This window comes from Rothia sp. BD8 (genome assembly GCF_044878465.1).
Lineage (GTDB): Bacteria > Actinomycetota > Actinomycetes > Actinomycetales > Micrococcaceae > Rothia > Rothia kristinae.
Genome location: NZ_JANJES010000009.1, coordinates 1 through 57,671, shown reverse-complemented (window position 1 = coordinate 57,671; position 57,671 = coordinate 1). Strand labels below are relative to the sequence as shown.

General features: G+C 72.1%; 44 protein-coding genes (1 of these 44 running past the window's edge). 31 read left to right on the top strand and 13 right to left on the bottom strand.

What is annotated here, in order from left to right; translation table 11 throughout:
- The 20 genes from NQ707_RS08390 to nrdR form a co-directional block, all read left to right on the top strand.
- Nucleotides 1-1,505, top strand: partial view of a peptidoglycan D,D-transpeptidase FtsI family protein gene (locus NQ707_RS08390; RefSeq protein WP_404435423.1) — the 3' portion only. 376 nt of this gene lie to the left of the window's left edge; the window shows 1,505 of its 1,881 coding nt (coding positions 377-1,881); the start codon falls outside the window, past its left edge; its stop codon occupies nt 1,503-1,505.
- Between the two features lie 123 nt (nt 1,506-1,628).
- Complete coding sequence (locus NQ707_RS08385) at nt 1,629-3,317, top strand: UDP-N-acetylmuramoyl-L-alanyl-D-glutamate--2,6-diaminopimelate ligase (RefSeq protein WP_224799989.1); 1,689 nt, start codon at nt 1,629-1,631, stop codon at nt 3,315-3,317.
- A complete protein-coding gene (gene murF / locus NQ707_RS08380) occupies nt 3,314-4,834 on the top strand; it encodes a UDP-N-acetylmuramoyl-tripeptide--D-alanyl-D-alanine ligase (RefSeq protein ID WP_404435422.1) in 1,521 nt (506 codons plus the stop codon). The genes NQ707_RS08385 and murF overlap by 4 nt, the downstream gene beginning before the upstream one ends.
- Before the next feature lie 7 nt (nt 4,835-4,841).
- Complete coding sequence (gene mraY / locus NQ707_RS08375) at nt 4,842-5,969, top strand: phospho-N-acetylmuramoyl-pentapeptide-transferase (protein WP_061225731.1); 1,128 nt, start codon at nt 4,842-4,844, stop codon at nt 5,967-5,969.
- A complete protein-coding gene (gene murD / locus NQ707_RS08370; RefSeq protein ID WP_058730723.1) occupies nt 5,966-7,534 on the top strand; it encodes a UDP-N-acetylmuramoyl-L-alanine--D-glutamate ligase in 1,569 nt (522 codons plus the stop codon). The genes mraY and murD overlap by 4 nt, the downstream gene beginning before the upstream one ends.
- Nucleotides 7,531-8,802 carry an FtsW/RodA/SpoVE family cell cycle protein gene (locus NQ707_RS08365; protein ID WP_064725774.1) on the top strand — a complete coding sequence of 424 codons (1,272 nt, stop codon included), beginning with the start codon at nt 7,531-7,533 and terminating at the stop codon, nt 8,800-8,802. Before murD ends, NQ707_RS08365 begins: the two co-directional genes overlap by 4 nt.
- A 35-nt stretch (nt 8,803-8,837) precedes the next feature.
- Nucleotides 8,838-9,968 (top strand): undecaprenyldiphospho-muramoylpentapeptide beta-N-acetylglucosaminyltransferase, encoded by a 1,131-nt coding sequence (gene murG / locus NQ707_RS08360; RefSeq protein WP_058730725.1) that lies wholly within the window; start codon nt 8,838-8,840, stop codon nt 9,966-9,968.
- The gene (gene murC / locus NQ707_RS08355; protein ID WP_404435420.1) at nt 9,965-11,494 is read left to right on the top strand and encodes a UDP-N-acetylmuramate--L-alanine ligase; all 1,530 of its coding nucleotides are present in this window, start codon (nt 9,965-9,967) and stop codon (nt 11,492-11,494) included. The genes murG and murC overlap by 4 nt, the downstream gene beginning before the upstream one ends.
- Complete coding sequence (locus NQ707_RS08350) at nt 11,491-12,768, top strand: cell division protein FtsQ/DivIB (RefSeq protein ID WP_404435418.1); 1,278 nt, start codon at nt 11,491-11,493, stop codon at nt 12,766-12,768. The genes murC and NQ707_RS08350 overlap by 4 nt, the downstream gene beginning before the upstream one ends.
- 249 nt (nt 12,769-13,017) lie before the next feature.
- The gene (ftsZ, locus tag NQ707_RS08345) at nt 13,018-14,265 is read left to right on the top strand and encodes a cell division protein FtsZ (protein WP_133566356.1); all 1,248 of its coding nucleotides are present in this window, start codon (nt 13,018-13,020) and stop codon (nt 14,263-14,265) included.
- A 189-nt stretch (nt 14,266-14,454) separates the two neighbouring features.
- Complete coding sequence (locus NQ707_RS08340; protein ID WP_404435416.1) at nt 14,455-15,306, top strand: polyphenol oxidase family protein; 852 nt, start codon at nt 14,455-14,457, stop codon at nt 15,304-15,306.
- Complete coding sequence (locus NQ707_RS08335; RefSeq protein WP_081046412.1) at nt 15,303-16,151, top strand: YggS family pyridoxal phosphate enzyme; 849 nt, start codon at nt 15,303-15,305, stop codon at nt 16,149-16,151. Before NQ707_RS08340 ends, NQ707_RS08335 begins: the two co-directional genes overlap by 4 nt.
- A 59-nt stretch (nt 16,152-16,210) precedes the next feature.
- A complete protein-coding gene (gene sepF / locus NQ707_RS08330) occupies nt 16,211-16,915 on the top strand; it encodes a cell division protein SepF (RefSeq protein ID WP_133566355.1) in 705 nt (234 codons plus the stop codon).
- Between the two features lie 49 nt (nt 16,916-16,964).
- Nucleotides 16,965-17,273 carry a YggT family protein gene (locus tag NQ707_RS08325; RefSeq protein WP_133566354.1) on the top strand — a complete coding sequence of 103 codons (309 nt, stop codon included), beginning with the start codon at nt 16,965-16,967 and terminating at the stop codon, nt 17,271-17,273.
- A gap of 108 nt (nt 17,274-17,381) precedes the next feature.
- Nucleotides 17,382-18,188: a DivIVA domain-containing protein gene (locus NQ707_RS08320; protein WP_133566353.1), complete on the top strand. Its 807-nt coding sequence runs from the start codon at nt 17,382-17,384 to the stop codon at nt 18,186-18,188.
- Nucleotides 18,185-18,769: a signal peptidase II gene (gene lspA, locus NQ707_RS08315; protein ID WP_058731767.1), complete on the top strand. Its 585-nt coding sequence runs from the start codon at nt 18,185-18,187 to the stop codon at nt 18,767-18,769. The genes NQ707_RS08320 and lspA overlap by 4 nt, the downstream gene beginning before the upstream one ends.
- Nucleotides 18,766-19,722 (top strand): RluA family pseudouridine synthase, encoded by a 957-nt coding sequence (locus tag NQ707_RS08310; RefSeq protein ID WP_061225867.1) that lies wholly within the window; start codon nt 18,766-18,768, stop codon nt 19,720-19,722. Before lspA ends, NQ707_RS08310 begins: the two co-directional genes overlap by 4 nt.
- Nucleotides 19,723-19,786: 64 nt before the next feature.
- Nucleotides 19,787-23,278, top strand: a complete 3,492-nt coding sequence (gene dnaE, locus NQ707_RS08305; protein WP_061225873.1) for a DNA polymerase III subunit alpha — start codon at nt 19,787-19,789, stop codon at nt 23,276-23,278.
- Between the two features lie 82 nt (nt 23,279-23,360).
- Entirely contained in the window at nt 23,361-24,698 is a 1,338-nt protein-coding gene (hisD, locus tag NQ707_RS08300) for a histidinol dehydrogenase (RefSeq protein WP_404435430.1), read from the top strand.
- A 4-nt stretch (nt 24,699-24,702) separates the two neighbouring features.
- Entirely contained in the window at nt 24,703-25,269 is a 567-nt protein-coding gene (gene nrdR / locus NQ707_RS08295; protein ID WP_081046340.1) for a transcriptional regulator NrdR, read from the top strand.
- Between the two features lie 154 nt (nt 25,270-25,423).
- Here the strand turns inward: nrdR and ppgK are convergent, their stop codons facing one another.
- Nucleotides 25,424-26,215 carry a polyphosphate--glucose phosphotransferase gene (ppgK, locus tag NQ707_RS08290; RefSeq protein WP_081046342.1) on the bottom strand — a complete coding sequence of 264 codons (792 nt, stop codon included), beginning with the start codon at nt 26,213-26,215 and terminating at the stop codon, nt 25,424-25,426.
- Between the two features lie 176 nt (nt 26,216-26,391).
- Nucleotides 26,392-27,306 carry a type I methionyl aminopeptidase gene (gene map / locus NQ707_RS08285; protein ID WP_081101684.1) on the bottom strand — a complete coding sequence of 305 codons (915 nt, stop codon included), beginning with the start codon at nt 27,304-27,306 and terminating at the stop codon, nt 26,392-26,394.
- A 65-nt stretch (nt 27,307-27,371) separates the two neighbouring features.
- Between map and NQ707_RS08280 the strand changes: the two genes are divergently transcribed.
- Nucleotides 27,372-27,581 carry an SPOR domain-containing protein gene (locus tag NQ707_RS08280; RefSeq protein WP_058731770.1) on the top strand — a complete coding sequence of 70 codons (210 nt, stop codon included), beginning with the start codon at nt 27,372-27,374 and terminating at the stop codon, nt 27,579-27,581.
- Nucleotides 27,582-27,677: 96 nt separating this feature from the next.
- Here the strand turns inward: NQ707_RS08280 and panB are convergent, their stop codons facing one another.
- Nucleotides 27,678-28,550, bottom strand: a complete 873-nt coding sequence (gene panB, locus NQ707_RS08275) for a 3-methyl-2-oxobutanoate hydroxymethyltransferase (protein ID WP_404435412.1) — start codon at nt 28,548-28,550, stop codon at nt 27,678-27,680.
- A gap of 127 nt (nt 28,551-28,677) precedes the next feature.
- On the opposite strand from panB, the gene NQ707_RS08270 reads away from it, so the two are divergent.
- Nucleotides 28,678-30,018: a glutamine synthetase family protein gene (locus tag NQ707_RS08270; protein ID WP_404435410.1), complete on the top strand. Its 1,341-nt coding sequence runs from the start codon at nt 28,678-28,680 to the stop codon at nt 30,016-30,018.
- Between the two features lie 35 nt (nt 30,019-30,053).
- On the top strand, nt 30,054-33,143 hold the full coding sequence (locus tag NQ707_RS08265; RefSeq protein WP_404435408.1) for a bifunctional [glutamine synthetase] adenylyltransferase/[glutamine synthetase]-adenylyl-L-tyrosine phosphorylase: 3,090 nt from the start codon (nt 30,054-30,056) through the stop codon (nt 33,141-33,143).
- A gap of 16 nt (nt 33,144-33,159) precedes the next feature.
- Here NQ707_RS08265 and budA read toward each other — a convergent pair whose 3' ends face one another.
- Nucleotides 33,160-33,909 (bottom strand): acetolactate decarboxylase, encoded by a 750-nt coding sequence (gene budA / locus NQ707_RS08260; protein WP_064725801.1) that lies wholly within the window; start codon nt 33,907-33,909, stop codon nt 33,160-33,162.
- Between the two features lie 106 nt (nt 33,910-34,015).
- Here budA and thrC point away from each other — a divergent pair, with 106 nt between their 5' ends.
- Nucleotides 34,016-35,461 (top strand): threonine synthase, encoded by a 1,446-nt coding sequence (gene thrC / locus NQ707_RS08255; protein WP_404435406.1) that lies wholly within the window; start codon nt 34,016-34,018, stop codon nt 35,459-35,461.
- 139 nt (nt 35,462-35,600) lie between these two features.
- Here thrC and glnA read toward each other — a convergent pair whose 3' ends face one another.
- Nucleotides 35,601-37,025: a type I glutamate--ammonia ligase gene (gene glnA, locus NQ707_RS08250; RefSeq protein ID WP_058731672.1), complete on the bottom strand. Its 1,425-nt coding sequence runs from the start codon at nt 37,023-37,025 to the stop codon at nt 35,601-35,603.
- A gap of 259 nt (nt 37,026-37,284) precedes the next feature.
- Between glnA and NQ707_RS08245 the strand changes: the two genes are divergently transcribed.
- Nucleotides 37,285-37,725 carry an RDD family protein gene (locus NQ707_RS08245; RefSeq protein WP_064725824.1) on the top strand — a complete coding sequence of 147 codons (441 nt, stop codon included), beginning with the start codon at nt 37,285-37,287 and terminating at the stop codon, nt 37,723-37,725.
- 144 nt (nt 37,726-37,869) lie between these two features.
- On the opposite strand, the gene NQ707_RS08240 is transcribed toward NQ707_RS08245, so the two are convergent.
- From NQ707_RS08240 to lipB, 3 genes are all read right to left on the bottom strand, one after another.
- The gene (locus tag NQ707_RS08240) at nt 37,870-38,619 is read right to left on the bottom strand and encodes a DUF4191 domain-containing protein (RefSeq protein ID WP_064725823.1); all 750 of its coding nucleotides are present in this window, start codon (nt 38,617-38,619) and stop codon (nt 37,870-37,872) included.
- Nucleotides 38,620-38,717: 98 nt separating this feature from the next.
- Nucleotides 38,718-39,776, bottom strand: a complete 1,059-nt coding sequence (gene lipA / locus NQ707_RS08235) for a lipoyl synthase (protein ID WP_404435404.1) — start codon at nt 39,774-39,776, stop codon at nt 38,718-38,720.
- 58 nt (nt 39,777-39,834) lie between these two features.
- Nucleotides 39,835-40,515 (bottom strand): lipoyl(octanoyl) transferase LipB, encoded by a 681-nt coding sequence (lipB, locus tag NQ707_RS08230; protein ID WP_404435402.1) that lies wholly within the window; start codon nt 40,513-40,515, stop codon nt 39,835-39,837.
- 122 nt (nt 40,516-40,637) lie between these two features.
- Between lipB and NQ707_RS08225 the strand changes: the two genes are divergently transcribed.
- Nucleotides 40,638-42,611, top strand: a complete 1,974-nt coding sequence (locus NQ707_RS08225; protein WP_260008386.1) for a protein kinase — start codon at nt 40,638-40,640, stop codon at nt 42,609-42,611.
- A 25-nt stretch (nt 42,612-42,636) separates the two neighbouring features.
- On the opposite strand, the gene NQ707_RS08220 is transcribed toward NQ707_RS08225, so the two are convergent.
- The 4 genes from NQ707_RS08220 to NQ707_RS08205 all read right to left on the bottom strand — a co-directional run bounded on the left by NQ707_RS08220 (nt 42,637) and on the right by NQ707_RS08205 (nt 48,162).
- Complete coding sequence (locus NQ707_RS08220) at nt 42,637-42,990, bottom strand: hypothetical protein (protein WP_058730683.1); 354 nt, start codon at nt 42,988-42,990, stop codon at nt 42,637-42,639.
- 212 nt (nt 42,991-43,202) lie between these two features.
- On the bottom strand, nt 43,203-44,993 hold the full coding sequence (gene sucB, locus NQ707_RS08215; RefSeq protein WP_260008384.1) for a 2-oxoglutarate dehydrogenase, E2 component, dihydrolipoamide succinyltransferase: 1,791 nt from the start codon (nt 44,991-44,993) through the stop codon (nt 43,203-43,205).
- 54 nt (nt 44,994-45,047) lie between these two features.
- Complete coding sequence (gene lpdA, locus NQ707_RS08210; protein WP_224799445.1) at nt 45,048-46,421, bottom strand: dihydrolipoyl dehydrogenase; 1,374 nt, start codon at nt 46,419-46,421, stop codon at nt 45,048-45,050.
- 220 nt (nt 46,422-46,641) lie between these two features.
- Nucleotides 46,642-48,162: a leucyl aminopeptidase gene (locus tag NQ707_RS08205; protein ID WP_404435398.1), complete on the bottom strand. Its 1,521-nt coding sequence runs from the start codon at nt 48,160-48,162 to the stop codon at nt 46,642-46,644.
- A gap of 345 nt (nt 48,163-48,507) precedes the next feature.
- Here NQ707_RS08205 and NQ707_RS08200 point away from each other — a divergent pair, with 345 nt between their 5' ends.
- The 3 genes from NQ707_RS08200 to NQ707_RS08190 all read left to right on the top strand — a co-directional run bounded on the left by NQ707_RS08200 (nt 48,508) and on the right by NQ707_RS08190 (nt 52,911).
- A complete protein-coding gene (locus NQ707_RS08200; RefSeq protein ID WP_129357591.1) occupies nt 48,508-49,431 on the top strand; it encodes a proteasome assembly chaperone family protein in 924 nt (307 codons plus the stop codon).
- Nucleotides 49,432-49,579: 148 nt separating this feature from the next.
- Nucleotides 49,580-51,073 (top strand): hypothetical protein, encoded by a 1,494-nt coding sequence (locus NQ707_RS08195; RefSeq protein WP_404435396.1) that lies wholly within the window; start codon nt 49,580-49,582, stop codon nt 51,071-51,073.
- Nucleotides 51,074-51,312: 239 nt separating this feature from the next.
- Nucleotides 51,313-52,911, top strand: coding sequence for an RNA polymerase sigma factor (locus NQ707_RS08190; protein ID WP_058730677.1), 1,599 nt, complete (start codon nt 51,313-51,315; stop codon nt 52,909-52,911).
- 138 nt (nt 52,912-53,049) lie between these two features.
- On the opposite strand, the gene NQ707_RS08185 is transcribed toward NQ707_RS08190, so the two are convergent.
- On the bottom strand, nt 53,050-53,259 hold the full coding sequence (locus tag NQ707_RS08185; protein ID WP_404435395.1) for a hypothetical protein: 210 nt from the start codon (nt 53,257-53,259) through the stop codon (nt 53,050-53,052).
- Nucleotides 53,260-53,478: 219 nt separating this feature from the next.
- Here NQ707_RS08185 and NQ707_RS08180 point away from each other — a divergent pair, with 219 nt between their 5' ends.
- On the top strand, nt 53,479-55,584 hold the full coding sequence (locus NQ707_RS08180) for a type IIA DNA topoisomerase subunit B (protein WP_404435393.1): 2,106 nt from the start codon (nt 53,479-53,481) through the stop codon (nt 55,582-55,584).
- 177 nt (nt 55,585-55,761) lie between these two features.
- Nucleotides 55,762-57,393, top strand: a complete 1,632-nt coding sequence (locus tag NQ707_RS08175) for an L-lactate permease (RefSeq protein ID WP_064725850.1) — start codon at nt 55,762-55,764, stop codon at nt 57,391-57,393.
- The last annotated feature ends 278 nt before the right edge of the window (nt 57,394-57,671 follow it).

The following is a 57,671-nucleotide window of genomic DNA, read 5'->3' as shown; positions in this document are numbered from 1 at the left end:
TCAAGAAGGACGGCAGCAGCACCGAGCAGGTCACCCCCCAGCAGCTGGTCTACGAGCTGGCCGACCTGCTGAAGAAGCCGGACGAGGAGGTCAAGAAGGCCCTGGACGGGGACAAGCGCTACGCCGTGGTCGCCGACGAGGTCACCCCCGACGTCTACAACGCGATCACGGACCTGGGAGCGACCTTCCTGTCCGGGGAGTCGGTGTCCAAGCGCACCTACCCGGACGGGTCGGTCGGCGGCTCTGTCATCGGCTACCTCAACGCCCAGGGCGCCCAGGGCGGGATGGAGCTGCAGTTCGACCAGCAGCTGTCCGGGCAGGACGGCGAGCGAGTCTACGAGATCTCCGCGGACGGGGTGCGCATCCCCGTGGGCGAGGAGCTGGACACCCCGGCGAAGAACGGCAGCACCGTGAAGCTGTGTCTGAACCGCGACATCCAGTACTTCGCGCAGCAGCAGGTCACCGCCCGGGCCCGGCAGCTCGGGGCCGAATGGGGGACCTGCGTGGTCATGCGCGTGAAGGACGCCGCGGTGCTGGCCCTGGCCGACTCCTCCATGATCGACCCCAACGACTACTCCAAAGCCGACACCGACGACTTCAGTCCCCGGGCCGTCACCAGCATCACCGAACCCGGCTCCACGGAGAAGGTGCTCACCGCCTCGGCCGTCATCGATGAGGGGCTGTCCCAGCCGGAGACCGTCTTCGACGTTCCCGCCGAGCTGCGCATCGACGGTCAGCTGATCACCGACTCCTTCGAGCACCCCGCCCAGAAGCGGACCCTGGCCGGGATCATCGCCGACTCCATGAACACCGGAACCGTTCTGGCGGGGAAGCAGCTGACCAAGGACCAGCGCCATGACTGGCTGGCGAAGTTCGGGATCGGCCGACGCACCGGCATCGAGTTCCCGAACGAAGCCCAGGGCCTGCTGGCCGCCGCGGATGATTGGGATGTCCGGCAGCAGTACACGGTGCTGTTCGGCCAGGGCGTCTCCCAATCCCTGCTGCAGACGGTCACCGCCTACCAGGCGCTGGCCAACGACGGGATCCAGCTGACCCCGCGCCTGGCCGACTCCGTGACCGACGCCGAGGGGGTCGCCCAGCCTCGTCCGACCCCCGAGGGGCGGCGCATCGTCTCCGCGGACACCGCGAAGAAGCTGCGCCAGATCATGGAGACCGTGATCACCGGCGGACACGCCCCCGATGCCGCCGTGGAGGGCTGGCGCGTGGGCGGCAAGACCGGCACCGCGGAGGCCCCGGCCGAGGACGGCAAGGGCTTCGACGGGTTCACGACCTCCTTCGTGGGCATGGCCCCCATCGAGGATCCGCAGTATGTGGTCGGCGTGCTGCTGCAGCGGCCCGAGGGCGTCGTCACCGAGATCGGCACCACCGGGACGTTCTCGAAGATCATGCAGAAGGTCCTGGAGTACTACCGGGTCCCGCACTCCACGACTCCGCCGCAGAAGCTTGACAAGTTCGCCCCGGGGGACCCCCAGAACGACGATTGAGCTCGCCCCGGCCCGGTCCGGCTGCGAGCTTCGGACTAGGATGTGAGTTCGGGTCGGCCCACCCGGTGAGCCGACCCGAGGCCCGGAACCAACGCCCCCAATACGACAGGAAGTGGCTTCCCCATGACACCGAAGGACCCGGAGCAGGGGCATCCCGACCTCCAGGGTGCCAGCGCGCAGGACCTGCGTCCGCGGCGCGTCCCGGCCCGGGAGCTCGGGCAGATCGCAGCACACCTGGAAGCCGCCGGCGTCGAGGTCCGCACCCGTCCCGGTGCCGAGGGGCAGGCGGTGGTGACCGGCATCAGCATGGACTCCCGCGAGGTGCAGGCCGGGGACCTCTATGTGGCCCTGCCCGGGGCCAACGCGCACGGGGCCCAGTTCTCCTGCGCCGCCCGACGGGCCGGGGCGGCCGCGGTGCTCACCGACGCCGCTGGTGCCGAGATCCTGGACCGGCAGGGCAGCCCACTGCCCCTGCTGATCGTTCCCTCCGTGCGCGAGGCCGTGGGGCCCCTGGCAGCCTGGATCTACGGCAGCCAGCCCGAGCGGGGCCGCCAGCGCCTGTACGCCGTGACCGGGACCAACGGGAAGACCACCACGACCTACATGATCGACGGCCTGCTGGATCGGCTCGGGGAGACCACCGGGCTGATCGGGACCATCGAGATCCGGGCCGGCGCGGAGGTCATCCCCTCGACCCTCACGACCCCGGAGTCCACGCACGTGCACGCCCTGCTGAGCGTGATGCGCGAGCGCGGGATCACCGCCGCGGCGATGGAGGTCTCCTCCCACGCCCTGGACTACCGCCGGGTGGACGGGGTCGTCTACGACGTCGCCGGGTTCACCAACCTCACCCAGGACCACCTGGACCTGCACGGGTCCATGCAGGCCTACTTCGACGCCAAGGCGCAGCTGTTCACCCCGGCCCGCACCCGGCGCGCCGTGATCATCGTGGATGACGAGTGGGGCCGGCGCATGGCCGAGCACGCCCGCCGCGAGCTCGGCGCGGATCGGGTGGTCACTCTCGCCACCGGCTACGGCCGCGGCGCCCACGGGGAGGCCGAAGCGGACTGGACGGTCCGGGAGGTGCGCGCCGAGGGCATCGGCCACGGCTTCGTCCTGCAGCACCGGGACGGCACCCGCATCCCGACCGGCACCGGGCTGCCCGCCGACTTCAACGTCTCCAACGCGGCGCTGGCCGCCGTCATGGTCCGTACCGGGCAGGCCGAGCCCCAGCGGGTCGCCGAGCAGCTGGCCGACCCGGAATCCCTGACCCCGCTGGTGCCCGGACGCATGCAGGTGATCGGGCAGCGTCCCCTCGCGATCGTGGATTTCGCCCACAACCCGGACGCGCTGCAGCGGGCCCTGGAAGCCGTGGGCCCCGGTTCGGACGGCCGGGTCATCGTGGTCTTCGGCGCCACCGGGGAGCGGGACCAGCTCAAGCGCCCCATCATGGGTCGCATCGCCGCGGAGCACGCCGACGTCGTGATCGTCACCGACGATGACCCCCACCGCGAGCCGCCTGCGCCGATCCGCGCTGCCGTGGCCGAGGGCGCCCGGGCCGCCGCGGCCGACGGGGCCCGCGCCGAGGCCGTGGAGGACATCGCCCCGCGTGCGGACGCGATCCGCCGCGCCGTGGAGCTGGCTGGGCCTGGAGATGCGATCCTCGTAGCAGGGCGCGGACACGAGACCAGCCAGGACGTGGACGGGGCGGACCTGGAGCTGGACGACCGCGAGGAGCTGCGCGCCGCCCTGGCCGCACACCGCCCCGCACCGACCGATACCCCCGAGGACCCCGCAGGAGAACGCGCATGATCGCCCTGACCGCCGCCGAGATCGCCGAGGCCGTGGGCGGGCAGCCCGTGGGGCTGGAGGCCGCAGACCTGGGGTCGATCACGTGCACCGCCGCGACCACCGACTCCCGGGAGGTCGGCCCCGGTGCGCTGTTCATCGCCAAGCCCGGGGAGAGCACCGACGGGCACCGCTTCATCCCCCAGGCCCTCGCCGCGGGCGCCGTGCTCGCCCTGGCCGAGCGGGAGACCCTCGACGAGGAGGGCCGGACCCACCCGGCGATCCTGGTGCCCGACGTCGTCCTGGCCATGGGGGCCCTGGCCCACGCGATCGTCGTGCGCCTGCGCGCGACCGGTCCGCTGAGAGTCATCGGCATCACCGGCTCCGCCGGGAAGACCACCACCAAGGACCTGCTGGCCGGGATCCTCTCGACCCTCGGGCCCACCGTGGCCCCCCAGGGCTCCTACAACGGGGAGGTCGGGGTGCCCCTGACGGTGTTCCGCGCCGAGCACGACACCCGGTACCTGGTCATCGAGATGGGCGCCAACGCCGTGGGCAACATCCGCTACCTGTGCGACATGGTCCTGCCCGACGCCGGGGCCGTGCTGAAGGTCGGCACCGCCCACCTCGGGGAGTTCGGCTCGGTGGAGAACATCGCCCGCACCAAGGCGGAGCTGGCCTTCGGGGTCGCCGCCGACGGCGCGGTCGCCCTGAACCTGGACGATCCCCGGGTCGCCCGCATGGCCGAGGTGGCCGGCGCCCCGGTGACCTGGTTCGGGGTGGCCGGACGCCACCAGGACCGGCCTGCCGAGGGCGCCGGGATGCTCGAGGCCCGGGACCTGCGCGCCGACGCGCAGGGCCGGCCCGTGTTCACCCTGGTGCTGCCCGACGGCTCCCAGCACGCGATCACCGCGCGGCTGATCGGCGAGCACCACGTCTACAACCTGCTGGCCGCGGCCAGCCTCGCCCTGGCCGTGGGCGCCCCCGTCGAAGCCGTGGTGCGCGGGCTGAACACCCTGGGCCCGCGCAGCCGCTACCGCATGGAGCGCACCGATCGACCCGACGGGGTGACCGTCATCAACGACGCCTACAACGCCAACCCGGAGTCGATGGCCGCGGCCCTGCGCACCCTGGCCCAGATGGGCCGAGACGCCCGACCACCGCGGCGGACCTGGGCCGTGCTGGGTCCGATGCTGGAGCTGGGGGCTGCCTCGGCGGCCGAGCACGGCAAGATCGGGCGCGACGCCGTCCGGCTGAACATCGCCAAGCTCGTGGCCGTGGGCCCGGAGGCCAAACCCATCTACAGCGACGCCCTGCTGGAGGGCTCCTGGGGCGAGGAGGCCTGCTGGGTGGAGACCGTGGAGCAGGCCGAGCAGCTGCTCGGCGAGCAGCTGGCCCCCGGGGACATCGTGCTGGTCAAGTCCTCCAACGGGGCGGGACTGCGGTTCCTGGGCGATAGAGTGGCACGAGGCCTCCCGGACGGCGCGTCGAACGCGCCCCGGCAGAGCTCCGAGACCGCTGAACCGCAAGAAAGGCGCTGATCACCGCATGATCTCCATCCTCCTGGCGGCGGCCTTCGGTCTGGTCCTCTCCCTCGCCGGAACCCCGCTGTTCACCAAGCTGCTCGTGCGGCGCCACTACGGCCAGTTCATCCGCGAGGACGGCCCGACCAGCCACCAGACCAAGCGCGGCACCCCGACCATGGGCGGCGTCGTGATCATCGGCGCGGCCGTGCTGGCCTTCCTGATCTCCCTGCTGATCACCGGCGGACTGCTCGGCGGGCAGAGCGCGGTGCCCTCGGCCTCGGCGCTGCTGCTGATCCTGCTCATGGTGGGCATGGCCGGGGTCGGGTTCATCGACGACTACAAGAAGATCGCCAAGAAGCAGTCCCTGGGTCTGACGCCCAAAGGCAAGATCGTGCTGCAGGGCGGGGTCGGCGTGGTCTTCGCGGTGCTGGCGCTGCTGCTGCCGGATGAGCGTGGCTGGACCCCCGCCTCCACCCGGATCTCCTTCACCCGGGACATCCACGCCCTGGACCTGTCCTTCGGGGTGACCGCTGTCGGGGTGATCCTCTTCGTGATCTGGGCGAACCTCATCGCCACCGCCACCACCAACGCCGTGAACCTCACCGACGGGCTGGACGGGCTGGCCACCGGCGCCTCGATCCTCGTGTTCTCCGGCTACCTCATGGTCTCCATGTGGCAGAACAACCACCTGTGCTCCCCGGGATCCTCGGATCCGGTCTGCTACGAGGTGCGCGATCCCGGGCAGCTGGCGGTGCTCGCCGCGGCCCTGATCGGCTCGCTGATCGGCTTCCTGTGGTGGAACACCTCCCCGGCGTCGATCTTCATGGGCGACACCGGCTCCCTCGGCCTCGGCGGGGCCCTGGCCGGCTTCGCGATCCTCAGCCGCACCGAGCTGCTCCTGGTCCTCATGGCGGGGCTGTTCGTGATGATCTCCGCCTCCGTGATCATCCAGGTCGGCTACTTCAAGCTCTCCGGAGGCAAGCGCATCTTCAAGATGGCCCCGCTGCAGCACCACTTCGAGCTCAAGGGCTGGAAGGAGGTCACGGTCGTGGTCCGCTTCTGGATCATCGCCGGACTGTTCGTGGCCGCGGCCCTGGGCGTGTTCTACGGCGACTGGCTGCTCAGCCACGGAGGAGTGATCACCCGATGAAGGCCACCAACGCCAACCCCGTGCTTCAGGACCCCCGCCTGGCCGGGCTGACCTCCTGGGACGCCGACTGGGCCGGGCTGCGCGTGGTCGTGGCCGGGATCGGCACCTCCGGCTTCGCCGCGGCGGACACCCTGATCGAGCTCGGAGCGCGCGTGGTCGTCGTGGACGGGAAGGACACCGAGGAGAACCGCTACAAGGCCCAGACCCTCGGGATCGTCGGCGCCGCGCAGACGATCCTCGGGCAGCAGGCCATGGACGCCCTGCCCGAGGTGGACGGGCAGGCTCCCGAGCTGGTCGTCACCTCCCCGGGGCTGCGGCCCACCCTGGGCATCCTGGCCGAGGCCGTGGACCGCGGCATCCAGATCTGGGGGGATGTGGAGCTGGCCTGGCGCCTGCGCGAGCGGGCAGGCCGGAAGACGGCCGAGTGGCTGTGCATCACCGGAACCAACGGCAAGACCACGACGGTGGGGATGACCGCCTCGATCCTGCAGGCCGCGGGACTCAAGGCCATCGCGGTGGGCAACGTCGGCACCCCCATCCTGGACGCCCTGCGGGACCCGGTGGACTACGACGTGCTGGCGGTGGAGCTGTCCAGCTACCAGCTGCACTGGTCCCACTCCCTGGCCCCGCTGGCCTCCGTCGTGCTGAACATCGCCGAGGACCACCTGGACTGGCACGGCTCCTACGCCAACTACGCCGCGGACAAGGCCCGGGTGTACGAGAACACGCGGGTGGCCTGCGTGTACAACGCCGCCGTGCCGGACACGGAGCGGATGGTCGAGCAGGCCGAGGTTCAGGAGGGCTGCCGGGCGGTCTCCTTCACCACCGACACCCCGTACCTGTCCCAGCTGGGCGTGGTGGACGGTCTGCTGGTGGATCGGGCCTTCGTCGAGCAGCGTCGCACCGAGGCCCTCGAGCTGGGCGCCGTGCGCGACACCGGGCCGCTGCCGACCCGCCACACCGTGGAGAACGCCCTGGCCGCCGCGGCCCTGACCCGCGCGGCCGGCGTCTCCCCGGAGGCCGTGCGCGACGGCCTGCGCGCCTTCGAGCCCGGGGCCCACCGCATCCAGCCGGTGGCCACGACCCACGGGGTGCTGTGGGTCAACGACACCAAGGCCACCAACCCCCACGCGACCGACGCCTCGCTGTCCTCCTTCGACCCCGTCATCTGGATCGCCGGCGGCCTGTCCAAGGGCGTGCACTACGGGGACCTGGTGGCCGCGCACGCGCACCGGCTCAAGGCCGTGGTGCTCATCGGCACGGACACCGCAGGGCTCGAGCAGGCCCTGGCCGAGCAGGCCCCGCAGGTCCCCGTGCACCGGGCCGCCGAGGGCATCGACGCCGCGCCGACGGACGGACGGGCCGTGCTGGCCGAGGCGGTGCGGATCGCCCACGAGCTGTCCGAGCAGGGGGACACCGTGCTGCTGGCCCCGGCCGCCGCGTCCATGGACCAGTTCGCCTCCTACGCAGATCGCGGCGAGGTGTTCATCGACCTGGTCGCCGATCTCGTCCGGCGCCTGGGCCCCACCGAGCAGGACCGGGACGAAGAGGGGCCGCGCCCGTGAGCACCGCGGCCCCCGAGCGCACCCCGCGCACCACCCCCCGCGGCCCCTGGCGGCGCTTGACCTCCGCGGCCCGGGCCGCCGCCCGCCCCGTCTACCAGTGGATCGCCGCCGGCTCCCTGTCCAGCTCGGCGGTGGGGATCTGCGTCAGCGCCCTGGCCCTGACCATCCTGGGCTCGATGATGGTGCTCTCCGCCTCCTCGGTGGAGCAGATCTCCAAGGCCCAGTCGCCCTACGCCCTGTTCGCCCGGCAGGTGGGCTACGCCCTGGTCGGCATCGTGGCGATGTTCGCCGCCTCCCGGGTGCCGCTGCGCTGGTGGAAGAGCCGCACCCTGATCTTCTGGCTGATGGGCGGCACGATCGCGCTGCTGCTGCTCGTGCTCAGCCCTCTGGGCGTGGAGGTCTACGGCAACCGCAACTGGCTGGCCCTGGGGCCCCTGCAGTTCCAGCCCTCCGAGATCGGCAAGTTCGCCCTGGTCCTGTGGGCCGCGTGGGGCCTGGCCAAGACCCCGCAGGTCGCGGTCAGCGTGCGCGCCGCCCTGCTGCCCTCGATCCTCGGCTTCCTGGCCACCTTCGCGCTGGTCATGGCGGGGGGCGATGCCGGCACCGGCATCGTCTTCGCCCTGATCTACGCCGGGGCCCTGTGGTTCGCCCGCGCCCCGATGAAGATCTTCCGCTGGTCCGCGATCCTCGGGGTCGCGGCGGCGGCGCTGATCGTGGTCGCCAGTCCGCACCGCATCCAGCGCGTCATCGGCTGGCTGGTGCCCTCCCGCTGCGGAGCCTCGGATGCCTGCTACCAGTCCAACGCCGGTCTGGCCGCTCTGGCCAGCGGCTCCTGGTGGGGCGAGGGCCTGGGGGAGTCCCGGCAGAAGTACAATTACCTGCCCGAAGCGCACAACGACTACATCTTCGCGATCCTCGGGGAGGAGCTGGGGTTCATCGGCTCGCTCGTGGTCATCGCCCTGTTCACCGTGATCGCACTGTCCCTGGCGCGGGTCATCCTGCGCTCCTCGGACCGCTTCGTGCGCATCGCCGCCGGGTGCATGCTGGCCTGGTACATCGGCCAGGCCTTCGTCAACATCGGCATGGTCACGGGGCTGCTGCCCGTCATCGGGATCCCCCTGCCATTCATCTCCTACGGCGGCACCTCGCTGATGATGTCCCTGTTCGCTGCGGGCTTCGCGATGTCCCTGACCAGGACGCCCACCCATCCGGCGCTCGAGTTGTCCGCGCTGGAGGAGCCCGAGCGGACGTCTAGACTGGAGAACTGACCACGCCCGCGCCGAGAGAAACCGGGGAGCCGCAGTTGAATCCTTCACCGTCCGTCATCGTCGCCGGGGGAGGCACCGCGGGACACATCACCCCGATGCTCGCCGTGGCCGACGCCGTGCGACGGCTCCGGCCCCAGGCGCGGATCACCGCGGTGGGCACGGCGGATCGCATGGAGGCCCGGCTCGTGCCCGAGGCCGGATACGATCTGGAGTTCATCGACCGGGTCCCGATGCCGCGCCGGCCGTCGGCGGATCTGCTGCGCCTGCCGCTGCGATTCTCCCGGGCGGTCGGCCAGGCCCGCCGGATCCTGCGCCGGCACGAGGCCGACGTCGTCCTGGGGGTCGGCGGCTACGTGTGCACCCCGATGTACCTGGCCGCCGCCCGCGAGGGGATCCCCGTGGTGATCCACGAGGCCAACCGCCGCCCGGGCCTGGCCAACCGCGTCGGGGCGCGCCGGGCCGCCGTCGTGGCCGCGGCCTTCCCGGATACGCCGCTGCGCGGGGCCCGCACCGTCGGGATGCCGCTGCGCGGGCCGGTGGCCGCCATGGATCGCGCCGCAGAGCGCGCCGCGGCCCGCCGGGACCTCGGCCTGCGGGAGGAGCTGCCCACGATCGTGCTGACCGGCGGGTCCCTGGGGGCCGCGGCGATGAACCGCACGGTGCGGGCGGTCCTGCAGACCCCCGCCTGGCGCCAGGCCGGGGTGCAGCTGCTGCACATCACCGGGCGCGGCAAGCAGCTGCTGGACGATCAGGGCCAGCCGGTGCAGGCCCCCCGCTACCACCAGGTCGAATTCGTCGACGGGATGCACCGGGCCTACGCCGCCGCGGACCTGCTGGTGGCCCGGGCGGGAGCGGCGACCGTCAGCGAGGCCGCGGCCGTGGGCTGCCCCTCGGTCTTCGTCCCCCTGCCCATCGGCAATGGGGAGCAGGCCCTGAACGCCGAATCCCTCGTGGCCGCCGACGCCGCCCTGCTCGTCCCGGACGCGCAGTTCACCCCCGGCTGGTTCCTGGACCACGTCCTGCCGCTGGCCCAGGACCCCGAGCGCCTGGAGCGGATGAGCCGCGCCGCGAGCCGCCTCGGGGTGCGCGATGCCGCCGAGCAGATGGCCCGCCTCGTGCTGGAGGCCGCCGAGTCGTCGCAGAACCCGAAGGAGCAGAGCCGATGAGCACCCCCGAGCCCACCGCCGAGCAGGCCCGGCTGCCGGAGTCCATGAACCCGCCGTTCCCCCCGCGCCCGCAGCTGTCCGGGCTGGGCCGGGTGCACTTCATCGGCATCGGTGGCACGGGTATGTCCGCGGTGGCCCAGCTGCTGCTGGAGCACGGGCTGAGCGTGTCGGGCTCGGACGCCAAGGACGGCCCCGTGCTGGATGCGCTGCGGGAGAAGGGCGCGCGGGTCTTCGTGCCCCAGGCCGCGGAGAACATCGAGCAGGCCGACACCGTCGTGATCTCCACGGCCATCCGCGAGTCCAACCCCGAGCTGGCCGCGGCCCGGGCCCGGGGGCTGCGGGTCCTGCACCGCTCGGATGCCCTGGCCGCGGCCATGGGCGTCCAGCGCACGATCGCGGTGGCCGGGACCCACGGCAAGACCACGACCAGCTCGATGATCGCCGTGATGCTCGACGCCGCCGGTGCGGACCCGTCCTTCGCCGTGGGTGCGCGCATCGCCGCCCTGGGCACCAACGCCCGGCTGGGCCGCACGGACGACGACGCCTGGTTCGTCGCCGAGGCGGACGAATCCGACGGCTCCTTCCTGAAGTACGCGCCGTCGATCGCGGTGGTCACCAACGTGGAACCGGACCATCTGGACTTCTACGGCACTCCCGCTGCGGTGCACCTGGCCTTCGAGCGCTTCGCCGAGACCCTCGGGCAGGACGGGGTGCTGGTGATCTGCGCGGATGACGACGGCGCCGCGCAGCTGGCCCGGGCCCGACGCCGGGCCGGGGCCCGGGTGCTCACCTACGGCACCGACGCCGCCGCGGACCTGCGCATCGAGGACATCACGGGGGAGGGCACCGCCAGCTCGGCGCGCCTGGCCTGGCAGCTGCCCGAGGCCGCGGGGGGTGCCCGGGGCGGCGTCACGCTGCACCTGGCCGTGCCCGGCACGCACAACCTGCGCAACGCCGCCGCGGCCATGGCCTGCGCCCTGCTGGTCGGCGTGGATCCGCAGGCCGCGGCTCGGGGGCTGTCCGAGTTCACGGGATCGGCGCGCCGCTTCGAGCGTCGGGGGCAGGCCCGCGGGGTCACCGTCTTCGACGACTACGCCCACCACCCCACCGAGGTGGCCGCCGCCCTGCAGGCCGCGCGCACCGTGGCCGCCGGCGGTACGGTGTACGCGATCTTCCAGCCCCACCTGTTCTCCCGCACCCGGGCCTTCGCCCGGGAGTTCGCCGAGGCGCTGTCCCTGGCCGACCGGGCCTTCGTCGTGGATGTGTTCCCCGCCCGGGAGGAGCCGATCGAGGGGGTCTCCAGCCACCTGATCACCGATGCCGGGTTCAGCGAGGTCCGCTATGCGGCCTCCGGGCGGGAGGCCGCCACGCGCATCGCCTCCTCCGCCGCGGCCGGGGACATCGTGCTGACCATCGGGGCCGGGGACGTCACGACCTACGGCACCTTCGTGCTCGAGGCCCTCGCCGAGGACGAGCGGCGCGCCCCCGGAGATGCGGCCCAGGACCCGGCGGAGTCCGCCCGGTGAGCGCCCGACGCCGCCCCCGCCTGCCCCGCTCCGCCCACGAACACGCCCCGGAGGGGGCCCCGGCGGCCGCCGAGCGGGAACCGGAGGAGCCCGACGAAGCGACCCAGGAACCGGAGGGCGCGCCCGTCGAGGCGCGCCAGCGCCTGGCCCGGCGCGCCCGGGAGAACTCCCGACGCAGCGAGGAATCCCCGGCGCAGGCCGCCCGGCGCTCGCTGAAGGCCGTGCGCCGCGAGCCGGAGGCCGCCACGGGAGCGATCCCGGTGCGCGCGAGCAATCCGGCGGCGGTCAGCGTCGAACCCGCCCACGCCGGCTCCGACGCACCGGGCGCGCCCGAGCGAGATGAGGACGGGCGCACAGGGGACGAGGGCGCACCGGACGAGCGCGACGTCGTGCGTCCGCTGCGCCGCCCCGGCTCCGCGGACCGGCCCGCCGCGGCGGGTCCGGGGGAGCCCGGGGGCTCGCATCCGGGCGAGGACGGGGCGGACGGCGCCGCCGGGAACGGGGCGAGCGTCATCGCACTGACCTCGCGACGCCGCACGGAGGGATCCCGGGGCGCTCGGCGCACGAGCCGGCTGCGCCGCCTCGTGCCGCGCACCCGGCTGGGACGCATCGGGGCCGGCCTGCTGACGCTGGTGGTCGTGGCCGCGGTGTTCCTCGGGGTGGTCTTCGCCTCGCCGCTGCTGGCGGTGCGCACCATCACGGTGGAGGGCACGGGGGCCGCGGATCGCGCCGAGGTGGCCCGGAAGCTGGAACCGCTGGAGGGCACGCCGCTGCCGCGGGTCACCCAGCAGCAGGTCCGGGACCTGATCGGCCAGGATGTCGTGATCCGGGACGTCTCGATCGAGGCCCACCCGCCCCACGAGCTCGTGGTGACCCTGCAGGAGCGGGTGCCGGTGGCCGCCGTGAAGGACGGGGACCGCTACATCCTGGTGGACCGGGACGGCACCGCCGTGGGGGCCGCGGATTCGTTGGAGCAGGCCAAGGTCCCGCTGATCGACGGCGGGCGCCAGGCGGTCACCCAGGATTCCTTCCGGGACGTGGTGCGGGTGCTGCAGGCCCTGCCGCAGTCCCTGCTGCAGCAGATGACCGCGGCGAAGGCGCAGTCGGACACGGACATCCGCCTGGAGATGAAGGACGGCTCCACGGTGCTCTGGGGCACGGCCGATGACTCCGAGCAGAAGGCGCAGGTGCTGCGCGCCCTGATCCAGGCCGTCGGAGGGGACGGGGTCTCGACCTACGACGTCTCCAGCCCGGATCACCCGGTCACCGAGTGACCCCGGCAACCATTCAACCTGCACTCGAGGTCCATGCACGAGGCGGGTCGGGGCGGCGGCGAGGCCCGCACTCTGCGGGAATTCCCGGCCCTCGATCGGCCCGCGGGAGCGACACCGCCGCGTGCGGTTGGTAGTCTGGATGCCGTATAGGAACCGGCCGTCGACGCCGAACGACGCAATCGTCTGAACCTTCGATCGAGGGTTTCAGGATAGGGATCGGCGGCGGCCATCACTGCGAACGAGGATCACATGGACATCACCACCCCCCAGAACTACCTGGCCGTCATCAAGGTCGTCGGCATCGGCGGCGGCGGCGTGAACGCCGTGAACCGCATGATCGAGGTCGGCCTGCGCGGCGTCGAGTTCATCGCGATCAACACCGACGCCCAGGCGCTGCTGATGTCCGATGCGGACGTCAAGCTCGACGTCGGTCGGGAGATGACCCGCGGGCTGGGCGCCGGGGCCAACCCCGAGGTCGGGCGCCAGGCGGCCGAGGACCACGAGGAGGAGATCGAGGAGGTCCTCAAGGGGGCCGACATGGTCTTCGTGACCGCCGGTGAGGGCGGCGGCACCGGAACCGGCGGCGCCCCGGTCGTCGCGCGCATCGCCCGCTCCCTGGGGGCCCTGACCATCGGCGTGGTCACCCGCCCGTTCACCTTCGAGGGTCGCCGCCGCTCCAACCAGGCCGAGACCGGCATCGAGGCCCTGCGCGACGAGGTGGACACCCTCATCGTCATCCCGAACGACCGCCTGCTGTCCATCTCCGACCGCAACGTGTCCATGCTGGACGCCTTCAAGTCCGCCGACCAGGTGTTGCTCTCCGGCGTGCAGGGCATCACCGACCTGATCACCACCCCGGGCCTGATCAATCTGGACTTCGCCGACGTGAAGTCCGTGATGCAGGGCGCGGGTTCGGCGCTGATGGGCATCGGCTCCGCCCAGGGCGAGGACCGCGCGGTCAAGGCGGCGGAGCTGGCCATCGCGTCCCCGCTGCTGGAGGCCTCCATCGACGGCGCCCACGGCGTGCTGCTGTCCATCCAGGGAGGTTCCGACCTCGGCCTGTTCGAGATCAACGAGGCCGCCCGCCTGGTCCAGGAGGTCGCCCACCCGGACGCCAACATCATCTTCGGCGCCGTGATCGACGACGCCCTGGGCGATGAGGCACGGGTTACCGTGATCGCCGCGGGCTTCGACTCCCTGAACCCGGAGACCAACTCCAACTCCACCAACGCCGCGGCCAACCAGGCCCAGCGCACTCAGCAGGCCTTCGGCGGCTCCGCCTCCCAGCCGGTCCGGGTGGCCTCCAACCCGCAGCGCGGCGGCTCCTACGCCGGCGGCGCGCCGTCCTACTCGGGCGGCTCCTCGAGCCAGTGGGGTGCTGACGACGACGTTCCGGCCAACGCCGGGTTCGACGTCGATCTGCCCCCGACCGAGGAGGAGACCGGGCGCGGCTCGGGCCGCAAGGACTCCCTGGATGTGCCCGACTTCCTGAAGTGAAGTGACCTGACCCGCGGTTCCTCGCCGCACGGGTGAGCGCCCCGCACGGCGCCGCGATTCCCCGGTCTCCCGCGTCGGGACCGGGGAATCGGCGCACCCGGGCCCCGGTGCTCCCCGCGGGGCAGACGCGACCCGCGGGCCGGGCGCCGCCCGCGAAGCACCCCTGACGTCTCCGATGAAGCAGGTCCCATGCGCATCCTCACCGAGCCCGACGGCCCGAGGCTGGCCGTCACCGATCGCGGCGACGGCAACCTCGCCCTGCACGCCGGTCCCGATCCCGCGGCCGCCCAGGCCCGACGACGCCGGATGGAGCGGCACCTGGGGGTGGCCGCCGGGCGGCTGCTCTTCCTCGAGCAGGTGCACGGCACGGCCGTGGCGGACGCCGATGAGGCCCCGACCATCCCGGCCCGGAGTGCGCCGGCCCGGGAGCGGGAGCTGGCGCCGGTCGCCGACGCCGCCCTGACCCGCACGGGGCGCCCGCTGGCGGTGCTGACCGCCGACTGCCTGCCCGTGCTGTTCGCGACCGAGGACCCGAGCCTGGCGGCCGTGGCCCACGCCGGGCGGCGGGGACTGCTGGACGGGATCCTGCCTCGGGTGCTCGAGGTGCTGGCCGCGGCCGGAGCCGGGCGGATCCGGGCCTGGATCGGGCCCGGGGTGTGCGGCTCCTGCTACGAGGTCCCCGAGTCCCTGGCGGCCGAGGCCGAGGCGATCCTGCCCGGGATCGCCGCGCGGACCTCGTGGGGCACCGCCTCCCTGGACCTGCCGGGAGCGGCCCGGACCCAGTTGACAGCCACCGCCGAGCGGCTCGGCCTGCGCCTGGAGGTCTCCGCGGAGCTGTCCGCCTGCACGCTGGAGGATCCGGGCCAGTTCTCCCACCGGCGCGCCCCGGGCGAGGGGCGCCTGGCCGCGATCCTGGTGCCCCAGCCCCCGTCCGAACCACCAGCCCGGACCAAGCCCCAAGCCCAGCCCCGGCCCGACGACGAGGACCCCGCACCGCACCGAGACGATCACGAGCAGCAGCGAGGAGGACACCGCAGATGAGCCAGGAGCACCCGACCCAGCCTCGAGAACAGCAGGAGCGGGGGAGGCCGCCGCACCCGGATCCCCGGCGCGCCGAGGAGCTGGCGCAGCGCCTGCGGCAGGTGAGCGAGACCGTGCAGTCCCTGGCCGCCCAGATCCCGGCCGATGTGCGGGATCCCGGGCAGCCGGTGCGGCTGCTGCCGGTCACCAAGTTCTTCCCGGCCGCCGACGTCGCCGCCCTGTGGGAGGCGGGCGTGCGGGCCGTGGGGGAGAACCGCGAGCAGGAGGCCTCCCGCAAGGCCGCCGAGCTGGCTCCGCTGACCGGTTCGGGCCTGCGCTGGGAGCACATCGGACAGCTGCAGACCAACAAGGCGAAGTCGGCGGTGCGCTGGGCCGGGTCGGTGCACTCGGTGGATCGGCCCGGACTCGTCCAGGCCCTGGGTCGGGCCTGGTCGCTGGCGGTCTCCCGCTGGGAGGCCGAGGAGGGCCCGGCCCCGGCGGCGTATGCCGACGGCGGCCTGGAGTGCTTCATCCAGGTGGGTCTCAGCGCGGCCTCCGCCCCGGGGCAGGCCGCCAGCGGGGCCCGCGGCGGGGCCGACCCGACGGAGGTGGCCCAGCTGGCCGAGGCCGTCGCCGCCACCCCCGGCCTGCGCCTGGCCGGGCTGATGGCGGTGGCCCCGCAGGCGGAGGATCCGGCGGCGGCTTTCGCCCGGCTGCGCGAGCTCAGCGCCGCACTGCGCCGGGAGCACCCGGAGGCGGTGGAGATCTCCGCGGGGATGAGCGCGGACCTGGCCGACGCGATACGATGGGGCTCGACCCGGGTGCGCGTGGGCTCGGCCATCATGGGGCCTCGTCCCCGGGGCTGAGGCCCCCGGCCGTCCGACATCACCGAAACAGCACAGCAGCGAATCTTCGAGGAGTTCAGATGGCGGGAACACTGCGCCAGGCCATGGTCTTTCTGGGACTGGCCGACGACGGCTACGAGCAGTCGGGGGAGCAGACGGGATCCCGCCGCGGCTCCGCGGAGCAGGCCCCGGCGCGCACCCCGCGCGGTGAGCGCGTGGAGGGCGAGGTCATCGAACCGGAGCCCAGCACCGAGGCGCATCCGGTGATCACCCGGACCCCCGCCCGCTCCTCGGCCCAGGAGCAGGACCAGGCCGAGACCCCCCGCGGCTCCCACGCCGCCGGGCGGCGCCCGGCGGCCCTGGAATCCCGCCGCGCCGAGCGCGAGCCGCGCTCGCGCTCGGCCGTGCAGCCCGCCGCCTCCGCCCGGGAGGCCGCCCCCGAGCGCCGAATCCCGGCCCCGATCGAAAGCGACAACGAATTGCGACGCATCACCACCATCCACCCGCGCTCCTACAACGACGCCAAGGTCATCGGCGAGTCCTTCCGCGAGGGCATCCCCGTGATCATGAACGTCACCGACATGGACGTCACGGAGGCCAAGCGGCTGGTGGACTTCTCCTCGGGGCTGACCTTCGCCCTGAACGGCAGCATCGAGCGGGTCACCGAGCAGGTGTTCCTGCTGACCCCCGCGACCCTGGAGGTCCTCGCTCCGCAGGAGGAGCAGCGCGAGCAGCACGCGCCCGAGGACGACGTCGCCCAGCACGACCCCTTCGACCAGCGCTGAGCCCATCCCGCCCGGGCCCCGCCCCTGAGCTTCGACCCCGAGGAGACCTGTGATCACGGTTCTGGCGCTGATCCACTTCGCCCTGTACCTGGCCATGCTGCTGCTGATGCTGCGCCTGATCCTGGATTGGGTGGACGGCTTCGCCCCGCGCTGGCGCCCCCGCGGCGTCGTGCTGGTCGCCGCGATCGGCATCCGGCGGGCCACGGAGCCGGGGATGCGGCTGATGCGCCGGATCATCCCGCCGCTGCGGCTGGGCGGAGTGTCCCTGGACATGGGCTTCCTGGTGCTGCTGCTGGTGCTGAGCCTGCTCAACTCCGTGGTCATGAGCCTGCTGGGCGCGGCGCTGTCCCAGGTCTGACCGGGGCCTGGAGCCTGCGCCCAGCCCCACCCACTAGGATGAGGGGTGAACAACCGTCCGACGCAGCGCCGACCGACGCGGCAGGCGCACAGACACGAGGTGACTTTCATGGCACTGACCCCGGAAGAGGTCGTCGAGAAGACCTTCCAGCCCACCAAGTTCCGCGAGGGCTACGACCAGCAGGAAGTCGATCTCTTCCTGGACGACGTCGTGGCCGAGCTGAAGCGGCTGAACGAGGAGAACCGGACGCTGCGCCAGGCGCTGTCCGAGCACGGCATCCCCGACCCGACCGCCGAGGGCGCCGCCCAGACCGGCACCGCCGGGCAGGCCTCGGATGCCGCTGAGGAGTCCGGGGCTGGCGAGGGCGCCAGCTCCGTGGCCGCCCTGTCCCAGCCCGCCGAGGAGCAGACCGTGAGCGCCCCGGCCGAGCAGGACCTCACCCCCTCCGGTGACGCCCCCGCCGAGGACGCCGCCGCCGAGCTGCCCGCGGACGCCGACGTCGTCGAGGAAGCCGAGACCGTGGAGGCCCCCGCCCAGGCCGAGTCCGCCGCCGACTCCGCCCCCGCGACCCCGCAGTCCGCCGCCCCGGCCGGGTCCACCGAGTCCGCCGAGTCGGCTGCCGCGGTGATCGCGATGGCCCAGCGCCTGCACGACGAGTACGTCTCCGAGGGCCGCTCCGAGCGGGCCCGCCTGATCTCCGAGGGCCAGCTGCAGGCCGAGACCCTCGTCGCCGAGGCCGAGGCCCAGCGCAAGGAGGTCATGGAGAACCTGGAGACCAACAAGGCCGCCCTGGAGTCCGACGTCGAGGCGCTGCGCGCCTTCGAGGCCAGCTACCGGGCCCGCCTGCGCGAGCACCTGGAGTCCCGGCTCACCGAGCTGGAGAACACCGCCGGGCTGGAGCCCGACGCCGCGTGAGCTCCCGCAGCACCGCGAGGCCGACCCGTGCGCGGGTCGGCCTCGTCGTCTCCGCCGTGGTCCTGGGCGCCCTGCTCTACGCGGCGGACCAGGCCAGCAAGGCGTGGGTCGTCGCCCACATGGTCGAGGGCCAGCGGATCACCGTGATCCCCGATCTGCTGTGGTGGCGCTTCCTGCGCAACCCCGGGGCCGCGTTCTCCCTGGGGGAGTCCGTGACCTGGGTGTTCACCCTCGTGCAGGCGGCGGTCGCCGTCGTGGTGATCCGGCTGTTGCCGCGCGCTCGCAGCGCGGCCTGGCTGCTGAGCCTGGCGGGCCTGCTGGCCGGGGTGCTGGGCAACCTCACGGACCGGCTCTTCCGGGAGCCGGGCTTCGGGCGCGGGCACGTCGTGGACTTCATCTCCGTGCCGCACTTCGCGATCTTCAACATCGCCGACTCCTGCATCTGCGTGTCCATCGCCGTCATCGCCGTGCTGACCCTGCGCGGCGTCCCGTTGGAGGGCCGGTCGCCGGAGTCGGGTACCCTCGCGCCCGCCGATGACGGGCGGGCCGCCGCCGAGCATCCCGAGGAGACCCGCCCATGAGCGCTGAGCAGACCATCGAGTTCGCGGTGAGCGACGAGGACGACGGCGCCCGCCTGGATGCGCTGCTGGCCCGGGAATCGGGTGGTTCCCGCAGTGCCGCGGCCGCCTGGTGCGAGCAGGACCGGGTGCGCGTGCGGCACGAGGGACGGCAGCTGAAGCCCGCCAAATCCCTGAAGGTCCCGGCCGGCGCCGTCATCACCGCCCGGGTGCCGGAGCCCGAGGAGGCCGCGCGCGTGGTCGCGCAGGTCGTGGACGGGTTCTCTATCGTGCACGAGGACGCCGACGTCGTCGTGGTGGACAAACCCACCGGGGTCGCCGCCCACCCCAGCCCCGGCTGGCACGGGCCCACCGTGGTCGGGGCCCTGGCAGGTCTCGGGGTGAACATCGCCACCAGCGGGGCACCGGAGCGCCAGGGCATCGTGCACCGGCTGGACGTGGGGACCTCCGGGCTGATGGTGGTCGCCAAGAACGAGCCCTCCTACGCCGCGCTGAAGCGGGCCTTCAAGGAGCGCACCGTGGAGAAGGTGTACCACACCCTCGTCCAGGGCATCCCGGACCCGCTGCGCGGGACCATCGACGCCCCGATCGGGCGGCACCCCGGGCACTCCTGGCGCTTCGCCGTCGTGGAGGACGGGCGGGCCTCCGTGACCCACTACGAGGTGCTGGAGGCCTTCGGCCCCGCGAGCCTCGCCGAGGTGCACCTGGAGACCGGGCGCACCCACCAGATCCGCGTGCACTTCTCCGCCCTGAACCACCCCTGCTGCGGGGATCTCACCTACGGGGCGGATCCGCGCCTGGCCGCGGACCTGGGCCTGACCCGCCAGTGGCTGCACGCGCACCGGCTGGGCTTCGACCATCCCGGCACGGGGCGGCGGGTGCGCTTCACCAGCGAGTACCCGGCGGATCTGAGCTTCGCCCTGGAGGCCGTGCGCAGCGGGGATGTCCTAAACTAGGGCGGTGACTTCAGCGGCCAAGACCAAGGGCTTCACCCACCTGCACGTGCACACCGAGTACTCGATGCTCGACGGCGCCGCCCGCCTGGACGACCTGTTCGAGCACGCCCACGAGCTGGGCATGGACTCGATGGCCACCACCGACCACGGCTTCCTCTTCGGGGCCTTCGACTTCTGGAACCGGGCCCGCAATGCCGGGATCAAGCCGATCATCGGCGTCGAGGCGTACCTGACCCCGGGCACCGCCCGGCAGGACCGCACCCGCGTGAAGTTCGCCGACGGCGGGCGCGACGACGTCTCCGGCGGCGGCGCGTACACCCACATGACCCTGCTGGCCGAGACCACCGAGGGCATGCACAACCTGTTCCGCGCTTCCTCCCGGGCCTCCCTGGAGGGCCAGCTGTACAAGCCGCGCATGGACCGGGAGCTGCTGAACACCTACGGCAAGGGCCTGATCGCCACCACCGGCTGCCCGTCGGGGGAGATCCAGACCCGTCTGCGCCTGGGCCAGTACCGGGAGGCCCTGGATGCGGCCGCGGAGTTCCGGGACATCTTCGGGGCGGAGAACTTCTACTGCGAGCTGATGGACCACGGGCTGGGCATCGAGAAGCAGGTGACTCAGGACCTGCTGCGCCTGGCCAAGGAGCTGAACCTGCCGCTGGTGGCCACCAACGACCTGCACTACACCCGCGCCGAGGACGCCAAGGCCCACGCGGCCCTGCTGTGCGTGCAGTCCGGCTCCACCCTGCAGGACCCCAAGCGCTTCAAGTTCGACGCCGATGAGTTCTACCTGAAGTCCCCGGCGGAGATGCGCGAGCTGTTCCGGGACTTCCCGGAGGCCTGCGACAACACCCTGGAGATCGCCGAGCGCTGTAACGTGGAGTTCGACACCTCCGCGAACTACATGCCGGACTTCCCCTGCCCCCCGGGGGAGAACGAGGAGTCCTGGTTCATCAAGGAGGTCGAGGCCGGGTTGCACTACCGGTTCCCCGACGGGGTCCCGGACGAGGTGCGCAAGCAGGCCGAGTACGAGCAGGGCATCATCATCCAGATGGGCTTCCCCGGGTACTTCCTGGTGGTCGCGGACTTCATCAACTGGGCCAAGAACAACGGGATCCGGGTGGGTCCGGGCCGAGGCTCCGGTGCCGGGTCGATGGTCGCCTACGCGATGCGCATCACCGACCTGAACCCGCTGGAGCACGACCTGATCTTCGAGCGGTTCCTCAACCCGGACCGCGTGTCCATGCCGGACTTCGACGTCGACTTCGACGATCGGCGCCGCTCCGAGGTGATCCACTACGTCACCGAGAAGTACGGCGAGGACCGCGTCGCGATGATCGTGACCTACGGGACCATCAAGGCCAAGCAGGCCCTGAAGGACTCCTCCCGGGTGCTGGGCTACCCGTTCTCCACGGGGGAGAAGCTGACCAAGGCGATGCCGCCGGACATCATGGGCAAGGGCATCTCCCTGCAGGACGTCTACGACAAGGACGCCAAGCGCTACTCCGAGGCCGAGGAGCTGCGGGAGCTGCTGGCCACCGACGAGGATTCCGCGAAGGTCTTCGACACCGCCCAGGGCTTGGAGGGGCTCAAGCGGCAGTGGGGGGTGCACGCGGCCGGGGTCATCATGTCCAGCCACGACCTGATCGACGTCATCCCGATCATGCGCCGCGAGCAGGACGGGCAGGTCATCACGCAGTTCGACTACCCGACCTGCGAGGGCCTGGGCCTGATCAAGATGGACTTCCTGGGCCTGCGCAACCTCACGATCATCTCCGACGCCCTGGAGAACATCGAGGCGAACCGGCAGGAGACCCTGGATCTGGAGACCCTGCAGATCGACGACGCCGCCAGCTACGAGCTGCTGGCCCGCGGGGACACCCTCGGGGTCTTCCAGCTCGACGGCGGGCCGATGCGCCAGCTGCTGAAGATGATGCAGCCGGACCACTTCGAGCACATCTCCGCGGTCCTGGCCCTGTACCGCCCGGGCCCGATGGGCGCGAACTCGCACATCAACTACGCCCTGCGCAAGAACGGCCAGCAGGAGGTCACCCCGATCCACCCGGAGCTGGCCGAGCCGCTGGCGGAGATCCTGGACACCACGTACGGGCTGATCGTGTACCAGGAGCAGGTCATGGCCATCGCCCAGAAGGTCGCCGGGTACTCCCTCGGCGAGGCCGATATCCTGCGCCGGGCCATGGGCAAGAAGAAGAAGGCCGAGCTGGACCGCCAGTACGCGACCTTCCACCAGGGGATGCTGGACAACGGGTACTCGGAGAGCGCGGTCAAGGCCCTGTGGGACATCCTGCTGCCCTTCTCCGACTACGCCTTCAACAAGGCCCACACCGCCGCCTACGGTCTGGTCTCCTACTGGACGGCGTACCTGAAGGCCCACTACCCGCAGGAGTACATGGCGGCCCTCCTGACCTCGGTGGGCGATGACAAGGACAAGCTGGCTCTGTACCTGAACGAGTGCCGCCGCATGGGCATCACGGTGCTGCCCCCGGACGTCAACGAATCCGCCCTGAACTTCACCCCGGTGGGTCGGGACATCCGCTTCGGAATGGGTGCGGTGCGCAACGTCGGGGCGAACGTGGTCCAGGCGATGGTGGACACCCGGCAGGAGAAGGGCCGCTTCACCTCCTTCCACGACTTCCTCAAGAAGGTCCCCGCGGTGGTGTGCAACAAGCGCACCGTGGACTCCATGATCAAGGCGGGCGCCTTCGACGACCTCGGCCACGGGCGCCGGGCCCTGTCGATGATCCACGAGGAGGCGATCGACGCGACCGTGTCCGTCAAGCGCCAGGAGGCGGCCGGGCAGTTCGACCTGTTCGGCGGCATCGGGATGGAGGAGGAGGACCCCTCAGCGGAGCTGACCGTGGCGATCCCGGACGTGCCCGAGTGGGAGCGGCGGGACAAGCTGAACTTCGAGCGCGACATGCTCGGGCTGTACGTCTCGGACCACCCGCTGCGGGGGCTGGACGAGGTGCTGGGCCAGCTGGCGGACTCCTCGGTCCAATCCCTGCTGGACGAGGACGGGAAACCCGACGGCGCGATCGTCACCGTGGCCGGGATGATCACCTCGGTGCAGCGCAAGGTCGCCAAGACCTCGGGCAACGCCTACGCCCGCATCGAGCTGGAGGACCGCACCGGGTCGATGGAGGTGATGTTCTTCGGGAAGGTGTACGCCCCGATCGCCAGCCTGCTGGCCGAGGACCTGATCGTGACCATCAAGGGGCGCCTGCAGCGCCGCGACGACGGCTCGGTGACCATCAGCGCCCAGGAGATGAAGATCCCGGACATCGACGCCGAGGGCCAGCAGGGCCCGATCGTGCTGTCCCTGCCCGAGCACCGGGCCACGGAGCGGACCCTGCGGGAGCTGGAGGGCATCCTGCTGAACCACCGGGGCGAGGCCGAGGTGCGCATCAACCTGGCCTGCCGCGGCAAGGACGTGCTGATGCGGCTGTCCCCGCGGCTTCGGGTCAACCCCAACCCGGCGCTGTTCGGGGATCTGAAGGTGCTGTTCGGCCCGGCCTGCCTGGAGCGGGCCTCCTGATCGGTCAGGCGCGGGCGCGGCTAGAATGGCCAGGGTGAGCACTTCGATCCCTGCTGAGACCGCCCCGACCGAGGGCCCCGCGATGCGCGTGCTGGATCTGCGCGGCCGGGACCTGGACCCCGCCGCCCTGGCCGGGCTGCTGCCGCGCCCGTCGGGGGAGTACCTGGCCCACGCCGAGGAGTCCGTCGCGCAGATCATCCGGCGGGTGCGCGCCGAGGGGGCGCCCGCCCTGCGGGAGCTGTCCGCGCGCTTCGACGGCGTCGAGCAGTCCGGCCTGCGGGTCCCGCCCGAGGCCCTCGAGCGGGCGCTGGCCGAGCTGGACCCGGGCGTGCGCGAGGCCCTGGAGACGGCGATCGGGCGGATCCGCGCCTTCGCCGCCGCGCAGAAGCCGGCCACCACCGAGCTGGAGGTCGCCCCGGGGGCGCGGCTGGTCAACCGGTGGACCCCGGTGCGCCGGGTCGGCCTGTACGTGCCCGGCGGGCTGGCGGTGTATCCCTCCTCGGTGGTCATGAACGCGGTGCCCGCCCAGGCCGCCGGCGTCGAGTCCGTGGTGCTGTGCACCCCGCCGCAGCGGGAGTTCGGCGGTCTGCCGCACCCCACCACCCTGGCGGCCGCGGCGCTGCTGAGCATCGAGGAGGTGTGGGCGATCGGCGGGGCGCAGGCCCTGGCCGCGATGGCCCACGGGCTGCGCCCGGACGAGCAGCAGCCGCAGCCCCTGGAGCCGGTGGACATCCTCACCGGCCCCGGCAACGTGTACGTGGCGATGGCCAAGCGGCAGCTGCGCTCCGTCGTCGGGGTGGACGGGGAGGCCGGGACCACGGAGATCGCGGTGATCGCCGACGCCGCGGCGGACCCGGTGTACGTGGCCGCGGATCTGATCTCCCAGGCCGAGCACGACCCCCACGCAGGCTCCGTGCTGATCACCGACTCCGCCCCGCTGGCCGAGGCCGTGGCCCGGCAGGTGCGGGTCCAGGCCGCCCGCACCCGGCACGCCGAGCGGGTCGCGCAGGCCCTGACCGGCCCGCAGTCCGGGGTGGTGCTCACCGACTCCCTGGAGCACAGCGTCGCGGTGGCCGACGCCTGGGCGCCCGAGCACCTGGAGATCCAGACCGCGGACCCGCGGGCGGTGGCCGCGCGGATCCGCAACGCCGGGGCCGTCTTCCTCGGCCCGCACTCCCCGGTGCCGCTCGGGGACTACGCCGCAGGATCCAACCACGTGCTGCCCACGGGCGGCTCCGCCCGGTGGGCCAGCGGCCTGAACACCGCCACCTTCATGAAGGTGGTCCAGCTGATCGAGTACTCCGCCGAGGCTCTGGCCGCGGTGGCCCCGACCGTGCGGGCCCTGGCCGAGGCCGAGGATCTGCCGGCCCACGGCCGGGCCGTGGCCGTGCGGACGGAGCCGACCGGGGCGGGGGAGTAGCGCCGTGCACTGCCCGTACTGCCGCCACCCCGACTCGCGCGTGGTGGACTCGCGGGTGGCCGATGACGGCTCCGCGATCCGCCGGCGCCGCCAGTGCGCGGCCTGTGGGCGGCGCTTCTCCACCCTGGAGACCACCGCCGTGAACGTCATCAAGCGCTCCGGGGCCACCGAGCCGTTCAAGCGCGCCAAGATCATCTCCGGGGTGCGCAAGGCCTGCCAGGGCCGCCCGGTCAGCGAGGACGATCTGGCCCTGCTGGCCCAGGAGGTCGAGGAGTCCATCCGCGCCAAGGGCCTGGCGGAGATCGACGCGAACGACGTCGGCCTGGAGATCCTCAAGCCGCTGCAGCGTCTGGACACCGTGGCGTACCTGCGCTTCGCCAGCGTCTACCAGGCCTTCGAGGGGCTGGACGACTTCGAGTCGGCCATCCGCTCCCTGCGGGCCGAAGCCGGAAGCGGGCCCGAGGACACCGCCCCCGAGGACGCGGCACCCGAGGACTCAGCCCCCGCGGCCGGCACCCGCGGAGCCGAGCGGAGCGAGGAGGACGGCCCGCAGCAGCAGACCCTCATCTGAGGCACGCCCGCCTGACCGGGTTGGCCGGGGCTCTGGCGCGGCGGGCGGCCGACGGGGTAAGCTCGGATCAGGAGCCGGTACGTGCGGAGGGGAAGCCGTCACGTACCGGCTCTTCCGCTGCCTGCGGACCTCCCACGGGCAGGCCCCGCGGCGCTCAGCCCGCGGTGCGGTCGTGCTTCTCCTTCTCCCCGGGCTGGCCCGCCGCCCACAGGGCCGCCCCGACGATCCCGGCGTTGTTGCGCAGCACCGCGATCTCGATGGGCGTGCCGATGTCCTCCAGATACGGCAGGAACTTCTCCGGCTTCTTGGACACCCCGCCGCCGATGATGAACGCGTCCGGGGAGAACAGCCGCTGCACGTGGGAGAAGTAGCGGTGCAGCCGCTTGCCGTACTGCTTCCAGGACAGGTCCTCGCGCTCGCGGGCCCGCACCGAGGCGCGGGTTTCCGCGTCGTGCCCGTCGATCTCCAGGTGGCCCAGCTCCGAGTTGGGCACCAGCTGGCCGTTGTTGATGATCGCCGAGCCGATCCCGGTGCCCAGGGTGATCATCATGAGGAAGCCGGAGCGGTGCCGGCCCTGTCCGTAGATCGCCTCGGCCAGACCGGCCGCGTCGGCGTCGTTGACGGCGTGGACGGGCCGTCCCAGGGCCTCGGCGACGGGCCCGGTCAGGTCCGCCCCGATCCAGGACTCATCCACGTTGGCCGCGGACCAGGTGTGCCCGTCCTTGATGATCGCGGGGAAGCCGACGCCGATCGCGGAGTCCGGCTCGGCGGTGAGCTCCCGGGACTGCAGCTCGGCGACGATCGTCTCCACGACGGGGATGACGGTCTCCGGGGTGGCCGGCTTCGGGGTGTCGATGCGGTAGCGCTCGGAGACCAGGTCCCCGGTGCGCAGGTCCACGATCCCGCCCTTGATGCCGGTGCCGCCGATGTCCACCCCGATGGCCAGCTCGTGGGGGGCGGGGGCGGGCAGGGACTCCTCCCGGTCCAGGTCGGCCTGCACGGCCAGCTCCGGGCGGTTCACGTTGGTCTTCTCGGTCACGGCTGCTCCTTCTGCTGCGTCGGGTCTGTCGCTGTCGGGTCGGGTTCCGGCCCCTGCGGCGGGACCGGGCGGGGTCGGTGCGCTCAGGGGAGGGTGAGGACGTCCACGCCGTCGGCGGTGACCACCATGGTGTGCTCGAACTGCGCGGAGCGCCTGCGGTCCTTCGTCACGACGGTCCAGTCGTCCTCCCACATGTCCCAGGAGATCGTCCCGAGGTTGAGCATGGGCTCGATGGTGAAGACCATGCCCTCCTGGATCACGGTGTCATAGGCGGGGGCGGCGTCGTAGTGGGGGATGATCAGCCCGGAGTGGAACTCCCGGCCCACCCCGTGCCCGGTGAAGTCCCGGACCACCCCGTAGCCGAAGCGGGCGGCGTACTTCTCGATGACCCGCCCGATCACGTTGATCTCCCGGCCCGGCTTCACGGCCTTCATGGCCCGGCGCAGGGCCTCCTCGGTGCGCTCCACGAGCAGGCGGGACTCTTCGTCCACGTCCCCGACCAGCAGGGTGCGGTTGGTGTCCCCGTGCATGCCGTCCTTGTACGCGGTGACGTCCAGGTTGATGATGTCCCCGTCCTCCAGGACGGTGGAGTCCGGGATGCCGTGGCAGATGACCTCGTTCAGGGAGGTGCACACGGACTTCCAGTAGTTCCGGTAGCCCAGGGTGGAGGGGTAGGCGGCGTGGTCGCAGATGTACTCGTGGACCACCGCGTCGATCTCATCGGTGGTGGTTCCCGGCACGCAGTGGGCCTCGGCGGCGACGATGGCGCCGGCGGCGATCTTCCCGGCCGCGCGGATCAGCTCCACCTCCTCCGGGGTGTAGAAGTCCGAGCCCTGGCCCTCCCGGGCGGTGGGCTTGCCGACGTACTCGGGTCGCGGGATCCAGGAGGGCACCGTCCGCACGGGTCCGACGACGCCGGGGGTCAGGGCCCCGAGCGGGGCCTTCCCGGGTTCGGTGGGGATGTTGTGTCCGGTGGTGGCTTCGGAGGGTGCAGACATATCATCAACTCTAGGCCACCGGCCCCGCAGAGCCGGATCGAGACGACCCCGCGAGGAGGCACCCCATGGCGCTGAACGACGCCGCTGAACTGCCCGAGGACCAGCAGTACTGGTTCAACACCTACACCCGCGAGGTGGAGCATCCGGCCTCCTCGGACTACCGCAAGCTGATCGGACCCTACGCCAGCTATGCCGAGGCCAGCCGCGCCCTGGAGAAGGCCGAGCAGCGCAATGAGGCCTGGGATGAGGCGGACCGGGAGTGGCGCGAGGGCTGAGCCCCTCATCGGCGCCTCGGACGGGCTGAACGCCCGTCGTCGGGTCTGTCAGCCGGGTGCGCCCCGCCGAGCTGCTGCACGGGTGAACCCGCAGCCTTAGTCCTGGAAGGTCTGCTCAGGCCCCGGGAACACGCCCTGGACGACCTCCGCCCGGTAATCGCGGGCCGCCGCGGTCAGCGCCGTGCGCAGGTCCGCGTAGCGCTTCACGAAGCGGGGGGTCCGCCCAGTGGTCAGACCGGCCATGTCCTGCCACACCAGCACCTGCCCCGTGGTCTCAGCCCCCGCGCCGATGCCGACGGTCGGCACGCTCAGCGCCGCCTCCACCGCGGCCGCCGCCGGGGCCGCGGTCATCTCCAGCAGCACCGCGAAGGCCCCGGCCTCCTCCAGCCTGCGGGCATCCTCCACCAGCCCCTCAGCCTGCGCGTTGCGGCCCTGCACCCGGAAACCGCCCAGCACGTGCTCCGACTGCGGGGTGAAGCCCAGGTGGGCCATCACCGGAACCCCCGCCTGGACCATCGCCCGGACATGCTCCGCGTAGAAGGCCCCGCCCTCCATCTTCACCGCATGCGCCCCGCCCTCGCGGACCAGGCGCACCGCGGCCTCCACCGCCTGCGCGGGGGAGGCCTCGTAGGTGCCGAAGGGCAGATCCGCCACGACCATCGCCCTCCGCGCCGTGCGGGAGACCGCCCGCACGAACGGCAGGAAGTCCTCCATCCGCAGCTGCGTGGTCGACTCCAGCCCCAGCACCGTGTTGGCCGCGGAGTCCCCGACCAGCAGCACCTCCACCCCGGCCTCGTCGAAGATCCGGGCGGTCATCGCGTCATAGCTGGTCAGCATGGAGAACCGCGTGCCCTCCTCCTTGCATCGGCGCAGATGCACCGTGCGGATGCGGGAGACGCCCTCCAGGCCGTTGGCGGGACCGGAGGGGGCGGCGGGGGGGTCGTCCTCGGAGGACAGGTACGTGCTCATGGCCTGCCATCCTAGTGCCCGGGCGGCACGCGGGCAGGCCGACCCGAAGCAGAGCGGGGTGCGGATACAGTGGGGGCAGACGGCCCCCGCGCGCCGCCCCGCCCGACCCAGCCCCAAGGAGGCACCCATGGACCGCCAACAGGAATTCGTGCTGCGCACCATCGAGGAGCGGGACGTGCGCTTCGTGCGGATGTGGTTCACCGACGTCGTCGGCACCCTCAAGTCCGTGGCCCTGGCCCCGGCCGAGGCGGAGGGCGCCTTCGAGGAGGGCCTGGGCTTCGACGGCTCCTCCATCGAGGGCCTGTCCCGGGTCTCCGAATCGGACATGCTCCTGCAGCCGGATCCCTCCACCTTCCAGCTGCTGCCCTGGCGGGGAGAGCAGGAGCCCACCTCCCGGATGTTCTGCGACATCCTCACCCCGGACGGCGAGCCCTCCGCCGCGGATTCCCGCGGGGTGCTCAAGCGGATCCTGGCCAAGGCCGGGGACATGGGCTTCACCTGCTACACCGCCCCGGAGGTGGAGTTCTACCTCCTGAAGTCCCCCGAGCTGAACGCGGACGGCTTCCCCGAGCCGGTGGACCGGGAGGGCTACTTCGACCACGTCTACGGCGGGGTGGTCCAGGATTTCCGACGCCGGGCCGTGACCATGCTGGAATCCGTGGGGATCTCCGTGGAGTTCAGCCACCACGAGGGCGGCCCCGGGCAGAACGAGATCGACCTGCGCCACGCCGACGCCCTGCAGACCGCGGACAACATCATGACCTTCCGCTCCGTGATCAAGGAGGTCGCCCACACCCAGGGCATCTACGCGACCTTCATGCCCAAGCCGTTCACCGAACACCCCGGCTCCGGGATGCACACCCACTTCTCCCTGTTCGAGGGGGACTCCAACGCCTTCTTCGAGGCCGGGGCCGAGTACCAGCTCTCCCGCACCGCCCGGCACTTCATCGCCGGGGTGCTGCGCCACGCCCCTGAGTTCACGTCCGTGACCAACCAGTTCGTGAACTCCTACAAGCGCCTGTGGGGCGGCGGGGAGGCCCCCTCCTACCTCTCCTGGGGGCACAACAACCGCTCCGCCCTGGTCCGGGTGCCCCTGTACAAGCCGAACAAGATGCAGTCCGCGCGCATCGAGTACCGCGGCCTGGACTCGGCGGTGAACCCCTACCTCGGCTACGCCGTCGTGCTGGCCGCGGGCCTGAAGGGCATCGAGGAGGAGTACGAGCTGCCGATGGCCGAGGCCGACGACGTCGCCTCCATGACCGCCCGCGAGCGGGCCAGCCTCGGCCACGACCCGCTGCCGGCCTCCCTGCACGACGCGATCCGCCAGACCGAGGAATCCGAGTTTATGGCCGAGGTGCTCGGCGAGCAGGTCTTCCGCCAGTTCCTGCGCAACAAGCAGGAGGACTGGACGGCCTACCGCCGCGAGGTCACCCCCTACGAGCTGAAGTACAACCTGGGCCTGCTCTGAGCCCGGCCCCGTCCGACCCGCCAGAAAGGACCCAGATGACGCACGCGGCCTCCGGCAAGACCCGCCTGGCCGGCATCGGCTTCGAGGACCTCACCGGCGCCCAGCGCTGGCTCGAGGCCCGCGAGCTGGAGGGCATCGATCGGGAGGCGCTGCTGGAGGGGCTGCGGCTGAGCCCCTCCCCGGACGCGGCCCTGAAGTCCCTGGTGCGCCTGCTCGGGGATCGCCCCGACGGGCTGGCCGAGGCCGTGGACCGGGGTGGCGCGGCGCCCGCCCTGTACCGGGTGCTCGGCGCCTCCGAGGCGCTCGGGGACTTCCTGCTGCGCCGCCCCGAGTACCTGGACCTGCTCACCGGGGGTCCGCAGCGCCTGCCCGAGGTCCGCGGGCAGGAGATGGCCCGGCAGTACCGGGAGGACCTGCTGCGCTGCGTGGGCGCCGACCCGGACCACCGGACGCCGGTGGCCGAGACCACCGGGGAGCAGGCGCAGCTGGCCCTGCGCACCGCCTACCGTGCGGCGCTGACCCGCATCGCCGTCGCGGACCTGCTCGCCGAAGATCCCCTCGTCGAGTTCGAGCGGATCGCGGCGTGCCTGGCCGACCTGGCCGGGGCCGCGCTGGAAGCCGCCCTGGCCGTGGCCCGCGCCGAGATCGCTCAGACCTCCCCCGAGGTCTCCCGGGTGGCGCTGGCCGTGATCGGGATGGGCAAGTGCGGGGCGCGGGAGCTGAACTACATCTCCGATGTGGACGTGATCTACGCCGTCGGACCCGCCCAGCCGGACCCGGACGACGCCGACGACGTCGAGCCCGAGAACGCCCAGCCGCTGGAGGAGCAGCGGCTCGTGCAGCTGGGGGAGGAGCTGGTGCGGGCCCTGACCCAGGTGATCCACGGCGTCGGCCCGGAGCCGGCCCTGTGGGAGGTGGATGCCAACCTGCGCCCCGAGGGCAAGGACGGCCCCCTGGTGCGCACCGTGGACTCCCACCGCGCCTACTGCCGCCGCTGGGCCGAGAACTGGGAGTTCCAGGCCCTGCTCAAGGCCCGCCCGATCGCGGGCGATCCGCAGCTGGGACGGCAGTACCTGGAGGCCGTGACCCCGTTCGTGTGGGAGGCCTCCGGGCGCGAGGGCTTCGTCGGCTCCGTGCAGGCCATGCGCCGGAGGGTCAGCGACCACATCCCCGAGGCCGAGCGGGAACGGCAGATCAAGCTCGGGATCGGCGGGCTGCGGGACGTGGAGTTCACCGTGCAGCTGCTGCAGCTGGTGCACGGGCGCACCGATGAGCAGGTGCGCACCCGCGGAACCCTGGAATCCCTGCGCGCCCTGGCCGAGCGCTCCTACATCTCCCGGGAGGACGCCCGCGCCTTCGCCGACCGCTACCGCTGGCTGCGCCTGCTGGAGCACCGGGTGCAGCTGCGCCAGCTGCGCCGCACGCACCTGATGCCCGCCCGGGAGCGGGAGCAGCTGGCCGTGGCCCGGGCCATGCAGGCCCCGCAGGAGCGCACCCGCACCACCGCCGAGGAGCTGCTGACCCGCTGGCGCGAGGCCAAGCGCAGCGTGCGCGGGCTGCACGAGGCCCTGTTCTTCCGGCCGCTGCTGGCCGCCGTCGCCCACCTGTCCGCCGCGGAGGTCGCCCTGAGCCCCGACGCCGCCCGGGACCGGCTGGCCGCCCTGGGCTACCTGGACCCCCAGGGGGCCATGCGCCACATCGAGGCGCTGACCCGCGGGATCAGCCGCCGGGCGGAGATCCAGAAGACCGTGCTGCCGGTGCTGCTGGGCTGGTTCGCTCGCGGGGTGGACCCGGACGCCGGGCTGCTGAACTTCCGCCGCGTCTCCGAGGAGCTCGGTCAGACCCCCTGGTACCTGAAGATGCTGCGGGACTCCGCGACCGCTGCGCAGCGGCTGTGCGAGATCCTCTCCTCCTCCCGCTTCGCCACGGACCTCATCGAGGTGGAGCCGGAGGCCATCGCCTGGCTGGACAAGGACGAGCAGCTGCGCCCGGAGACGCTGGAGGAGCTGTGGACCGAGATCCGCGCCAAGGTCTCCCGGCACCGGGACGCCCAGGAGGCCGTGCGCGCGGTGCGCCTGATCCGGCGCCGGGAGATGCTGCGCATCGCGATGGGGGAGTGCACCGGGGTCCTGGACGCCGAGCAGATCATGCGGGGCCTGTCCGACGCCGACCAGGCGGCGATCCTGGGCGCCCTGCACGTGGCCGAGCGGGAGCTGTACGAGCAGGACGGCGAGCCGGTGCTCACCGACGTCGTCATCATCGGGATGGGCCGGCAGGGCGGTGCGGAGATCGGCTACGGCTCGGACGCCGACGTCATGTACGTCCACCGCGCCCGCGACGGCGCCGGGGAGCAGGAGGCCCTGCGCCAGGCCGAGCGGCTGGTGACCCGCACCGTGCAGCTGCTCAAGGGGCCCGTGGAGCCGGCGATCCGCGCGGAGCGGACCCTGGTCATCGACGCGGACCTGCGCCCGGAGGGCCGCTCCGGGCCGATGGTCCGCTCCCTGGACTCCTACGCCGAGTACTACGCCCGCTGGTCCGACACCTGGGAGCACCAGGCGCTGCTGCGTGCCCGCCCCCTGGCCGGCTCCGACGAGGTCGCCGAGGCCTTCGTGCGGATCATCGACCCCTACCGGTACCCCGCCGAGCTGCCGCCGCGCCGGATCCAGGAGATCCGGCGGATGAAGGCGCGCGTGGAGGCCGAGCGGATGCCCCGCGGGGCGGACCCGACCCGCCAGCTCAAGCTCGGCCGCGGCGGGCTGTCCGACGTCGAGTGGCTCGTGCAGCTGCTGCAGCTGCGCCACGCCCACGAGCACCCCGAGCTGCGCACCACCAGCACGCTGCGCGCCCTGCGCGCGGCCGTGCCCCTCGGGCTGATCGACGCGGAGGACGCCCACGTGCTGGAATCCGCGTGGCTGCTGGCCACGCGCGTGCGCGGCGGCGTCGTGCTGCGCACCGGGCGCGCCTCGGACTCCCTGCCGACGGCGCGCCGGGACCTGGAGGCCATCGCCCGGTGGGTCGGCTGCGCCGAGGGCGGGGCCAGGGTGTTGGAGGAGGACTACCTGCGCCTGACCCGTCGGGCCCGCGGGATCTACGAGAACCTGTTCTACGGGCCGCTGAGCCGGTGAGGCCCCGCGACCGGGCTCAGTGCTTCTCCGCCCGGGAGATCTGATCCGCCAGATCCTCCGGGGACAGATCCGCCGCGGAGAACTCCGGGGTCACCGGCAGGTGCAGGCGCAGCTCCGTGCCCGGGCAGATCTCCACCCGCGCCTCCTTCAGCTTGAAGTCGATCACGTGCCCGCCCACTTGGCGGGTGGAGTCGATGAAGTGGGCGTGGCAGCCCGGCACCGAGATGCCCTGCTCGTAGATCGGGGTGCGGAAGGCCACGATCGTGCCGATGAGGTCGTCGAACTGCACGATGTCCTCGTTGTCCGTGGCATCGACCATCTTCGGGTACGGCTTGGACTGCTTGATCACCGTGCGGGTGCGCACCCACTCGAAGGAGCCGCGGATCTTCAGCGCGTACATGTAGTTCTTCGACACCGTGAGATCGTCCAGGATCTGCGAGGCGGTGGCCCGCAGCAGGTCCCGCGGCAGATCCCGGCGGATGGTGGGCACGAAGTTGGTGACGACGGCGTAGGGGGTCCGCTGGGACAGGGCGGCCTCCTGCACGGAGCCGTCGTGGCGCATCTGGTAGGCGGCGCCGTCCAGCACGATCATCTCCCCGTCCAGCCCGTCGAAGGTGCCCAGACCGAAGTTGCCGTGGCCCAGCAGCTCGCCCACGGTCATCTCCCCGTCGTAGATCCCGTCCAGCAGGCCCGCCATGAGCCCCGTCTGGAAGACCTCGTTGCGGTACATGATCTCGCCGTGCAGCTCTTTGGGGGACCGGGACATGGGGGCTCCTTCATACGCTCGGACAGGATGCGCGGCGGGGATCCCCCGACGCTCACCTCCCACTCTAGGGCCGTGCGGCTGCGGGCCGGCCGATACCATGGTGGGCATGGATTACCTCTCCACCCGCGACCCCGAGGCGGCCCCCGCGTCCTTCACCGACATCCTGCTGCGCGGGCTGGCCCCGGACGGCGGCCTGTACCTGCCGGTGAGCTACCCGCAGCTGGATGCCTCCACCCTGCGCTCCTGGCGCACCCTGCTGGCAGAAGAGGGCTACGCCGCGCTCGCCGCGCAGATCATGGAGCTGTTCGTGGACGACATCCCTGCGGAGCAGCTGCGGCGCATCGCCGAGCGGGCCTACGCCCCGGAGAAGTTCGCCGACGCGCAGATCGTGCCGGTCACCCCGCTGGAGGATGGCCTGCACCTGGCCCACGTGTCCGAGGGGCCCACCGCGGCGTTCAAGGACATGGCGATGCAGCTGCTGGGGGAGCTGTTCGAGTACGAGCTGGCCCGGCGCGGGGAGACCCTGAACATCCTGGGGGCCACCAGCGGGGACACCGGATCCTCCGCGGAGTACGCGATGCGCGGGCGCGAGGGCATCCGGGTGTTCATGCTGACCCCGAAGGGGCGGATGACCCCGTTCCAGCAGGCCCAGATGTTCGGGCTGGATGACCCGAACATCGTCAACGTCGCGGTGGACGGGGTGTTCGACGACTGCCAGGACCTCGTCAAGGCGATCTCCGCGGATGCGGCATTCAAGAAGGAGCACCGCATCGGCGCGGTCAACTCCATCAACTGGGCCCGGCTGCTCGCGCAGATCGTCTACTACGTCTCCTCCTGGCTGCGGGTGACCACCGCGGAGGACCAGCGGGTGAGCTTCTGCGTGCCCACCGGGAACTTCGGGGACATCTGCGCCGGGCACATCGCCCGCCAGATGGGGCTGCCGATCGACCGGCTGATCGTGGCCACCAACGAGAACGACGTGCTCGACGAGTTCTTCCGCACCGGGGAGTACCGGGTGCGCTCCGCGGCGGAGACGGCCGAGACCTCCAGCCCGTCCATGGACATCTCCCGGGCGTCGAACTTCGAGCGCTTCGTCTTCGACCTGCTGGGCCGGGACGCGGCGCGCACCTCGGACCTGTTCGGCACCCAGGTGCGCCGCGGCGGGTTCAGCCTGGCCGGCACCGAAGAGTTCGAGGATGCCGCGACCCGCTTCGGCTTCCTCTCCGGGCGCTCGACCCACGCCGACCGGGTCTCCACGATCCGGGATGCCCACGAGCGGCTGGGGGTGCTGATGGATCCGCACACCGCGGACGGGGTGAGCGTGGCCCGGCGCGTGCGCGACGCGGTGGACACGCCGATCGTGTGCCTGGAGACGGCCCTGCCGGTGAAGTTCACCGACACCATCCGCGAGGCCATCGGCCGGGACCCGCAGATCCCCGAGCGCTTCGTCGGGATCATGGAGGCCCCGCGGCACGTGGTGGACCTGCCCGACGACGCCGAGGCCGTGAAGGACCTGATCCGGGAGCGCATCGCCGCCGTCGACGTGCGCTGAGGGCGAGGGCGGCGACGGCGCGACTCCGTAGCGGCGCGTGCGCCCGGCGTACCGCTCCCTTCCACACAAACGGGGAAACCCCCGCTCCACCGGCCCGAAGGGGCGGGGGAGCGGGGGCTTCCCCGGCGTCGAGGGGCTCTCAGACCCCGTAGTACATCTGGAACTCCAGCGGGTGGGGAACCTGGGTGAGCGGCTTCAGCTCGTTCTCCCGCTTGTACTCGATCCAGGTGGAGATCAGGTCCTCGGTGAACACGTCGCCTTCCAGCAGGAAGTCGTGGTCCGCCTCGAGGGCGTCCAGGGCCTCCTCCAGGGAGCCCGGGGCCTTCTTGATGTCCTTGGCCTCCTCCGGGGGTAGCTCGTAGAGGTCCTTGTCGATGGGCTCCGGCGGCTCGATCCGGTTGCGGATCCCGTCCAGGCCGGCCATCAGCTGCGCGGCGAAGGCCAGGTACGGGTTGCAGGAGGGGTCCGGGGCGCGGAACTCCAGGCGCTTGGCCTTGGGGTTGGAGCCGGTGATCGGGATGCGGATGCCCGCGGAGCGGTTGCCCTGCGAGTAGACCATGTTCACCGGCGCCTCGAAGCCCTTGACCAGGCGCTTGTAGGAGTTCACCGTCGGGTTGGTGAAGGCCAGCACGGCGGAGGAGTGCTCCAGCAGGCCGCCGATGTACCAGCGGGCGGTGTCGGAGAGGTTGGCGTAGCCGCGCTCATCGAAGAACAGCGGCTCCCCGCCCTTCCACAGCGACTGGTGGCAGTGCATGCCGGAGCCGTTGTCGCCGAAGACCGGCTTGGGCATGAAGGTCGCGGACTTGCCGAAGGCGTCCGCGGTGTTCTTGACCACGTACTTGAACTTCATCAGGTCATCCGCGGCCAGGGTCAGCGTGGAGAACCTGTAGTTGATCTCCGCCTGCCCGGGGGCGCCGACCTCGTGGTGGGCGCGCTCCACGTCCAGGCCGACCTCGTCCAGAGCCACGGAGATCGCGTCGCGCAGATCCCCCTGCTTGTCCACGGGGGCCACGGGGAAGTACCCGCCCTTGGTGAGGGTCTTGTTGCCGAGGTTCCCGCCGTCTTCCTCGCGCCCGGAGTTCCACGGGGCCTCGTCGGAGTCGACGCGGTAGAAGGTGTGCTGCGGGGTGACCTGGAAGCGCACGTCCTCGAAGATGAAGAACTCGGCCTCGGAGGCGAAGTTCGCGGTGTCCGCGATGCCGGTGGACCTCATGTAGGCCTCGGCCCGCTCGGCCACGCCGCGCGGGTCGCGGTGGTAGGGCTCGCCGGTGCGCGGGTTGACGATAGAGCAGGAGACCACGAGGGTCTTCTCCACCCGGAAGGGATCCACGAAGGCGGTCTTCGGGTCCGGGATCAGCTGCATGTCCGACTCGGCGATGCCCTGGAAGCCGCGGATCGAGGAGCCGTCGAACAGCTGCCCGTTGACGAAGAAGTCATCGTCCACGGCCTTGGCGGGGAGGTTGAAGTGCTGCTGCACGCCGGGCAGGTCGGTGAAGCGGATGTCGACGAAGACGACGTCCTCTTCCTTCAGATAGTCCAGCACTTCCTGGCCGTTCTGGAACATGGTCGGGGCTCTCCTTCGGGTAGCTTGCGGCGACCGCGCGGCGACCCCGGAAGCTGCTTCCGGGCCGTGCGCCGCGGTGCGGCTGGCCCCAACCTAGGGTGACGACGTTGCCCTGCCGTATCCCGGGTGTTTCCCCGCGGTAACGCGGGGCCCGGAGCGGGGCGACGACGACGGTCGGCGGCCGGCCTGTGACTCCCACCCTACCGCGCGGGAGCGCCCGCACCCGGGAGGCGGCGGCTCTCGGCTATCCTGGGCCATCATGGCTATCCCCGATCCCTCCACCTCCGAGCACGACGCCGCGACCTCCGACTGGCCGGGCCAGCGCCTGGGCCGTCCCGCGGCGGGGCCGGGCTCCGTGGCCCGCTTCCCGCGGCGTCTGCTGGCCCTGGTCCTGGACTGGTACCTGTGCTTCGGGATCTGCTGGCTGATCGTGGGCACGGTGCAGGGCTGGGCCGGGATCTGGCCCCTCGTGGCGTTCTTCGCCTACCAGAGCCTGCTGGTGGGGCTGTGGGGCCACACTCTGGGCCACCTGCTGTGCGGGATGCAGGTGCAGACCCTGCGCGGAACCCCCGCCGGATTCGGCCGGGCCGCGCTGCGGGCCCTGCTGGTGACCCTGGTGATTCCCGCCGTCGTCATGGACGAGGATCAGCGGGGGCTGCAGGATCGCCTCAACGACACCGTGCTGGTGCGCATCCGCTGAGGAGCCCGCGGCCCGCAAGCCCACAGGCGGCGAGCCCACGGCCCGAGAACGGCCCCCGATGACGCAGCGGCCCGGGTCCGCCGTCCCCGATGCTGGGGCAGGCGGACCCGGGCCGTTCGGGTCCAGGCGGGCGCGTAGGGCGCCTCAGCGCATCATCTTCCGATCCGGGCGGGCCCGCATCGGGTCCACGCCCTTGGGCACCGGCAGGGACCGGTTCAGGGAGGACAGGCGCTTGGAGACCTCGTGGACCTCCTGCTGGGTGAGTTTCTTGGGCAGGGCGCGCACCGTCTTGCTCACCCGCTTCAGGGGCACCTGCCCCTCGCCGTCGCCGGTGTTGACCACGTGCACGGGGACGTTGGGGGCCAGCCGGTGCAGCCTCTTGCGCTCCTGGCCCACCAGGGAGCGCACCCGCTGGGCCGGGCCCTCGGTGACCAGCACGACGCCGGGCCGGCCCAGGGCCCGGAACACCAGGTCCTGGGTGCGCGGGTTGAAGGCCACCGGCTGCTCCTCGATGATCCAGCCGCGCCCCAGATCCTGCAACGTGGCGCCGGCCGCGCCGGGCTGGCCCTCGACCTGGGCGTAGGCGGCGCGCCGGGCCCGCCGGGAGAGGATGATGACGGCGACCAGCACCGCGACGGGGATGCCGATGATCAGCCAGGTGATCCAGTTGTGCAGCAGGACGCCGATGAGCAGGAACACCAGGAGGGTCGCCAGGGCGGACAGCAGCAGGATCCAGGTGATGTTGGGATCCGACTTCTTGGTCATCCCGTAGACCTGCTTCATCTGGGAGAACCAGCCGGGCCCCTTGTTCTGCTTCCGCTGCCGCTTCTGCTCACGCCGCTCCTCGCGGGTGGGCGCGGGCTTCCTGTTCGACGACGTCGACGCCAAGTCCATACCTCGCTAGCACTGCTGATGATGGGTGTCCGCCTCCGCCCCGGCGGCCGCAGCGCGATCCCGGGAGCGGAAGGGAACGGAGAAAGACGGGGTCCAGTCTACGCGAGGCTCTTCAGCAGGGAGGACGCCTCCTGCCGGGCGCTGCCTTCGTCGGCGATGTGGGCCAGGTGCTCCGGGATCTCCCGCCCCATCTTGCGCATGGCCCGCGCCCACAGGCGCCCGGCCCGGTAGGAGGAGCGCACCATGGGTCCGGCCATGACCCCCAGGAAGCCGATCTCCTCGGCCGCCTCGGACAGCTGCACGAACTCCTCGGGCTTGACCCACCGGTCGATCGGGTGGAACAGCGGAGACGGACGCAGGTACTGGGTGAGGGTGATGATGTCGCAGCCGGCGTCGTGCAGGTCGCACAGCGCCTCGTAGATCTCCTCGTTGGTCTCGCCCATCCCGAGGATCAGGTTGGACTTGGTGACCAGCCCGCGCTCCTTGCCGTAGGAGATCACATCCAGGGATCCCTCGTAGGAGAAGGCGGGGCGGATCTTCTTGAAGATCCTCGGGACGGTCTCGACGTTGTGCGCGAAGACCTCCGGGTCGGCGTCGGCCACCAGCTTCAGCCGCTCGCGCTTGTCCTGGAAGTCGGGGATGAGGATCTCCACGCCGGTGTTCGGGTTCTGCTCGTGCACGGCCTCGATGACCCGCCCATAGTGCGCGGCCGAGCCGTCGTCAAGATCGTCTCGGGCCACCCCCGTGATCGTGGCGTAGCGCAGATCCATCTGCCGGATGGAGCGGGCCACCTTCATCGGCTCCAGCGGGTCCAGGGCGGAGGGCCGCCCGGTCATGATGTCGCAGAAGTCGCAGCGTCGGGTGCAGGTGTCCCCGGCGATCAGGAACGTGGCCTCCCGGTCCTCCCAGCACTCGTAGATGTTGGGGCAGCCGGCCTCCTCGCACACGGTGTGCAGGCCCTGGCTGTGGGTCAGCTGCTTCAGCTCCTGGTACTCCGGGCCCATCACGGCCCGGTTCTTCATCCAGCTGGGCTTCTTCTCGATGGGCGTCTCGGCGTTCTTGCGCTCGACGCGGCGCAGCCTGCGGTCCTTGTCCGCGGCGCGTCCGGAGCGGGCCTGCACGCTCAGCAGCCGACGGCCTTCGGGGGCGATGGTCATGGGTGCTCCTCCTGCGGGGGCGGGTGGGCCGCACGGGCCCGACGACGATGGTGGGGCCTCAGGCGGCCGTGGCGGGGCGGGCGGGTTCGAAGGATGCTGCCAGCAGGTCGGCCCGGCGACGCAATGCGTCCTCCACCGTGTCAACGATGTCCTCGGGGATGATATTCCGCCCGGTGACCCGGCTGATGGTGGTGACCCCTGCGTCGCTGATCCCGCACGGGACGAAGGTGTCGAAGGCATCGAGGCTGTTGCTGCAGTTGATCGCGAAGCCGTGCATCGCGGTGCCGCGGGCCACGCGCAGCCCGATCGCGGCGATCTTCCGGTCCGGGGCGGTGCCCTCGCCGCGGATCCACACCCCGGAGCGGCCCTCCACCTGCTCGCCGTGCACGCCCAGGGAAGCCAGGACCTCGATGATGGCCTCCTCCAGGATCCGGACGTAGCGCACCACGTCCAGCGGCTCCGGCAGCTTCACGATGGGGTAGCCGATGAGCATGCCGGGTCCGTGCCAGGTGATCTTGCCGCCGCGGTCGATGGGCACCACCTCGGTGCCGTCGCGCGGATACTCCTCGGGCAGGGCGCGCTTGCCCGCGGTGTAGACCGGGGGGTGCTCCAGCAGCAGCACGGTGTTCTGGCGGTGCCCGGAGGCGACCTCCTCGTGCAGCCGCTCCTGCAGGGCCAGTGCCTGTCGGTAGTCCACGAGGTCCGGGGCGAAGCCGACCCGCCGCATCTCAAGTGCCATGCCGTCCAGCGTACTCCCGGCCCGCACGCGCCCCAACCGGAGTCGAGTCCGGGACCCTGCGATCGGGGGCAGCCTGTGGACAACGCCGTCGTCGGCGGCTTGCGGCCGGTAGAACTGGGCCCATGAGACCCCAGGACTCCGACGCCACCCCCTCCGCCCGACGACTGCGCGCGCTGCTCGACCCCTCCGCCGGCCCCGGCCACCCGGAACCGCCGCCACCGACCCCGCAGGCCCCGGCGGTCCCGCAGGCCTCATCCGCAGCGGCGTCACCCGCACGGGAGTCATCCGGGCCGCGCGGGCCCGTGCTGCCCGAGGTCCAGGCGCCGGGTGCCCCGCCTCCGGAGGACGATCCCGAGCCGGGGGAGTCCGCGGGAAGGGTCGGCGACTACGAGCTGGTCACCCGGCTGCGTCGGGAGGAATCCTCCGTGCTCTGGTACGCCCGGTGCACGGCGGAAGGGGACGACCCCGCCGCACCGGATCCGCGCACCCGCATCGGGGAAGCCGCCGCCGCGCGCGGGCCCGTGCGCGCCCTGGAGCGCGGGTACCTCGACGCCGCCCGACGCCGCCTGGCCCGCGAGCGCATGGTGCGGGTGTACCTCCCTCCGGAGGGCGCAGCGGCCCAGGAGCAGCTGATCCGCAGCGCGACGCGGTGGGCCGAGCAGGTCAGCGCCCGGGCCCCGGGCCTGCGCCACCCGCACCTGCTGCACGTGTACGGCGCCGATGCCGCAGACCCCCTGTCCCCGCTGCTGATCAGCGAGTTCCCGGAGGGAGGCGGGCTCGCGGAGGTCCTCGCGGCCAGGGAGCGGATCAGCCCCGCCGAGTGCGCCGGCGTCGTGGCCCACCTGTGCCGGGCGCTGTCCTGGCTGCACGCCCAGGACCTCGTGCACGGCAGCCTGGACGCGGGGGCGGTGTTCTTCACCCGCAGCTCCCAGACGCTCCTGCGCCCGCCCCTGCCCGATCCGTGGCGGGAGGCCGAGGAAGGTCTCGAGCCTGCGGAGGACGTGTGGGCCCTCGCCGAGCTGGCGTGGCTGATGCTCACCGGCCGGCCGCCGGGGCCCGAGGCCCAGCGGGCGCCGCTGCCCCTGATGTGCCCCGGGATCGGCTCCCAGGTGGTGGCGGTCCTGGAGGAGGCCCTGGACCCGGATCCGCAGCGGCGCCCGCGCGTGCAGGAGATCATGCAGGTCTTCCGCGGCGCCCTGCAGGCCGAGCCCGTGGATCTGCACGCCTCCGTGCGGGAGGAGTTCGCCGGGCGCCTGCCCCGCCAGCGGGAGGGGCATCCCGGCGGGGCCGGGCCTCGCCGGGCAGGCCCGGGATCGGGCGAGCAGGTCGAGGAGGCGGAGCAGTCCCGGGACCGGCTGGTCTACGACGTCGAGGATCCGGGCACGCGCAAGCTGCGCCGCACCGGGCGATCACGACGTCGCTCGGCCGCGGCGCTGCGCCTGTCGGCCCCGGCCCGGCGTCGGCGCGCCCTGGTGCTCGGCGCCGCGGGGCTGCTGGGTCTGTCCGCGCTCGCCGTCGGAGGCGGCCTGCTGCTGCGCGACGGGCAGGAGCAGGTGCAGCCGCTAGCCCAGGCGAGCGCGGAGACCGCCGATCCCGCGTCGACGGGCGGGGGCTCGGAGGGCGGCTCGGGCGCCTCGGAACACGCGGTGTCCTCCGCCGAGCCGCGGCGATCGGCGGAGGGGGAGTCGCCCGCGGCCGCCGAGGATCCCGCGGCGGCCCTGGGCGGGCTGCTCGCGGCCCGTGACGAAGCGCTGCGCTCCCGGGACGCCGCGCTGCTGGCGCGTTACGCGGTGCCCGACCAGGAGCTGGCCACCCAGGATGCGCAGCTGATCCGGCGGCTGCAGGAGACGGACACGGACTGGTCCGGTCTGCGCTCCACGGTCCAGGACCCCGAGCCGATCTCCCGCAGCGGATCCGAGGCGATCGTGCGCACGACGCTGCGGGTGCAGGGGTATCGGACCCAGGAACCCGCCCAGGCCGGGGAGGGGCGGGCGCGCGGAGACAAAGACGGCGCCGAACCCGATGAGCAGCGGATCGAGGTCCGGCTGCGCGCCGAGTCCGGCGCCTGGCGGATCGAGAGCGTGCGGGTCCTGTGACCGGCCCGCCGGATCCCGGGGGGCGTCAGTGCAGCAGCGTGGCCACGGCGATGTTGATCAGCGCGAGGCCGCCGACGGCGTGGGCCAGGCCGGTGGACACGGTCTCGCCCCGCTTGTCCTTGCGCTGGCCGATGTAGGCCAGGACGGTGATGACCAGGCCGAGGATCAGCTTGATGCCGATCCAGGTATAGGAGTGGGAGCTGCCGCCGTGGGCCTCGCTGATGCCCACCATCGCCAGTCCCGTGATCAGCTGCAGCAGGGCGGCGTGGAACTGGCCGGGCAGGACCCGCGGGGTCCGCAGGTGGGCGACCCACAGGCCGAAGACCAGGGCCGCGCCGACGATGTGCAGGAAGAGCAGGAGGGACATGAGCACAGACATGCCTCCAGCATAGGCAGGCTCGGACGATCTTGGCGACATGGTGTCACCATGATGTCGTGCGGTTCACGCCCCCAGCTCCCCGGGTCCCGGACCAGTGGAGACGAAGGACGCCGGGCCGGCGACGACGCCGGGTGCCGGTGGAGACGGCGACGGTCCGCCGACCCCGCCGTGGGCGGGAGTCAGCGGGCCGTGGAGTCCGGGATCCGGGAGCCTCAGAGGCCGAGCTCGGCCTCGAACTGCCCCTCCTCGAGGCGCTTCTTCACGGTCGCCAGGAAGCGTCCGGCGTCCGCGCCGTCGACCAGCCGGTGATCGTAGGTCAGCGACAGGTAGCACATGTGGCGGATCGCGATCGAGTCGTTGCCGTCGGCGTCCGTGACGACCATGGGCCGCTTCACGATGGTGCCGGTGCCCAGGATGCCCACCTGCGGCTGGTTGATGATCGGGGTGTCGAACAGGGCCCCGAAGGAGCCGATGTTCGTGATCGTGAACGTGCCGCCGGAGAGCTCATCCGGGCCGATCGAGCCGTCCTTGGTGCGCGCCCCGACGTCGGCGATCTTCTTGGCCAGACCGGCCAGGTTCAGGTCGCCCGCGTTCGGGACCACCGGGACCAGCAGACCCCGCGGGGTGTCCACGGCGAAGGCGAGGTCCTCGGAGGCGTTGTAGGTGATCTCCTTCTTCTCCTCGTCGAAGGAGCCGTTGAGCACCGGGTGCTGCTGCAGCGCCTCGGTCACGGCCTTCGCGAAGAAGGGCAGGAAGGTCAGCTTGGCGCCCTCGCGGGCCTGGAAGTCCGCCTTGGCGCGGTTGCGCAGCATCGCCACCCGGGTCATATCCACCTCGGTGACCTGGGTCAGCTGCGCGGAGACCTCCAGGGACTCCTTCATCCGCTTGGCGATGACCTGGCGGATGCGCGGGGCCTTCTCCGTGGTGCCGCGCTTGGCCGACGGCTTCGGGGCCTGGGCCGGCTTCTCGGCGCGCGGGGCGGCCTGAGCCGGTGCGGAGGCGGGAGCGCTCTGCTCGGCGGAGGCGGAGCCCTGGCTCTTCTTCGCCTCGACCGCGGCCTGCACGTCCTGCTTGCGGATGCGACCGCCGACGCCGGTGCCCTCGATGGTGGACAGGTCGATGCCCTCCTGCTTGGCCAGCTTGCGCACCAGCGGAGTGACGTACGGGGTCCCGGAGGACTGTCCGGCGGCGGGGGTGGCAGCGGCCGGCTCCGGGGCCTTGCTCTGCTGCTTCGCGGAGCGCTGCTCGGCCCGGGCCGCGGAGGACTCCTGCTTCGGCTGCTCGGCCTCCTTCTTCTCCTCCTTCTGCTCGGCCGGGGCCTGCTGCTCGGGGGCGGGCTCCGGCTCGGCGGACCCCGCGGAGGCACCCTGCTCGCCGACCAGGGCGAGGACCTGGCCGACCTCGGCCTCCTCGTCCTCCTGGACCTTGATCTCCAGCAGCGTGCCGGCCACCGGGGAGGGGATCTCGGTGTCGACCTTGTCGGTGGAGACCTCCACCAGCGGCTCGTCCACCTCGACCGTCTCGCCGATCTCCTTGAGCCAGCGGGTCACGGTCCCCTCGGTCACGGACTCGCCCAGAGCCGGGAGGGTGACCTCCTGGGCCTCACCGGAGCCGCTGGAAGCGGAGGAGGACTCCTCGTCCTTCTGCTCCTTCTCCTCGGCCGGGGTCTCGGGTTCGGATTCGGTCTCCTGCTGCGCGGAGTCATCAGACTCCTCGGCCGCGGCGGAGTCCTCGGCGGCGTCATCGTCGGAGGAGGAGGCGCCGGAGCCGTCGCCGATCTTCACCAGCGGGGCGCCGACCTCCACCTCCTCGTCCTCCTCCACGAGGATCTCCTCGATGACCCCGGCCACGGGGGAGGGGATCTCGGTGTCGACCTTGTCGGTGGAGACCTCCACCAGCGGCTCGTCGACCTCCACGGAGTCGCCGACGGCCTTGAGCCAGCGGGTCACGGTTCCCTCGGTCACGGATTCGCCGAGTGCGGGCAGTTCTACGGTTTCGGACATCGTCTTCCCGTTTCTCCTAGTGATTTGTGCCTGTGCGCGGGGTGGTGCGGTGGCTCAGCCGTGCAGCGGGTGCCCGGCCAGCATCATGGCCGCCTCGCCGAGGGACTCGTTCTGCGTCGGGTGGGCGTGGATGAGCTTGGCGACGTCTTCGGGGTAGGCCTCCCAGTTCACGATCAGCTGGGCCTCGCCGATCTGCTCGCCCATGCGCCGGCCCACGGCGTGCACGCCGATGATCGGGCCGTCCTTCTCCCGCACGAGCTTGACGATGCCGCCGGTCCCGAGGATCGAGGACTTGCCGTTGCCGGCGAGGTTGTACTCGGAGACCTCGATGTTCTCCTTGCCGAACTTCTCCTCGGCCTTGGGCTGGGTGTAGCCCACCGAGGCGATCTCCGGATCGCAGAAGGTGACCTTGGGGATGTCGATGTCCGCGACGACCACCGGGTTCAGCCCGGCGATCTCCTCGGCCAGGAAGATGCCCTGCTGGAAGCCGCGGTGGGCCAGCTGCAGACCCGGGACGATGTCCCCGGCGGCGTAGATGTTCCCCACGCCGGTGTGCAGGCGCTCGTCGGTGATGACGAAGCCGCGGTCCATCGTGATCCCGGCTTCCTCGTAGCCCATGTCCTTGGTGTTCGGACCGCGGCCCACGGCCACCAGCACGATGTCGGCGTCGAACTCCTTGCCGTCGGCCAGGGTCACCTTGGCGCCGTCGTCGTCCTGCTCGACCTTCTCGAAGAAGGTGCCGAGGTTGGACTTGATGCCGCGCTTCTTGAAGGAGCGCTCCACGACCTTGATGATCGCCGGATCCTCGTTGGGCACCAGGTGCGGCAGGCCCTCGATGATCGTGACGTCCACGCCCATCGAGTTCCACATGGAGGCGAACTCGGAGCCGATCACGCCGCCGCCGAGCACGATCGCGGACTTCGGCAGGTAGTCCAGCTCGAGGGCCTCGGTGGAGGTCATGATCCGACCTCCGATCTCCAGCCCCATGGTCTTGGACACCGAGCCGGAGGCCAGGATGATGTGCTCGCCGGTGTACTCGGTGCCGTCCACCTCGATGGTGCGCTCCCCGGTCAGGCGGCCCCAGCCGTTGATGACGGTGACCCCGCGCATCTTCAGCAGGCCCTGCAGGCCCTTGAACTTGCCGGCGATGATCTTGTCCTTGTAGTCCCGCACGGCGGCCATGTCGATGCCCTCGTAGGAGAGCTTGACGCCGTACTTCTCGGACTCGCGGGCCTCCTCGGCGACCTCCGCGGAGTGCAGGTACGCCTTGGTGGGGATGCAGCCCCAGTGCAGGCAGGTGCCGCCGACCTTGGAGCCCTCGATCAGACCGACGCTGAAGCCGAGCTGGACGGCGCGCAGGGCGGCGGCGTAGCCCGCGCTGCCTCCGCCGAGGATGAGAATGTCGAAAGCTTTGGGCGAATCGGCCACGTGGACGCTCCTCGAGTGTGGATCGGACCTCCATCGGTCCGCGACGTGTGGGTCAGTCACCACCTACCCTATAGTGCCGTCCGGCACCGCTCCACCTGCCGCGCCGCGTCCCGACGAAGCCCGACCCCCGACGGAGTCCGATCCCGGCGGCCCCCGAAACCGGAGGCGCCGCGGGACCGGTCGAGACCGACCCCGCGGCGCCACCGAGGAGGAGAGGGGCTCAGGCCCCCGCGATGCGCTCGGCCAGGGTGACCAGGGTGCGCACGGCCACCCCGGTGCCCTGCTTCGGGGTGAACCCGTACTCCGAGCCCTCGTTGAAGGACGGCCCGGCGATGTCCAGGTGGGCCCACGGGATCTGCTGCCCGTCGACCTCCCCGACGAAGCGCTGCAGGAACAGCCCGGCCGTGAGCATCCCGCCGGCCCGGCCCGCGCCGATGTTCTTCAGATCCGCCACGGGCGACTTCAGCCCGGCGCGCAGCTCCTCCGGCAGGGGCATCGGCCAAAACGGCTCGCCCGCCTCCGCACCGGCCTCGGCGACGGACTCGCGCAGGGACTCCTCGCCCATCACCGCCGCGTACCGCTCGCCCAGGGCCACCACCTGCGCCCCGGTCAGGGTGGCGACGTCGAGCAGGTAGTCCGGGGACTGCTCGGAGGCGTAGGCCAGCCCGTCGGCCATCACCAGGCGACCCTCGGCGTCGGTGTTGAGGACCTCCACCGTGGTGCCCCCGCGCATGACCAGCACGTCCTCCGGGCGGGTCGCCCCGCCGCCGGGCAGGTTCTCGGCCAGGCACAGGTACCCCGTGACCCGCAGGGGAAGGCGCAGCTCCGCCGCGGCGGCCACCGTGTTCAGCACGGCCGCGGCCCCGGCCATGTCCGACTTCATGGTCATCATGCCGGTGCCCGGCTTCAGGGACAGTCCGCCGGAATCGAAGGTGATGCCCTTGCCGACCAGGGCCATGTGCTGCCCGGCGTCCTCGGGACGGTAGTCCACGACCACCAGGCGCGGCGGGCGGTGGGAGCCGCGGCCCACGCCGAGGATCCCTCCGAAGCCGCCCTCGGCCAGGGCTTCCTCGTCCAGGACCTCGACCTCGACGTCGTCGATCCCGGCCACCCGCTCCAGGACCCGGCCGGCGAAGGAATCGGGATACAGGTGGTTCGGGGCCTCGTTGACCAGGCGGCGGGTCGAATCCACGGCCTCGCCCAGGATCAGCGCCCGGGTCAGGACCGGCTCGGCCTCCTCGGCCTCCACCTCCGTGAGGATCACGACCTCGCCCACCGGGGTGCGCTGCCGATCCTCCTCGGAGGTCCGGTGCATCGGGTCCACGAAGGCCCCGAAGGCCGCCCCCTCGGCCAGGGCCCCGGCCTCCGCGACGTCGCCCGCCGGCAGGTCCAGGGCCGCGCTGTCCATGCCGTGCAGCTGTCGGATCGCGGAGCCGGCCGCGTAGCGCAGGGCATCCAGGCGCGCCCGGCCCTCCTCGGGCAGCTCGCCCATGCCGACCAGCACCAGCACGTCGGCCCCGGTGGACTCGGCCCCCGGCAGGCGGCGGACCTCATCGCGGGCCCCGGTGATGCCGAGGTCCGTCAGGACGGCCTGCAGACCCTCCGCCGTCTCCTCCGGCAGGTGGTGCGGGGCCAGCCGGGCCCCCTGCCCCGAGGGCAGGACGCCGACGACGAGCGCCCGGACCTCGAGACCGTCGTCGGGGGCCGTGACGGACAGGGCCAGATCGTGGGATTCGGTCATGGAAGCTCTCCTTGCTCGGAAAACGGGGATGCAGTCAGCGCCGCCGCAAGCCGGTGCACTGCGCCGCGGCTCACCCGGAGGCGGGAAATACCGCGGGCGCCGGTACCGTTGCTACAGACACGGGACGTCGAGCCATCCGGCGGCGCCCCGCGGCGCGCACACCACCACCTTAGGCCCTCACCGGGCCGCAGGTGTCGGGCGGATCACCCCGAAAGGCCCTCTTCCGGTGGGCCGGAACGTGTTCCCCGCCCGGACGCGCCGGGATCTGGATCAGGCCGTGTCGCCGCTCATCGGGCCCTCTCACCCGTCGGGCCCGGGGGCACGTGAGGAAGGGGAATCGGCACCATGCACGAATCGCACAAGCTCTACCTGGGTCACGCGGGGCTGCTGGGCGATCCCCGGCTGAAGGGCCTGCCGCTGGTCGTGGCCATGACCGGCTACGCCGAGGCCGGGCAGGCTGCGCGCCAGGTGGGGGAGGAGATCCTGGAGACGCTGGATTCCCAGCAGGTCGCCGAATTCGACGTCGACCGGCTCTACGACTACCGCTCCCGGCGCCCCCGGGTGAAGTTCATCGAGGACCACTTCGAGGACTTGGACCTGCCGGAGCTGTCCCTGCGGGCCGTGACCGACGGGCTCGGACAGCCGTTCCTGCTGCTGTCCGGGCCCGAGCCGGACCTGCTGTGGCAGCGGTTCGCGCAGTCCGTCGTGGAACTGGCCGAGACCCTCGACGTCTCTCTGGTGGCCTCCGTGTCTTCGATGCCCATGCCCGTGCCGCACACCCGACCGCTGCCGGTGACCGCGCACGGCAACCGGGAGGACCTGATCGCCGGGATCTCCCTGTGGAAGCCGATCGCCGAGCTCGGCGGCTCCGCGGCTCAGATGCTGGAGGTCGTCCTCGGCGAGCGGGGCTTCGACACGATCGGGTACACGGTGAACGTCCCGCAGTACCTCGCCGACGCCGAGCTGCCCCAGGCCGCGCTGATCGCCCTGGAGCACCTGGGGGCCGCGACGCACCTGAACCTTCCCACGGACCGACTGCGGGAATCCGGGCGCGAGGTCGAGCAGCAGATCGACGACCAGGTCAGCGGCTCCCCGGAGGTCCAGGCCATCGTCACCCACCTGGAGCAGCGCTACGACGAGCACGTCGGAGGCTCCGCCCAGCGGTCCCTGCTGGCGCGGGACGAATCCGAGATCCCCGACGCCGACGAGCTGGGCGCGACCATCGAGGCCTTCCTGGCCGAACAGGACGAAGACTCCTCGGAGGACTGAGCCCGAGGCTCTGGTGGCGCCGCAGCGGGGACGGGAGTTTCCCCAGGCGCACGATCTCCGGCGGGATCCGCCCGCCCATCCACAGGGACGCCGGAATCGCGCGGCCTCGCTCGGGGACGGGGTCTGGGCCCTCGGGCACCCTGGGGCCATGACGACATCCCCAGCCTCCGACCTGCCCCTCGACGCCGACCCCGGCACCCCGATCACCCGGGCCCAGGACGTGATCGCCCTGCTGCCCCTGCACTCCGGCCGCTGGCCGCAGGAGTGCCTCGCCCTGATCTTCTTCACCGACCAGCGCCTGGGCCCGTGCCTGACCCTGCCCCTGCCGGATCCCGGCGAGGACATCGGCTCCTGGGCCGGGTGCCTGGAGCCCGTGCTGGAGCAGGTGCAGCGCAGCAGCGCCCCCGACGGGATGTTCACCGTGGCCTACACCCACCGCACGGCCCCGCTCGCGCCCGAGGCCCGGCGTCTCCTGGACACCGGGCGGCCTCCCGAGGCCGCCTCCTTCCTCGCCGAGACCGCGGTGCTGCTGGCCAGCATGCACGCGGCGGCCGCCGCGGGACTGCGCGGGGCCCGGCCCCGGGAGCTGCTGGTCATGGACCGGAGCGCAGGGCGCTGGGGGCGGCTGAGCGTGGGCAGCGCCGACGGGGAGTTCGCCCCGCTGCTGGCCCCGCCCGAGCACCGCGTGGGCGAGGCCTGCTGGCTGGTGGACGGCGGCGGGACCCTGGAGGACGTCCTCGCCTCCCCGGTGGCCGTCGCGGCGGCCGTCGGCGGTCATCCGCTGAGCGCCCGGTCCCCGGTCGGCGCGGTGCAGCCGCTGCCGGGCATTCCCGACCTGGAGGCCCTGTGCGGACGGGACCGGGCCCGGGCCTGGCGCGACTCCTTCCGCAGCCGCTGCGCCGAGATCTTCCTGCGCTTGGCTGCCGATCACGATCCCGACACCGGATGCTGGCCGCCGACCCCGCAGGGGCCCCGGCGGGCGCCGGCCCTCGAGGAGCAGCGGCGCCTCGGCGACGCGCTGGATCGCATGGCCCGGCTGTGTCGAGCCCACCGCGTGCGGGCCGAAGAGCAGGGCTGGTCCCCGGACGCCGCCAGCCCCGAGGCCGCAGTCCTGCGCGCGAGTCTGGCCGAGGCCACCGCGCCGGAGGATGCCGCGGCCCTGGGCGCTCGCCTGCCGGGCATCTGCGGGGTGCTCACGATGCTCGCCGCGGCCCAGCTGGGCCCCCGGCACGGCGAGGCCCTGCGGGGGTGGCTGGAGCGGCGCCTGGACACGCTCACCGAGGCCGCGGAGAACCAGCCCGTCTCCGACGCCGACCCGGAGCCCGCGGGTCCGCCGGAAGACGACCCCCTGACGGTCTCCGCCCTGGAGCTGATCTTCGGTCGGGGATCGACCGCACCCGATCCGGACCGGCGCTGCGCCCTGCGCTTCCTGCTGGGGCTGATCGCCGCCGACGGCGAGCAGCCCTGGGCCTCGGGGGCCGAGGTGGGGCTGTCCCTGCTGGCCTGGCAGGAGGGGTGCACCCGGGAGGCCTACCGTCGCCTGGAGGCGGCGCAGGACCCGATCCTGGGGCAGGCCGTGGTGCTGGTGAGCGGACTGCTGGATCGGGGATACCTGCCGGAGTGGCTGTTCCACCGGGACTGACCCCCCGGGCTGCTGCGGGGGGGGGGAGTCCATTACCCCGCGGGGTCGCGGCGTCAACAGATCCGTCGGAGAAATCTGCGCCGACGGGAATAAGCGGTGCGGCCCCGGGCGTTGTCACCACCGAACGGCCATGCGGGCCCGGCAGTGGGAATCGTCCTCACGGAGGACGCCGGACTTGACAGGGTCATAGGCGTTTCGGGCGCATCTGACGTCCGACCACCGGGAAGAAAGGCTCTTGAGTGTCTCCTGCTGCCCAGAAGACGACCGCCGAGCGGACCGACTCCGCCGCGGCCACCACGACCACGACGTCCGCCGGCACCACCACGGCCCGGCGTTCGAGCGCGCGCTCCGCGTCCGCGGCGAAGGCCGGCGGAACCAAGACCGCGGCCGCCAAGAGCGGCGCCCAGTCCACCGCCACCAAGCCCGCCGGCAAGACCACCGCGCGCAAGAGCGGGACGAAGACCGCCGGGACCGCTGCGGCAAAGACCGCGGCCGCCAAGACCGCTGAGTCCGGGACCGACGCCGGTCAGACCGCCGCCAAGGCCGGTGCGGGCAAGACCGGCGGGACGAAGACCGGTGCCGCCAAGACCTCCGCGGGCAAGACCACGCGGGCCAAGTCCGCCGCGAAGTCGGGCACCACGGCGAAGTCCGGGACCCGCACCGCCACCGCGAAGAAGACCTCCACCCGCTCGCGCTCGGCCGCTAAGGCCGCCCCGAAGAAGGGTGCGCGCAAGACCAAGGCCGATGAGATCGAGGAGCTGGCCAACAGCGCCGACGTCGAGGACCAGGCCGAGGAGACCGAGGAGGAGGTCGTCGAGGACGAGGACAAGAAGGAGAAGAAGACCGTGGCCGCGCGCGGCAACGGCTTCGTGATCTCCACCTCCGATGACGACGACGAGCCGGCCCTGCGCGTGCAGGCCCCCGGTGCCACCGCGGACCCGGTCAAGGACTACCTCAAGCAGATCGGCAAGGTCTCCCTGCTGAACGCCGAGCAGGAGGTGGACCTGGCGATGCGCATCGAGGCCGGGCTGTACGCCGAGCACAAGATGAAGACCGAGGGGGACACCCTGGACCCGCAGCTGCGCAAGGAGCTGCGCTGGGTCATCCACGACGGCAAGCGGGCCAAGAACCACCTGCTGGAGGCCAACCTGCGCCTGGTGGTCTCCCTGGCCAAGCGCTACACCGGGCGCGGCATGCTCTTCCTGGACCTGATCCAGGAGGGCAACCTGGGCCTGATCCGCGCGGTGGAGAAGTTCGACTACTCCAAGGGCTTCAAATTCTCCACCTACGCCACCTGGTGGATCCGGCAGGCGATCACCCGGGCGATGGCCGACCAGGCCCGCACCATCCGCATCCCCGTGCACATGGTCGAGGTCATCAACAAGCTGGCCCGCGTGCAGCGGCAGATGCTGCAGGACCTCGGCCGCGAGCCCACCCCGGAGGAGCTGGCCAAGGAGCTGGACATGACCCCGGAGAAGGTCGTGGAGGTCCAGAAGTACGGCCGCGAGCCGATCTCCCTGCACACCCCGCTGGGCGAGGACGGGGACTCCGAGTTCGGCGACCTCATCGAGGACTCCGAGGCCGTGGTCCCCGCCGACGCCGTGTCCTTCACCCTGCTGCAGGAGCAGCTGCACTCCGTGCTGGACACCCTCTCCGAGCGGGAGGCCGGCGTGGTGGCCATGCGCTTCGGCATGACCGATGGTCAGCCGAAGACCCTCGATGAGATCGGCAAGGTCTACGGCGTGACCCGCGAGCGGATCCGCCAGATCGAGTCCAAGACCATGTCCAAGCTGCGCCACCCCTCCCGCTCCCAGGTGCTGCGGGACTACCTGGACTGAGCCGGACCCGGGTCGGGGAGGCCGCTGGTGCGGCTCACCGGCCCGCCGGGATCCTCTCGGACCCGCCTCAGAGCGCGAAGAACCCCGCACCGCCGTGTCGGCGATGCGGGGTTCTTCGCGTGGCTGCCCGAGGAGATCTCAGACCGCGGCGGGCGTGGTGAGCCGATCCCGCTCGTCCTGCCAGATGCTGGCCATCGGGCGCAGCTTGGCCTCGTTGGCGCTGGCGTGGTGGGCGCAGAACAGCAGCTCCCCGCCCGATTCCAGCACGACGCGCACGTAGGCCTGGGCTCCGCAGGAGTCGCAGCGGTCGGTCGCGTCGAGCTGGCGTGCTTCCAGAGTTGCCGTCATGATGGTCCTCCTGACGAGTCGTTCCCGCCCCTGCACCCGCACGCGGCGGGGGATCGGGGCGGCGCTGATGTCCATCCATGCAAACACGGAGCACCCCCGATGTCATCCCGGCCCCGTCCAGTTCGCTGTGGGCATGGGTGCTGCCCGCGCCCGTCGTAGACTGGGGCACTGTCCCGACCCCGCCCGCACCCGCCCGTCCCCGTGAGGAGCACCGTTTCCGTGAGTCCCCAGCAGTCCGAGTACACGGCACGTCAGCTCTCCGTCCTGGAGGGCCTGGAGGCGGTGCGCAAGCGCCCCGGCATGTACATCGGCTCCACCGACTCCCGCGGGCTGATGCACTGCCTGTGGGAGATCATCGACAACTCCGTGGACGAGGCCCTGGCCGGGTACGGCCAGGCCATCGGCATCGTGCTCAACCGGGACGGCTCCGTGGAGGTGCGCGACGACGGGCGCGGCATCCCCACCGACATCGAACCGCGCACCGGACTCACCGGCGTCGAGGTGGTCTTCACCAAGCTGCACGCCGGCGGCAAGTTCGGCGGCGGCACCTACAACGCCGTCGGCGGCCTGCACGGGGTCGGCGCCTCCGTGGTCAACGCCCTGTCCTCCCGCCTGGACGTGCAGGTGGACCGGGGCGGGAAGACCCACCAGATGTCCTTCCGCCACGGCATCCCGGGGACCTTCGACGACACCGGAGCCCCCTCCCCGGACGCCCCCTTCACCCCGGTCGAGCCCGGGGAAGCCCTGCGGGTGGTCGGGAAGGCCCGCCGCGGGGCCACCGGCACCCGGGTGCGCTACTGGGCCGACCGGCAGATCTTCACCCCGGACGCCGCCTTCGGCTACGAGGACCTCGTGCAGCGGGCTCGCCAGACCAGCTTCCTGGTGCCCGGCCTGCGCCTGTCCATCACGGACGAGCGCAGGCTTCCCGGCACGGCCGGGGCCGAGGGCCCGCACGAGGAGGTCTTCCAGCACGACGGCGGCATCGCCGAATACGTGGAGTTCCTCGCCCCGGACGCGCCGGTGACCGACGTCTGGCGCTTCCAGGGCACCGGGGCCTTCACCGAGACCGTGCCCGTGCTCGGGCCCGACGGGCGCTCGCAGCTGCAGGAGGTGCAGCGCGAGTGCGAGGTGGACGTGGCGCTGCGCTGGGGCATCGGCTACGAGACCACCGTGCGCTCCTACGTCAACATCATCGCGACCCCCAAGGGCGGCACCCACCTGACCGGCTTCGAGCAGGGGCTGCTGAAGACCGTGCGCCAGCAGATCGCGGCCAACGCCCGCAAGCTCAAGGCCGGCACGGACAAAGTGGAGAAGGACGACGCCCTGGCCGGACTCACCGCCGTGCTCAACGTCCGCCTCGTGGAGCCGCAGTTCGAGGGCCAGACCAAGGAGATCCTGGGCACTCCCGCGGCCCGCCAGATCGTCTCCAAGGTGGTCTCCCAGCAGCTGGAGAAGACCCTGACCTCCTCGGCCCGAGCGCAGAAGCAGCAGGCCGGGCAGGTGCTGGAGAAGATCGTCGCGGAGATGAAATCCAGGATCTCCGCGCGGGTGCACAAGGAGACCCAGCGGCGCAAGAACGCCCTGGAGACCTCGCAGATGCCGGCCAAGCTGGTGGACTGCCGCACGGACGACGTCGCCCACTCCGAGCTGTTCATCGTGGAGGGCGACTCCGCGCTGGGCACGGCCCGCCTGGCCCGGGCCTCCCACTACCAGGCCCTGCTGCCCATCCGCGGGAAGATCCTCAACGTGCAGAAGGCCTCCCTGACGGACATGCTGGCCAACGCCGAGTGCGCGGCGCTGATCCAGGTGATCGGGGCCGGCTCGGGGCGCACCTTCGACCTCGACGCCGCCCGCTACGGCAAGGTCGTGATGATGACCGACGCCGATGTGGACGGCGCGCACATCCGCACCCTGCTGCTGACGCTGTTCTACCGCTACATGCGCCCGCTGGTGGAGGCCGGGCGGGTCTACGCCGCGGTGCCCCCGCTGCACCGGGTGGAGATCGTGCGCCGGGGCAGGGACAACGAGATGGTCTACACCTACTCGGAGAAGCAGCTGCACGAGGTGCTGGCCCGCCTGGAGGCCGAGGGGCAGCGGTACAAGGAGCCGATCCAGCGGTACAAGGGCCTGGGGGAGATGGACGCGGACCAGCTGGCCGAGACCACGATGGACCCGCGCCAGCGCCTGCTGCGCCGGGTGCGCATCGAGGACGCCCAGGCCGCCGAGCGGGCGTTCTCCCTGCTGATGGGCTCCGAGGTGGCCCCCCGGAAGGACTTCATCATCTCCCACGCGGACGAGCTGGACCTGGAGCAGATCGACGCCTGAGCCGGCGGGTCGTGCGGCTTGACGAAGGTCACGCCGTCACATACTGCGTTCGTGTGGGTTTATGTGGGTTCGTGAGTGTTCTGCTGGGTAGACTCGGGTCCGGAGGATCCCCGGCACGCGTGGACGATGGCGCTCACGGACGGGGCCTTCCGAGAACACGAAAGGCTCGCACCGGACATGTTCCTGCAGCACTACGACCCGCTGGGCTCCCTCTGGCTCTCCGCTCTCGTCGCGGCCCTGCCCATCCTCGTCTTCCTCCTCGGATTGACCCTGTTCAAACTCAAGGGCATCACCGCCGCGATCATCGCCCTGGCGCTCACCGCCGTGCTGGGCACCGCGGTCTTCGGGCTGCCCGTGCCCTCGGCCGCTTCGGCCGCCGTCTACGGTGTGCTCAACGGCCTGTGGCCCATCGGCTGGATCGTGCTGATGGCCGTCTGGCTGTACCGCATCGCGGTGCGCGCCGGGAAGTTCGAGACCATCCGGGCCTCGATCGCCGCGATCTCCACGGACCAGCGGGTGCAGGTCCTGCTCATCGCCTACTGCTTCGGCGGCTTCCTGGAGGGCGCGGCCGGCTTCGGCATCCCCATCGCGATCTGCGCGGCGCTGCTGGTGGCTCTCGGCTTCGAACCGCTGCGCGCGGCCATGCTGGCGCTCGTGGCCAATGCCGCGGCCGGCTCCTACGGGGCCATCGGCATCCCCGTGATCGTCGGGGCCCAGCAGGGCGGGGTGGGCCTGCACGAGCTGTCGGCCATGATGGTGCTGGTGACCATCCTGGTCACCGCCGCCGTGCCCTTCCTGCTGATGGCCATCATGGACGGCTGGCGCGGGCTGCGCGAGACCTTCCCCGTGGCCCTGGTCTCCGGGCTGGTCTTCGGCGGGCTGCAGGCCGCGGTCCTGCTGCTGCTCGGCCCGGAGCTGGCCGACATCGTCCCGCCGCTGGGCGCGATGGTGGCCCTGACCGTGACGATGCGCCGCTGGCAGCCGAAGCGGATCTACCGCGAACCCGGCGCCCCCGAACCTGCGGCTGCGGCCGGCGGGGATCGCCCCGCCGGCAGACAGGTGCTGGCCGCCTGGAGCCCCTTCTACATCCTCTCCGTGCTGATCCTGCTGTGGTCCCTGCCGGGCGTGAAGGCTCTCACCGCCCCGGGCGGGCCACTGTCCTTCACCTCGCTGTCCCTGCAGATGCCCGCCCTGCATCAGGCGGTGGCCCGCACCACCCCGATCGTGGAGCAGGACGCCCCGCTGACGGCGGTGTGGAACCTCAACCTGCTCTCCGCCAGCGGCACCGCGATCCTCGTCGCGGCGATCATCACCGTGCTGAGCACCCGCGCCATCGGCTGGCGCGAGGCCGGTCAGGAGCTGGCCGGGGCCTGGCGGCAGCTGTCCACCCCGATCCTCATGATCTGCCTCGTCATGGCGGTGGCGAACATCATGAGCTTCGCGGGCATGTCCTCGACCCTCGGCCTCGCTCTGGCCGCGGCCGGTTCCGTCTTCCCCCTGCTGTCCCCGATCATCGGGTGGATCGGCGTGTTCGTCACCGGCTCGGTGGTCAACAGCAACACCCTCTTCGCGGGCCTGCAGGCCGTGACCGCCGGGCAGATCGGGGTCAACCAGACCCTGCTGGTGGCCTCCAGCACCGCCGGCGGGCTGATGGCGAAGGTCGTCTCCCCGCAGTCCATCGCCATCGCCACCGCAGCGGTGGACCGCTCCGGGCAGGAGTCCCGCCTGATGCGCCTGGCCCTGCCCTACAGCCTCGGCCTGCTCGCCTACGCCTGCCTGTGGGTGCTGGCCCTGTCCCTGGTGCTCTAGTCCCCGGTGCTCCGGCCCGACGCCGTCGCCGGCCCATCCCTGCCGCCCCCGGGGGGGGCCGCCCGCCCCCCCCCGGGGGGGGGGGGGGGGGGGGGGGGGGGGGGGGGGGGCGGGGGGGGGGGGGGGGGGGCGGCCCGGCCCCCCCGCGGGGGGGGGGGGGGGGGGTGGGCCTGGGGGCCCCCCCGGGGGGGGGGGGGGGGCCCCCCGGGCCCCCCCCCCGTGGGGGGGCCCCCGGGGGGCGGGGGGGGGGGGGGCGGGTTCGAAGGATGCTGCCAGCA

Excerpts from the sequence above, each read along its gene's own strand:
- NQ707_RS08385 (WP_224799989.1), top strand. The coding sequence starts at position 1,629 with ATGACACCGAAGGACCCGGAGCAGGGGCATCCCGACCTCCAGGGTGCC.
- murF (WP_404435422.1), top strand. The coding sequence starts at position 3,314 with ATGATCGCCCTGACCGCCGCCGAGATCGCCGAGGCCGTGGGCGGGCAG.
- mraY (WP_061225731.1), top strand. The coding sequence starts at position 4,842 with ATGATCTCCATCCTCCTGGCGGCGGCCTTCGGTCTGGTCCTCTCCCTC.
- murD (WP_058730723.1), top strand. The coding sequence starts at position 5,966 with ATGAAGGCCACCAACGCCAACCCCGTGCTTCAGGACCCCCGCCTGGCC.
- murC (WP_404435420.1), top strand. The coding sequence starts at position 9,965 with ATGAGCACCCCCGAGCCCACCGCCGAGCAGGCCCGGCTGCCGGAGTCC.
- ftsZ (WP_133566356.1), top strand. The coding sequence starts at position 13,018 with ATGGACATCACCACCCCCCAGAACTACCTGGCCGTCATCAAGGTCGTC.
- NQ707_RS08340 (WP_404435416.1), top strand. The coding sequence starts at position 14,455 with ATGCGCATCCTCACCGAGCCCGACGGCCCGAGGCTGGCCGTCACCGAT.
- NQ707_RS08335 (WP_081046412.1), top strand. The coding sequence starts at position 15,303 with ATGAGCCAGGAGCACCCGACCCAGCCTCGAGAACAGCAGGAGCGGGGG.
- sepF (WP_133566355.1), top strand. The coding sequence starts at position 16,211 with ATGGCGGGAACACTGCGCCAGGCCATGGTCTTTCTGGGACTGGCCGAC.
- NQ707_RS08320 (WP_133566353.1), top strand. The coding sequence starts at position 17,382 with ATGGCACTGACCCCGGAAGAGGTCGTCGAGAAGACCTTCCAGCCCACC.
- NQ707_RS08310 (WP_061225867.1), top strand. The coding sequence starts at position 18,766 with ATGAGCGCTGAGCAGACCATCGAGTTCGCGGTGAGCGACGAGGACGAC.
- dnaE (WP_061225873.1), top strand. The coding sequence starts at position 19,787 with ATGCTCGACGGCGCCGCCCGCCTGGACGACCTGTTCGAGCACGCCCAC.
- hisD (WP_404435430.1), top strand. The coding sequence starts at position 23,361 with ATGCGCGTGCTGGATCTGCGCGGCCGGGACCTGGACCCCGCCGCCCTG.
- map (WP_081101684.1), bottom strand. The coding sequence starts at position 27,306 with ATGTCTGCACCCTCCGAAGCCACCACCGGACACAACATCCCCACCGAA.
- NQ707_RS08280 (WP_058731770.1), top strand. The coding sequence starts at position 27,372 with ATGGCGCTGAACGACGCCGCTGAACTGCCCGAGGACCAGCAGTACTGG.
- panB (WP_404435412.1), bottom strand. The coding sequence starts at position 28,550 with ATGAGCACGTACCTGTCCTCCGAGGACGACCCCCCCGCCGCCCCCTCC.
- NQ707_RS08270 (WP_404435410.1), top strand. The coding sequence starts at position 28,678 with ATGGACCGCCAACAGGAATTCGTGCTGCGCACCATCGAGGAGCGGGAC.
- NQ707_RS08265 (WP_404435408.1), top strand. The coding sequence starts at position 30,054 with ATGACGCACGCGGCCTCCGGCAAGACCCGCCTGGCCGGCATCGGCTTC.
- budA (WP_064725801.1), bottom strand. The coding sequence starts at position 33,909 with ATGTCCCGGTCCCCCAAAGAGCTGCACGGCGAGATCATGTACCGCAAC.
- thrC (WP_404435406.1), top strand. The coding sequence starts at position 34,016 with ATGGATTACCTCTCCACCCGCGACCCCGAGGCGGCCCCCGCGTCCTTC.
- glnA (WP_058731672.1), bottom strand. The coding sequence starts at position 37,025 with ATGTTCCAGAACGGCCAGGAAGTGCTGGACTATCTGAAGGAAGAGGAC.
- NQ707_RS08245 (WP_064725824.1), top strand. The coding sequence starts at position 37,285 with ATGGCTATCCCCGATCCCTCCACCTCCGAGCACGACGCCGCGACCTCC.
- NQ707_RS08240 (WP_064725823.1), bottom strand. The coding sequence starts at position 38,619 with ATGGACTTGGCGTCGACGTCGTCGAACAGGAAGCCCGCGCCCACCCGC.
- lipA (WP_404435404.1), bottom strand. The coding sequence starts at position 39,776 with ATGACCATCGCCCCCGAAGGCCGTCGGCTGCTGAGCGTGCAGGCCCGC.
- lipB (WP_404435402.1), bottom strand. The coding sequence starts at position 40,515 with ATGGCACTTGAGATGCGGCGGGTCGGCTTCGCCCCGGACCTCGTGGAC.
- NQ707_RS08225 (WP_260008386.1), top strand. The coding sequence starts at position 40,638 with ATGAGACCCCAGGACTCCGACGCCACCCCCTCCGCCCGACGACTGCGC.
- NQ707_RS08220 (WP_058730683.1), bottom strand. The coding sequence starts at position 42,990 with ATGTCTGTGCTCATGTCCCTCCTGCTCTTCCTGCACATCGTCGGCGCG.
- sucB (WP_260008384.1), bottom strand. The coding sequence starts at position 44,993 with ATGTCCGAAACCGTAGAACTGCCCGCACTCGGCGAATCCGTGACCGAG.
- NQ707_RS08205 (WP_404435398.1), bottom strand. The coding sequence starts at position 48,162 with ATGACCGAATCCCACGATCTGGCCCTGTCCGTCACGGCCCCCGACGAC.
- NQ707_RS08200 (WP_129357591.1), top strand. The coding sequence starts at position 48,508 with ATGCACGAATCGCACAAGCTCTACCTGGGTCACGCGGGGCTGCTGGGC.
- NQ707_RS08195 (WP_404435396.1), top strand. The coding sequence starts at position 49,580 with ATGACGACATCCCCAGCCTCCGACCTGCCCCTCGACGCCGACCCCGGC.
- NQ707_RS08185 (WP_404435395.1), bottom strand. The coding sequence starts at position 53,259 with ATGACGGCAACTCTGGAAGCACGCCAGCTCGACGCGACCGACCGCTGC.
- NQ707_RS08175 (WP_064725850.1), top strand. The coding sequence starts at position 55,762 with ATGTTCCTGCAGCACTACGACCCGCTGGGCTCCCTCTGGCTCTCCGCT.